The sequence below is a fragment of the Micromonospora sp. WMMD558 genome (assembly GCF_049315255.1).
In the GTDB taxonomy this organism is placed as follows: domain Bacteria; phylum Actinomycetota; class Actinomycetes; order Mycobacteriales; family Micromonosporaceae; genus Micromonospora.
This window is the reverse complement of record NZ_CP186061.1, coordinates 1-56,334: the sequence shown is the minus strand read 5'-3', so window position 1 is coordinate 56,334 and position 56,334 is coordinate 1. Positions and strand designations below refer to the sequence as shown.

Annotated in this window: 53 protein-coding genes and 5 pseudogenes (1 of these 58 only partly in view); 41 read left to right on the top strand and 17 right to left on the bottom strand. The window is 72.0% G+C overall.

The annotated features are described in order from the left end of the window. The 11 genes and pseudogenes from ACN26Y_RS00290 to ACN26Y_RS00240 form a co-directional block, all read left to right on the top strand. A protein-coding gene (locus ACN26Y_RS00290) for a Na+/H+ antiporter subunit A (RefSeq protein ID WP_155333500.1) crosses the window boundary here: on the top strand, positions 1 to 775 show its end. 2,063 nt of this gene lie to the left of the window's left edge; the window shows 775 of its 2,838 coding nt (coding positions 2,064–2,838); the start codon falls outside the window, past its left edge; the stop codon is at positions 773 to 775. After that, a complete protein-coding gene (locus ACN26Y_RS00285; RefSeq protein ID WP_422734051.1) occupies positions 772 to 1,254 on the top strand; it encodes a Na(+)/H(+) antiporter subunit C in 483 nt (160 codons plus the stop codon). Before ACN26Y_RS00290 ends, ACN26Y_RS00285 begins: the two co-directional genes overlap by 4 nt. Before the next feature lie 25 nt (positions 1,255 to 1,279). Continuing rightward, entirely contained in the window at positions 1,280 to 2,785 is a 1,506-nt protein-coding gene (locus tag ACN26Y_RS00280) for a Na+/H+ antiporter subunit D (RefSeq protein WP_422734050.1), read from the top strand. Next, positions 2,782 to 3,366: a Na+/H+ antiporter subunit E gene (locus ACN26Y_RS00275; protein ID WP_422734049.1), complete on the top strand. Its 585-nt coding sequence runs from the start codon at positions 2,782 to 2,784 to the stop codon at positions 3,364 to 3,366. Before ACN26Y_RS00280 ends, ACN26Y_RS00275 begins: the two co-directional genes overlap by 4 nt. Then, positions 3,363 to 3,626, top strand: coding sequence for a monovalent cation/H+ antiporter complex subunit F (locus ACN26Y_RS00270; protein WP_155333496.1), 264 nt, complete (start codon positions 3,363 to 3,365; stop codon positions 3,624 to 3,626). The genes ACN26Y_RS00275 and ACN26Y_RS00270 overlap by 4 nt, the downstream gene beginning before the upstream one ends. Further along, entirely contained in the window at positions 3,626 to 3,967 is a 342-nt protein-coding gene (gene mnhG, locus ACN26Y_RS00265; RefSeq protein WP_196255747.1) for a monovalent cation/H(+) antiporter subunit G, read from the top strand. The genes ACN26Y_RS00270 and mnhG overlap by 1 nt, the downstream gene beginning before the upstream one ends. A 166-nt stretch (positions 3,968 to 4,133) precedes the next feature. Further along, positions 4,134 to 4,412: pseudogene (locus ACN26Y_RS00260) on the top strand (aminopeptidase); the annotation flags it as partial. Between the two features lie 161 nt (positions 4,413 to 4,573). Further along, positions 4,574 to 9,469: a phospholipase A2 gene (locus ACN26Y_RS00255; protein ID WP_422734048.1), complete on the top strand. Its 4,896-nt coding sequence runs from the start codon at positions 4,574 to 4,576 to the stop codon at positions 9,467 to 9,469. Between the two features lie 252 nt (positions 9,470 to 9,721). Further along, positions 9,722 to 11,080 carry a hemolysin family protein gene (locus ACN26Y_RS00250; RefSeq protein WP_155333494.1) on the top strand — a complete coding sequence of 453 codons (1,359 nt, stop codon included), beginning with the start codon at positions 9,722 to 9,724 and terminating at the stop codon, positions 11,078 to 11,080. Beyond that, positions 11,077 to 12,141, top strand: a complete 1,065-nt coding sequence (locus ACN26Y_RS00245; RefSeq protein WP_155333493.1) for a hemolysin family protein — start codon at positions 11,077 to 11,079, stop codon at positions 12,139 to 12,141. The genes ACN26Y_RS00250 and ACN26Y_RS00245 overlap by 4 nt, the downstream gene beginning before the upstream one ends. Before the next feature lie 171 nt (positions 12,142 to 12,312). Continuing rightward, a complete protein-coding gene (locus ACN26Y_RS00240; protein WP_155334365.1) occupies positions 12,313 to 13,236 on the top strand; it encodes a sporulation protein in 924 nt (307 codons plus the stop codon). 13 nt (positions 13,237 to 13,249) lie between these two features. Here ACN26Y_RS00240 and leuE read toward each other — a convergent pair whose 3' ends face one another. Beyond that, positions 13,250 to 13,918, bottom strand: a complete 669-nt coding sequence (gene leuE / locus ACN26Y_RS00235; RefSeq protein ID WP_366597918.1) for a leucine efflux protein LeuE — start codon at positions 13,916 to 13,918, stop codon at positions 13,250 to 13,252. Continuing rightward, positions 13,915 to 15,159 carry a bifunctional pyridoxamine 5'-phosphate oxidase family protein/GNAT family N-acetyltransferase gene (locus tag ACN26Y_RS00230; protein ID WP_422734047.1) on the bottom strand — a complete coding sequence of 415 codons (1,245 nt, stop codon included), beginning with the start codon at positions 15,157 to 15,159 and terminating at the stop codon, positions 13,915 to 13,917. Before ACN26Y_RS00230 ends, leuE begins: the two co-directional genes overlap by 4 nt. Before the next feature lie 38 nt (positions 15,160 to 15,197). On the opposite strand from ACN26Y_RS00230, the gene ACN26Y_RS00225 reads away from it, so the two are divergent. From ACN26Y_RS00225 to rny, 9 genes and pseudogenes are all read left to right on the top strand, one after another. Further along, a complete protein-coding gene (locus ACN26Y_RS00225; protein WP_155333491.1) occupies positions 15,198 to 16,538 on the top strand; it encodes an aminotransferase class I/II-fold pyridoxal phosphate-dependent enzyme in 1,341 nt (446 codons plus the stop codon). A gap of 123 nt (positions 16,539 to 16,661) precedes the next feature. Next, the gene (locus tag ACN26Y_RS00220; RefSeq protein WP_422734046.1) at positions 16,662 to 17,363 is read left to right on the top strand and encodes a UdgX family uracil-DNA binding protein; all 702 of its coding nucleotides are present in this window, start codon (positions 16,662 to 16,664) and stop codon (positions 17,361 to 17,363) included. A 60-nt stretch (positions 17,364 to 17,423) separates the two neighbouring features. Beyond that, entirely contained in the window at positions 17,424 to 18,563 is a 1,140-nt protein-coding gene (locus ACN26Y_RS00215) for an acyl-CoA dehydrogenase family protein (RefSeq protein ID WP_155333489.1), read from the top strand. 95 nt (positions 18,564 to 18,658) lie between these two features. Then, positions 18,659 to 20,080, top strand: coding sequence for an MFS transporter (locus ACN26Y_RS00210; protein WP_155333488.1), 1,422 nt, complete (start codon positions 18,659 to 18,661; stop codon positions 20,078 to 20,080). A gap of 3 nt (positions 20,081 to 20,083) precedes the next feature. Beyond that, positions 20,084 to 20,284 (top strand): DUF3046 domain-containing protein, encoded by a 201-nt coding sequence (locus ACN26Y_RS00205; protein ID WP_073832642.1) that lies wholly within the window; start codon positions 20,084 to 20,086, stop codon positions 20,282 to 20,284. A gap of 184 nt (positions 20,285 to 20,468) precedes the next feature. Beyond that, positions 20,469 to 20,681, top strand: a pseudogene (locus ACN26Y_RS00200) (DNA recombination/repair protein RecA); the annotation flags it as partial. After that, entirely contained in the window at positions 20,661 to 22,805 is a 2,145-nt protein-coding gene (gene recA, locus ACN26Y_RS00195) for a recombinase RecA (protein ID WP_422734992.1), read from the top strand. The pseudogene ACN26Y_RS00200 and the gene recA, both read left to right, overlap by 21 nt. Positions 22,806 to 22,814: 9 nt before the next feature. Beyond that, on the top strand, positions 22,815 to 23,504 hold the full coding sequence (locus ACN26Y_RS00190; RefSeq protein ID WP_155333486.1) for a regulatory protein RecX: 690 nt from the start codon (positions 22,815 to 22,817) through the stop codon (positions 23,502 to 23,504). 691 nt (positions 23,505 to 24,195) lie between these two features. Next, positions 24,196 to 25,962, top strand: a complete 1,767-nt coding sequence (gene rny / locus ACN26Y_RS00185; protein ID WP_422734045.1) for a ribonuclease Y — start codon at positions 24,196 to 24,198, stop codon at positions 25,960 to 25,962. Positions 25,963 to 26,096: 134 nt separating this feature from the next. Here the strand turns inward: rny and ACN26Y_RS00180 are convergent, their stop codons facing one another. The 4 genes from ACN26Y_RS00180 to ACN26Y_RS00165 form a co-directional block, all read right to left on the bottom strand. Next, a complete protein-coding gene (locus tag ACN26Y_RS00180; RefSeq protein ID WP_422734044.1) occupies positions 26,097 to 26,993 on the bottom strand; it encodes an amino acid ABC transporter permease in 897 nt (298 codons plus the stop codon). Next, complete coding sequence (locus ACN26Y_RS00175; protein ID WP_155333483.1) at positions 26,993 to 27,667, bottom strand: amino acid ABC transporter permease; 675 nt, start codon at positions 27,665 to 27,667, stop codon at positions 26,993 to 26,995. Before ACN26Y_RS00175 ends, ACN26Y_RS00180 begins: the two co-directional genes overlap by 1 nt. Positions 27,668 to 27,745: 78 nt before the next feature. Beyond that, a complete protein-coding gene (locus tag ACN26Y_RS00170; RefSeq protein ID WP_155333482.1) occupies positions 27,746 to 28,612 on the bottom strand; it encodes a glutamate ABC transporter substrate-binding protein in 867 nt (288 codons plus the stop codon). Positions 28,613 to 28,671: 59 nt separating this feature from the next. Beyond that, complete coding sequence (locus ACN26Y_RS00165) at positions 28,672 to 29,427, bottom strand: amino acid ABC transporter ATP-binding protein (RefSeq protein WP_155333481.1); 756 nt, start codon at positions 29,425 to 29,427, stop codon at positions 28,672 to 28,674. 181 nt (positions 29,428 to 29,608) lie between these two features. Here ACN26Y_RS00165 and selD point away from each other — a divergent pair, with 181 nt between their 5' ends. Continuing rightward, positions 29,609 to 30,598 (top strand): selenide, water dikinase SelD, encoded by a 990-nt coding sequence (gene selD, locus ACN26Y_RS00160; RefSeq protein WP_155333480.1) that lies wholly within the window; start codon positions 29,609 to 29,611, stop codon positions 30,596 to 30,598. Positions 30,599 to 30,798: 200 nt separating this feature from the next. Beyond that, complete coding sequence (locus tag ACN26Y_RS00155) at positions 30,799 to 31,278, top strand: hypothetical protein (RefSeq protein WP_155333479.1); 480 nt, start codon at positions 30,799 to 30,801, stop codon at positions 31,276 to 31,278. 13 nt (positions 31,279 to 31,291) lie between these two features. On the opposite strand, the gene ACN26Y_RS00150 is transcribed toward ACN26Y_RS00155, so the two are convergent. Next, on the bottom strand, positions 31,292 to 31,519 hold the full coding sequence (locus ACN26Y_RS00150) for a DUF2277 family protein (RefSeq protein ID WP_155333478.1): 228 nt from the start codon (positions 31,517 to 31,519) through the stop codon (positions 31,292 to 31,294). A gap of 53 nt (positions 31,520 to 31,572) precedes the next feature. Here ACN26Y_RS00150 and miaB point away from each other — a divergent pair, with 53 nt between their 5' ends. After that, on the top strand, positions 31,573 to 33,072 hold the full coding sequence (miaB, locus tag ACN26Y_RS00145; RefSeq protein WP_155333477.1) for a tRNA (N6-isopentenyl adenosine(37)-C2)-methylthiotransferase MiaB: 1,500 nt from the start codon (positions 31,573 to 31,575) through the stop codon (positions 33,070 to 33,072). 108 nt (positions 33,073 to 33,180) lie between these two features. Here miaB and ACN26Y_RS00140 read toward each other — a convergent pair whose 3' ends face one another. Then, positions 33,181 to 34,389, bottom strand: a complete 1,209-nt coding sequence (locus ACN26Y_RS00140; RefSeq protein ID WP_155333476.1) for a DUF349 domain-containing protein — start codon at positions 34,387 to 34,389, stop codon at positions 33,181 to 33,183. A gap of 347 nt (positions 34,390 to 34,736) precedes the next feature. On the opposite strand from ACN26Y_RS00140, the gene ACN26Y_RS00135 reads away from it, so the two are divergent. Genes ACN26Y_RS00135 through dapF form a run of 3 tightly spaced genes read left to right on the top strand, consistent with a single transcriptional unit; the run spans position 34,737 to position 37,250 of the window. After that, a complete protein-coding gene (locus tag ACN26Y_RS00135; protein ID WP_155333475.1) occupies positions 34,737 to 35,456 on the top strand; it encodes a class III extradiol dioxygenase subunit B-like domain-containing protein in 720 nt (239 codons plus the stop codon). Continuing rightward, positions 35,441 to 36,400, top strand: coding sequence for a tRNA (adenosine(37)-N6)-dimethylallyltransferase MiaA (gene miaA, locus ACN26Y_RS00130; protein WP_230689121.1), 960 nt, complete (start codon positions 35,441 to 35,443; stop codon positions 36,398 to 36,400). The genes ACN26Y_RS00135 and miaA overlap by 16 nt, the downstream gene beginning before the upstream one ends. 7 nt (positions 36,401 to 36,407) lie before the next feature. Next, complete coding sequence (gene dapF, locus ACN26Y_RS00125; RefSeq protein ID WP_155333474.1) at positions 36,408 to 37,250, top strand: diaminopimelate epimerase; 843 nt, start codon at positions 36,408 to 36,410, stop codon at positions 37,248 to 37,250. 88 nt (positions 37,251 to 37,338) lie between these two features. On the opposite strand, the gene ACN26Y_RS00120 is transcribed toward dapF, so the two are convergent. After that, entirely contained in the window at positions 37,339 to 38,811 is a 1,473-nt protein-coding gene (locus ACN26Y_RS00120; protein ID WP_155333473.1) for an NAD-dependent malic enzyme, read from the bottom strand. Positions 38,812 to 38,986: 175 nt separating this feature from the next. On the opposite strand from ACN26Y_RS00120, the gene hflX reads away from it, so the two are divergent. Both hflX and ACN26Y_RS00110 read left to right on the top strand, forming a co-directional pair. Beyond that, positions 38,987 to 40,429, top strand: a complete 1,443-nt coding sequence (hflX, locus tag ACN26Y_RS00115) for a GTPase HflX (protein ID WP_155334363.1) — start codon at positions 38,987 to 38,989, stop codon at positions 40,427 to 40,429. Positions 40,430 to 40,581: 152 nt separating this feature from the next. Further along, positions 40,582 to 42,231, top strand: a complete 1,650-nt coding sequence (locus ACN26Y_RS00110) for a hypothetical protein (protein ID WP_155333472.1) — start codon at positions 40,582 to 40,584, stop codon at positions 42,229 to 42,231. 101 nt (positions 42,232 to 42,332) lie between these two features. Here ACN26Y_RS00110 and lexA read toward each other — a convergent pair whose 3' ends face one another. Beyond that, entirely contained in the window at positions 42,333 to 43,118 is a 786-nt protein-coding gene (gene lexA / locus ACN26Y_RS00105; RefSeq protein WP_155333471.1) for a transcriptional repressor LexA, read from the bottom strand. Between the two features lie 560 nt (positions 43,119 to 43,678). Between lexA and nrdR the strand changes: the two genes are divergently transcribed. From nrdR to ACN26Y_RS00085, 4 genes and pseudogenes are all read left to right on the top strand, one after another. Beyond that, positions 43,679 to 44,179, top strand: coding sequence for a transcriptional regulator NrdR (gene nrdR, locus ACN26Y_RS00100; protein WP_155333470.1), 501 nt, complete (start codon positions 43,679 to 43,681; stop codon positions 44,177 to 44,179). Positions 44,180 to 44,212: 33 nt separating this feature from the next. Continuing rightward, a pseudogene (locus ACN26Y_RS00095) lies at positions 44,213 to 44,698 on the top strand (vitamin B12-dependent ribonucleotide reductase); the annotation flags it as partial. A 9-nt stretch (positions 44,699 to 44,707) separates the two neighbouring features. Then, positions 44,708 to 45,580 (top strand): annotated as a pseudogene (locus ACN26Y_RS00090) (LAGLIDADG family homing endonuclease); the annotation flags it as partial. 180 nt (positions 45,581 to 45,760) lie between these two features. Continuing rightward, positions 45,761 to 48,181 (top strand): annotated as a pseudogene (locus ACN26Y_RS00085) (vitamin B12-dependent ribonucleotide reductase); the annotation flags it as partial. A gap of 270 nt (positions 48,182 to 48,451) precedes the next feature. Here ACN26Y_RS00085 and ACN26Y_RS00080 read toward each other — a convergent pair. The 4 genes from ACN26Y_RS00080 to ACN26Y_RS00065 are packed head-to-tail and all read right to left on the bottom strand — an operon-like array spanning position 48,452 to position 49,256. Then, positions 48,452 to 48,661: a helix-turn-helix transcriptional regulator gene (locus ACN26Y_RS00080; protein WP_155333468.1), complete on the bottom strand. Its 210-nt coding sequence runs from the start codon at positions 48,659 to 48,661 to the stop codon at positions 48,452 to 48,454. 3 nt (positions 48,662 to 48,664) lie between these two features. Then, positions 48,665 to 48,850: a DUF397 domain-containing protein gene (locus ACN26Y_RS00075; protein ID WP_155333467.1), complete on the bottom strand. Its 186-nt coding sequence runs from the start codon at positions 48,848 to 48,850 to the stop codon at positions 48,665 to 48,667. 11 nt (positions 48,851 to 48,861) lie between these two features. Beyond that, the gene (locus ACN26Y_RS00070) at positions 48,862 to 49,059 is read right to left on the bottom strand and encodes a Scr1 family TA system antitoxin-like transcriptional regulator (RefSeq protein ID WP_422734991.1); all 198 of its coding nucleotides are present in this window, start codon (positions 49,057 to 49,059) and stop codon (positions 48,862 to 48,864) included. Then, entirely contained in the window at positions 49,056 to 49,256 is a 201-nt protein-coding gene (locus ACN26Y_RS00065) for a helix-turn-helix domain-containing protein (RefSeq protein WP_422734043.1), read from the bottom strand. The genes ACN26Y_RS00070 and ACN26Y_RS00065 overlap by 4 nt, the downstream gene beginning before the upstream one ends. 123 nt (positions 49,257 to 49,379) lie before the next feature. On the opposite strand from ACN26Y_RS00065, the gene ACN26Y_RS00060 reads away from it, so the two are divergent. Genes ACN26Y_RS00060 through ACN26Y_RS00045 form a run of 4 tightly spaced genes read left to right on the top strand, consistent with a single transcriptional unit; the run spans position 49,380 to position 50,117 of the window. Continuing rightward, entirely contained in the window at positions 49,380 to 49,568 is a 189-nt protein-coding gene (locus ACN26Y_RS00060) for a hypothetical protein (protein ID WP_155333465.1), read from the top strand. Further along, a complete protein-coding gene (locus tag ACN26Y_RS00055; protein ID WP_155333464.1) occupies positions 49,565 to 49,744 on the top strand; it encodes a hypothetical protein in 180 nt (59 codons plus the stop codon). The genes ACN26Y_RS00060 and ACN26Y_RS00055 overlap by 4 nt, the downstream gene beginning before the upstream one ends. Then, positions 49,741 to 49,959 (top strand): hypothetical protein, encoded by a 219-nt coding sequence (locus tag ACN26Y_RS00050; protein WP_155333463.1) that lies wholly within the window; start codon positions 49,741 to 49,743, stop codon positions 49,957 to 49,959. Before ACN26Y_RS00055 ends, ACN26Y_RS00050 begins: the two co-directional genes overlap by 4 nt. Continuing rightward, entirely contained in the window at positions 49,956 to 50,117 is a 162-nt protein-coding gene (locus ACN26Y_RS00045) for a hypothetical protein (RefSeq protein ID WP_196255746.1), read from the top strand. The genes ACN26Y_RS00050 and ACN26Y_RS00045 overlap by 4 nt, the downstream gene beginning before the upstream one ends. 157 nt (positions 50,118 to 50,274) lie before the next feature. Here ACN26Y_RS00045 and ACN26Y_RS00040 read toward each other — a convergent pair whose 3' ends face one another. Both ACN26Y_RS00040 and ACN26Y_RS00035 read right to left on the bottom strand, forming a co-directional pair. Beyond that, complete coding sequence (locus tag ACN26Y_RS00040; protein ID WP_155333462.1) at positions 50,275 to 50,595, bottom strand: TraR/DksA family transcriptional regulator; 321 nt, start codon at positions 50,593 to 50,595, stop codon at positions 50,275 to 50,277. A gap of 351 nt (positions 50,596 to 50,946) precedes the next feature. Next, positions 50,947 to 51,513 (bottom strand): dihydrofolate reductase family protein, encoded by a 567-nt coding sequence (locus tag ACN26Y_RS00035; RefSeq protein ID WP_155333461.1) that lies wholly within the window; start codon positions 51,511 to 51,513, stop codon positions 50,947 to 50,949. 159 nt (positions 51,514 to 51,672) lie between these two features. On the opposite strand from ACN26Y_RS00035, the gene ACN26Y_RS00030 reads away from it, so the two are divergent. Further along, complete coding sequence (locus tag ACN26Y_RS00030; RefSeq protein WP_422734990.1) at positions 51,673 to 52,623, top strand: asparaginase; 951 nt, start codon at positions 51,673 to 51,675, stop codon at positions 52,621 to 52,623. Between the two features lie 22 nt (positions 52,624 to 52,645). After that, positions 52,646 to 52,888 (top strand): DUF5522 domain-containing protein, encoded by a 243-nt coding sequence (locus ACN26Y_RS00025; protein WP_155333459.1) that lies wholly within the window; start codon positions 52,646 to 52,648, stop codon positions 52,886 to 52,888. A 116-nt stretch (positions 52,889 to 53,004) separates the two neighbouring features. Here ACN26Y_RS00025 and ACN26Y_RS00020 read toward each other — a convergent pair whose 3' ends face one another. Further along, complete coding sequence (locus ACN26Y_RS00020; protein WP_422734041.1) at positions 53,005 to 53,694, bottom strand: metal-dependent transcriptional regulator; 690 nt, start codon at positions 53,692 to 53,694, stop codon at positions 53,005 to 53,007. A gap of 163 nt (positions 53,695 to 53,857) precedes the next feature. Between ACN26Y_RS00020 and ACN26Y_RS00015 the strand changes: the two genes are divergently transcribed. The 3 genes from ACN26Y_RS00015 to ACN26Y_RS00005 all read left to right on the top strand — a co-directional run. Next, positions 53,858 to 54,730: a sulfurtransferase gene (locus ACN26Y_RS00015; protein ID WP_422734040.1), complete on the top strand. Its 873-nt coding sequence runs from the start codon at positions 53,858 to 53,860 to the stop codon at positions 54,728 to 54,730. Positions 54,731 to 54,831: 101 nt separating this feature from the next. Then, the gene (locus ACN26Y_RS00010) at positions 54,832 to 56,013 is read left to right on the top strand and encodes an acetoin utilization protein AcuC (protein WP_422734039.1); all 1,182 of its coding nucleotides are present in this window, start codon (positions 54,832 to 54,834) and stop codon (positions 56,011 to 56,013) included. 23 nt (positions 56,014 to 56,036) lie between these two features. Next, on the top strand, positions 56,037 to 56,334 hold a 298-nt coding region (locus tag ACN26Y_RS00005; protein ID WP_422734042.1), incomplete at its 3' end, for a GNAT family N-acetyltransferase.

Here is a 56,334-nt window from a genome sequence, read left to right as displayed (position 1 = left end):
GGCCGCCGGAGGTGCCCGGACCGCCCCCACCATCTCCGACGCGTTCCCGGACCTGGCGGTGGCCGAGGGCTACGGGCGGAACGTGGTCAACGTGACCCTGGTGGACATCCGCGCCTGGGACACGATGGGCGAACTCGCGGTGCTGGTCGTGGCCGCGACCGGAGTGGCCAGCCTGGTCTTCCAGCGATCCCGCACCGGCCCCCGGCCCCGGCGCCCGGAGGCGGCGAGGCGCCCCGGACCGTCGGAACGGCCGGTGTGGCTGCGCGGTGGACCCACCCTCACCGAGCGGCGTCGCGTGATCGTGCTGGAGGTGGTCACCCGGCTGATCTTCCACACCGTGGTGCTCTTCTCGCTGTTCCTGCTCGTCTCCGGGCACAACGCGCCGGGCGGCGGCTTCGCCGGCGGTCTGGTGGCGGGCCTGGCCCTCGTGGTGCGCTATCTCGCGGGCGGGCGGTACGAGCTGGCCGAGGCCGCGCCGGTCGGTGCCGGCACGGTGCTCGGCGCCGGGCTCGCCGTCTCGGTCGGCACCGGCGTGGTCGCCCTGCTCACCGGCGCGCCGGTGCTGACCAGCACGAAGATCGACCTGTCGCTGCCACTGGTCGGCGATCTCCACGTGGTCACCTCGATCTTCTTCGACGTCGGCGTCTACCTCGTGGTGGTGGGGCTGGCGCTGGACATCCTGCGCAGTTTCGGTGCGGAGGTGGACCGGCACATCGAGGCGGCCGGACGCGCCGACGGCGGCCTGGCCGTGGACCGCACCGGGGAGGGGACGTGACATCGGCCGACGCGGGGTCCCCGCTGGCGCTCGTCCTCGCCGTCGGCGTGCTCGTCGCCTGCGGGGTGACGCTGCTGCTGGAACGCAGCCTGACCCGGATCCTGCTCGGGGTCATCCTGCTCGGCAACGGCGTCAACCTGCTCATCCTGCTCGGCGGCCGGCCCGGGGCCGCGCCCCTGGCCGGCACCGCACCCACCGGCGCGATGAGCGACGCGCTGCCGCAGGCCATGGTGCTGACCGCCATCGTCATCACCTTCGGCCTGACCGCGTTCCTGCTGGCCGTCAGCTACCGCAGCTGGTACCTCACCGGGGACGACGAGGTTCCCGACGACATCGAGGACCGGCAGATCGTGCGGCAGGCCGAGCGCAACGAGGCGGCCACCGCCGACCTGGGCGGCGAGGGCCCGGACTCGGACCCGGAGCAGGTGGACCCGGGGCCGGCACACCGCCGGCGGGCCGGCGACGCGGACGGTCACTGATGACCGGGTACGCCGGGAGGGTGCGGTGAGCCGCCTGGTGGCGCTGCCGGTGGTGGTGCCGCTGCTCGGCGCCGCGCTGGCCCTGCTGGTGGCCGGTTGGCCCCGTGCGCAGCGGGCGGTCAGCGTCACCTGCCTCGCCGCCACGCTGGCGGTGGCGCTGGTGCTGCTCGTGCACGCGTACCGGGAGGGGCCGTCGGTGGTGCAGGTCGGCGGGTGGCCGGCCCCGGTGGGGATCGTGCTGATCGCCGACCAGTTGGCCGCGCTGATGCTGGTGGTCTCCGCCGCGGTGACGCTGTGCGTGCTGCTCTACTCGATCGGGCAGGGCCAGGGGGAGGCCGGCGAGAAGGCGCCGGTCGCCATCTTCCACCCGACCTACCTGGTGCTGACGGCCGGCGTGACCAACGCGTTCCTCGCCGGAGACCTGTTCAACCTCTTCGTCGGCTTCGAGATCCTCCTCGCGGCGAGCTTCGTGCTGATCACGCTCGGCGGCACGGAGACGCGGATCCGCACCGGCTCCACGTACGTGGTGGTCAGCATCCTGTCGTCGTTGACCTTCCTGACCGCCCTCGGCCTCGTGTACGCGGCCACCGGCACGGTCAACATGGCCCAGCTCGCGTCGCGCCTGGACGCGCTGCCCGACGGCGTACGGCTGAGCCTCCAGCTGCTGTTGCTGCTGGCGTTCGGCGTCAAGGCGGCGGTCTTCCCGCTGTCGGCCTGGCTGCCGGACAGCTACCCGACCGCCCCGGCCCCGGTCACCGCCGTCTTCGCCGGCCTGCTCACCAAGGTCGGCGTGTACGCGATCATCCGGACCGAGACGCTGCTCTTCCCCGGCGGTCGGGTGGCAGTCCTGCTGATGCTGGTGGCCGGGGCGACGATGCTGGTCGGCATCCTCGGCGCGGTCGCCCAGTCCGACATGAAGCGGCTCTTCTCGTTCACGCTGGTCAGCCACATCGGCTTCATGATCTTCGGAGTGGCGCTGAGTACCGTCGCCGGGCTCTCCGGCGCGATCTTCTACGTGGTGCACCACATCACCATCCAGACCACCCTGTTCCTCGTCGCAGGGCTCGTCGAGGTGCGGGCCGGCAGCACCGACCTGCGCCGGATCGGTGGGCTGTCGCGGGTCGCGCCGCTGGTCGCGGTGCTCTTCTTCGTCTCCGCGATGAACCTGGCCGGCATTCCGCCGTTCTCCGGGTTCCTGGGCAAGCTCGGACTCTTCCAGGCGGGAGTGGCGACCGGCCGTGTCCTACCCGGCGCGCTGGTCGCCGCCGGGGCGGTGACCAGCCTGCTGACCCTCTACGTGGCGTCGCGGGTGTGGAACATCGCCTTCTGGCGGGCGCCGCGGCTGGCTACCGCCGAGCCGCCGGGGCGCCTGCCGGCGCTGATGCTCGGGGCGACCGTCGCCCTCGTCGCGCTCGGTCTGACGCTGACCGTGGGCGCCGGCCCGCTCTTCGCGGTCACCGTGGACGCCGCCACCGACCTGCTCGCGCGCACGCCGTACGTGCGGGCCGTGTTCCCGGAGGGCCCGCCGTGACCGCCCGGCACGGTACGCCGGACCCGCCGCGCGGTCGCGCGAAGCGGTGGCGGGACCAGTTGATCGCGTACGGCTGGCTGGTGCTGGTCTGGAACCTGCTGTGGGGCGACTTCTCCTGGGGTAACCTGCTCGGCGGGCTGCTGGTGTCCGGCGTGGTGCTGGTGTTCTTCCCCTTGCCGCCGGTCACGTTCGGCGGGCGCGTCCGCCCCGGCCCGCTGCTGGCGCTGGTGCTCCGGACGTTGGGCGACCTGGTGGCCGCCAGTCTCCGGGTGGGCGCGCTGGCGGTGCTGCCCGGCCACCGCCCGCACAGCGCCATCGTCACGGTACGGCTGCGCGTGCCGAGCGACCTGAACCTGGCCCTCACCGCGGAGGTGGTGTCGCTGGTGCCCGGCACCCTGGTCCTCGACGTGGACCGGGAGGCCGGTGTGCTCCACGTCCACGTGCTGGACACCCACGGTCGGCGGGAACTCGCCGAGAACAAGGAGCGCGTGCGCGTCGTCGAGCGGCGGATCGTGCGGGCCCTCGGCTCCGCCGCCGAGGTGCGCCGGCTGGACCGTCCCGTCGAGAGGGGTACCCGATGATCGTCGTCCTCGCCGTCGTCCTGACCGTCCTGTTCTCGGTCACCGCGCTGCTGGCGCTGGTCCGGCTCTACCGGGGACCGTCCCTGCTGGACCGGGTGGTGGCCGTGGACATGCTGCTGGCGACGATGGTCGGCGCGGTCGGCGCCGAGGCGGCGGTGAACCGGCACGCCACGACGCTGCCGGTGCTGGTGGTGCTGTCGCTGCTGGGCTTCGTCGGCTCGGTGTCGCTGGTCCGCTTCGCCGTCCGGGAGGATCGCTGATGGTGGGGGCCGTCGCCGACTGGCTCGCCGCCGTTCTGCTGGTGGCCGGCGCCCTGCTCAGCCTGGCCGCCGGGATCGGGGTGCTGCGCTTCCCCGACGTGCTGGACCGGATGCACGCCGCCACCAAGCCGCAGACGCTCGGGGTGCTGCTTCTCCTCACCGGGGTGGCGTTGCGCCTGCGGTCCCCGTCCGACCTGGGGATGATCGCGCTGGTCGGGCTCTTCCAGCTCGCCACCGCCCCGGTGGCGGCCCAGATGATCGGCCGGGCGGCCTACCGCACCCGCCGCCTGGACCGGGCCCGGGTCGAGAGCGACGACCAGGACGGACCGGCCCCGCACTGACGCCGTCGTCCGGCGCGTCGCAATTGCGGCTGGGTGGCGAATCCGACGGTTTGCGTCTTGCCGGCTGTACGGTCCCACTGCACCTGCGCAGTGATGGTCATCGATTGATGGCCGGACCGTGCGGTCGCGCCCACCGGCGTGACCGGTACCCCGACCGGGAGGAGCCATGAGACCCCGTACCCCGCGCTCCGGCTGGCTGGCCGCCCTGGCCGCAGCGGCGCTGACGGCCGTGACCGCGCCGTCGGCCGCCGCCGCGCCCACGGACCCCGACCCCGCGCCGGCGCAGGCCGCCGTCGCCGCCCCGGACATCCCGCTGGCCAACGTCAAGGCACACCTGGCCCAGTTCCAGTCCATCGCCAATGCCAACGGCGGCAACGGGGCGTACGGCCGGCCCGGCTACCTCGCCTCGGCGAACCACGTCAAGGCGCAGCTCGACGCCGTCGGTCTCGGGCGGGCCGGCGTCGACGCCAGCCGCCCGCTACCACGCCAATATCAACTTTGCCCGCTCAACTGAAGATCCGCGCGGATCGCTTCTACATCCGAACGTCCCTTGCCGACGATATCGACCGCTGTGACGATGTGCCCACCTGAACGGGGGAGGCACAAATGAAGAGACGTTGGTCGCTGCGGTCCCATCTGGCCGCCGCGCTGGTCGGTCTGGTGACGCTGAGCGGTCTGGTCGGCGTCCCACCGCGGCCCGCGCTGGCCGCCCTGCCGGCCGGCGGGATGACAGCCGAAGCTTTGAACGCCGAGTTCAACTCGTATGGCGATACCGGTGGCAAGTGGACGAGCGGTGACAGCACGGTCTCGATTCCGTTGCCCGACGGCCGCAACGCCTGGTTCTTCTCCGACACCCTCGTCGGCACCGTCAACGGCGACCACACGTTGCCGACGAACACGCCGATGGTGAACAACTCCGTGGTGCTGCAGGATGGCGCGGATCTCGTCCAGACCCTCCACGGGGGCACGAGCGCGGCGCCCACCTCGCTGGTCCGCCCGACCGACGGTAGTGCCGACAAGTACTGGGTCGGCGACGGGACCGTCGAGGGCGACGCGCTGCGGGTGGTGTACCAGCGGATGAAGAGCACGGGCACCGGCCCGCTCGACTTCGCCCTGCTCGACAGCGCCGTGGTCACATTCGATCTGCCGGCCCTGACCGTTCGCAGCATCGCCGACCGGGGCTACGGCAACCGGGTCGCCTGGGGCTCGGCGGTCCTGGAGGACGGCGCGTACACCTACATCTACGGCGCCGAGGACGTCGACCAGATGCGCTTCGCTCATCTCGCCCGGGTGCCGACCGGCGGGCTCTCCGGCACCTGGCAGTTCTGGACCGGCAGCGGCTGGTCCAATGCCGCGGGTGACTCCGCCCGGCTGCTGTCGGGGGTGGGCGCCGGATTCGCGGTGCAGAAGGTCGGCGGCAGCTACGTACTGGTGACCCAGGAGAGCAACGTCATCTTCTCCGCCGACTTCGTCGCGTACACCGCCAGCTCGCCGACGGGTCCGTTCACCGGTCCGCTTCCCCTGTTCACCGCGCCCGAGCCCGCCGACGTGGCGGGCAGCATCGTCTACGACTCCAAGCTGCACCCCGAGCTGGCCCGCTCCGGCAAGCTGCTGGTCTCATACAACGTCAACAGCCTGGTCCCCGACGCCGTGTACGCCGACGTGCGGAACTACCGGCCCCGCTTCGTCGAGGTGGACTGGCCCCGGCCGGTACCCGATCCCGACACGGTGCCCGCTGCGCCGACCGGGCTGGCGGTGCAGGCCGACAGCAGCGGCACGATCAGTCTGAGCTGGCAGGCTCCGGCCGGCACCGGCCTGACCTACGAGGTGCACCAGCGGGACGTGACGGCGGGGCAGACTCACTTCGTGCGGGTGTCCACGGGGATCACCCAGACGTCAACCGATCTCAACGTCTTCTACAAGACCGGCCACACCTACGAGTTCCGCGTCGGAGCGCGCAACGCCTCGGGCACCGGGCCGCTGTCCGCCGTCGCAACCACGACGGTCTCCATCGGGCCGCCCGCGACCCCGACCGGTCTCACCGCCACGGCCGACGATTCGGGCGCCATCACGCTGAACTGGAACGCCGTACCCCACGTGTGGCGGTACGAGGTGTACCGCCGGGACGTGACCACGGGGGAGACCGAGGCGACGCGGGACTACGACCACTCGCCCCAGGACACGACCTTCACCCTCAACGGGCTGGAGCACGACCACCAGTACGCATTCCAGGTCGTCGCCGTACACGGCGGGGGTGAGTCAGCTCGATCTTCCGAGGTCACCGCGACCGCCTTCTACCGCAAGCCCACGACGCCGACCAGTCTTACCGCCACCGCTCAGGGCAACGGGGACATCGAGCTGCGGTGGAACCACGTGAGCACGGTGGACTGGTTCTACGTCTACCAGCGTGACGTGACCGCCGGCGAGACCGAGTTCACCAAGCTGGAGTGGCCCGTCAACTCCTGCTGCACGATGACGGCTGGCGGCCTCGCCGACGGGCATACGTACGAGTACAAGGTGACGGCGATCGGCAAGGGCGGCGAATCCGATCCGTCGGTCGTGGCGTCGGCGACGGCGGAGCGCCCGCTGCCAGCGACCCCCACCGCCCTCACCGCCGCCGCGCAGGCGGATGGGAGCATCAAGCTGACGTGGCAGCAGTCCCAATCGGACGTCTGGTTCCTGGTGTACCAGCGGGACGTCACCGCCGGCGAGGCAGCTTTCACCAAGCTGGCATGGCCGGTAACCACGTGCTGCACCATGACCGCCGGCGACCTCGTCGACGGCCACACGTACGAGTACAAGGTCAGCGCCCTCAGCGACGCCGGAGAATCCCCGACATCCCCGGTGGCCAGCGCGACGGCAGACATCGCGCCTCCCGCGGCGCCGACCAACCTGGTGGCCACCGGCGGTAACGGCCAGGCGGTGCTGACCTGGGACGGCAGCGGCGACAACTGGCACCAGGTGTACATGCGGGACGTGACAGCCGGCGAGACCGTGTTCACGCCGCTGGCGCTGCCGGTCACCACGTGCTGCACGATGACGGCCGGGTACCTCGTCAACGGCCACCGATACGAGTTCAAGGTCACCGCCAGCGGCCCGGGCGGGGAGAGCGCGGCGAGCAACGTCGTCCAGGTCACCCCGACCGCGCCGCTGCCGCCGGCACCCACCGGGCTGACCGCGACCTCCCAGGTCGACGGAACCATCAAGTTGACGTGGACGGCTCCCGGGCCGGACCTGTGGTACCAGGTCTATCTCCGGGATGTCACCGCTGGCGAGAGCAACTTCACCAAGCTGCCCACCCCGGTCACCACCTGCTGCACGATGACGGCCGGCTACCTCAGCAACGGTCACTCGTACGAGTTCAAGGTCGCCGCGATCAGCTCCGGCGGCGAGGGCCCCACCAGCACCGTGGCCTCAGCGACAAGCAACCAGCCCCGTCCTAGCGCACCCACCAACCTGCGTGGCCAGCCGGCCGGCTCCGGCACCATCGAGTTGAACTGGGACGCCCCGGGGCCGGGTCTCATGTACTGGGTCTACCAGCGTGACGTCACCGCCGGGGAAACCGCCTTCACCAAGTCCACCTACCCCAATGACGGCACCACGGCGACCCGCGGCTTCCTCTCCGACGGGCACCTCTACGAGTTCAAGGTGACCGCGGAGAGCCAGGGCGGCGAAGGGCCGGCCTCCGCGACCATCCAGGTCAGCGCGGTCGGTGGGGTGCCGCAGGCACCGACCAACCTGAGTGCGGTCCCCGGCGACGGCAAGGTGACGCTGAACTGGACGGCCAGCCCGACCGCCGGCTCCTGGTACCAGGTCTACCTGCGCAATGCCAGCGCTGGCCAGTCCTGGCAGAAGGTGGCCGCTCCGGTCACCACCTGCTGCACGATGACCGCCGGCTACCTCGCCAACGGCGACACCTACCAATTCAAGATCACCGCGATCAACGGCGCTGGCGAGTCCACGGCCACGGCGGCGGTCAATGCGAAGCCCCTGCCGCCGGTCCCAGGCGCGCCGTCGGGCCTCACTGCCACCGCTGGCGACGGCAAGGTCGTACTGCGTTGGACGTCCAGTCCGACGTCCGGTGTCTTCTACGACGTCTACCTCCGAGACACCACGGCCGGGCAGCCCTGGCAGAAGGTGGCGTTGCCGGTGACCGAGTGCTGCACGATGACCGCCGGCTACCTCACCAACGGGCACCGCTACGAGTTCAAGGTGGCCGCCAGCAACATCGCCGGCCAGTCGCCGACGACCAACATCGCCGCGGCGACTCCACTACCGCCGTTCCCGCAAGCACCCTCCGGTTTGACCGCGAGCGCCGGCGACGGCAAGGTGACCTTGAACTGGACGGCGAGCCCGACCGCCAACGTCTACTACCTGGTCGAGTATCGGACCTACGGAGCCGCCAACTGGACGAGGGTCAAGTTGCCGGTCACCAACTGCTGTTCCTTCGTCGCTGGATACCTCGCCAACGGCACCACCTATGAGTTCCGCGTCCGCGCCACCAACCAGGCAGGCGACAGCTCGCCGAGCAACGTCGCCTCGGCCCGGCCGATGCCACCGTTTCCGCAGGCGCCTTCGGGACTCACGGCGACGGCCGGCGACGGCAAGGTCACGTTGAATTGGACGAAGAGTCCGACCGCGAACGTGTTCTACCTCGTGGAGTACAAGCCGAGCTCGTCAACCACATGGACGCGGGTGGATCTGCCTGTCACCTCGTGTTGCGCCTTCGTGGCTGGCTACCTCACGAACGGGATCACATACAACTTCCGGGTACGGGCGACGAACCTGTCGGGGGACAGCGCACCGAGTGGCACCGCGACCGCCAAGCCGATGCCCCCAATCCCCAACGCACCGCGGAACGTGACGGTGACTACCTGGCTGTCTTCAGACAAGATGGCCGGCTGGGCCGGCATCGACTGGGATGGCAGCACGAACACCAAGTCGGTTTTCTACCGAATCTGGTACCTCAACGAGAACCGAAATGGTGGCTGGTCGTCAGGCTATTGGGGTGGCGATACCTACAACAGTACGCCGTACTTCAATGGGGGCGAACGGTATGCGATCAAGGTCGAGGCGGTGAATGCCTCGGGCAGCACGATGAGTTCGACGGTCTCCTTCGTGGCCAAGCGATCGAAGCCCGCTTTGTACGATCACTTCACCGCCCCTACCAGCAGGAGCCAGGAGGAATGGTCCGCGGCCAAGAATAATCCCTCGGGTTACGGCGAGTACGACTTCATCTGGGAGGACAACGGCTGCAGCTTCGAGTACGACTTCATCATGGGGGACTACGACAACGCCTTCTTCCACCGGCCATGCCAGCGCCATGACTTCGGTTACCGCAATCATGGAAATTGGGGCAACAGAAACGTCATCGATCACACCATGTGGTATGACATGGCGAACCTTTGCTGGCCGCTATCCAGCAACGAGGAGGAGGACTGCCTGGAGAGTGCGCGCCTGTACTACTGGGGTGTCCAGGAGTTCGGTCAGTCACATTGGTAGCAATGCTCCACGAAACCCCCTAATCAGGGTCGTACCGGGACAGGGCGTTTCAGGTCATACGAGAGACGTCCTGTCCCGGGACCGGAGCAACTGGGGAGCGGGGTCGTACGGGCGTACCCACAGCGGACGTGCAGCCGATGCCGATAAAATGGATGGCATGATCGACTCTTCTGCCCAGGAGGGCAGCAGTAGCCAGCCGGGTCGCGCCCGGCATTCCCTGACCCCGACCCGTACGGGAGCCCTGAGCCACCCGTGCTGATCGTCGTCGGTCTTCTCCTCATCATCGTCCTCACCGCGGCCACGGGCTATTTCGTGGCGCAGGAGTTCGGTTACGTCGCCGTGGACCGCGGCAGGCTCAAGCAGCGTGCCGACAGCGGCGACAAGGCCGCCGCCCGGGCCCTCGAGGTGACCGGCCGGCTCTCCTTCATGCTCTCCGGCGCCCAGCTGGGCATCACCGTCACCGCGCTGCTGGTCGGTTACGTCGCCGAGCCGTACCTGGGCGCGGGCCTGGCCGACCTGCTCGGCGTGGCCGGGGTCTCGGAGGCGGTGAGCCTGCCGCTGTCCGTGGCGCTGGCCCTGCTCATCGCCACCGTCGTGCAGATGGTGCTCGGCGAGCTGGCCCCGAAGAACCTCGCCATCGCCCGTGCCGAGCCGCTCGCGCGGGCGCTCGCCGGCTCCACCCTCATGTACATGAAGATCGCCGGGCCGTTGATCAAGCTCTTCGACCGCTCCGCCGTGCGGCTGCTCCGCCGGGTCGGCATCGAGCCCATCGAGGAGCTGCCCAGCGGCGCAACCCCGGAGGACCTGGAACAGATCATCGCCGAGTCCCGCGAGGAGGGGCGCCTGACCGCCGAGATGTCCACCCTGCTCGACCGCGGGCTGGACTTCCGGCAGCTCACCGCGGGTGAGGCCATGGTGCCCCGGGTCGACGTGCACACCGTCCGCGCCCACGAGCCGGTCAGCCGGGTCGTGGAGCTGCTGGACACCGGCCGCTCCCGGTTCCCCGTCCGGGGCGCCGAGGGCGTCGACGACGTGGTCGGCGTCATCGGCATCGCCGACGTGCTCGGCGTACCGCTGGAGCGCCGCGCCACCACCCCGGTGAGCGCGGTGGCCGTACCCCCGCTGCTGGTGCCGGAGACCCTGCCGCTGCCGACGGTGCTGGACCGGCTCCGGTCCGGGCACCGGCAGCTCGCCTGCGTGGTCGACGAGTACGGCGGCTTCGCCGGCGTGATCACGCTGGAGGACATCGCCGAGGAACTGGTCGGCCCGATCCGCGACGAGGACGACCCGCCGGAGCGGACGCCGACCCGGCAGGACGACGGCTCGTGGGTGGTCCCCGCCCGCTGGCGCATCGACGAGGTCGCCGACAGCACCGGCATCTCGCTGCCCGAGGCCCCCGAGTACGACACCCTCTCCGGCCTGGTCATGCGCGAGTTGGGCCGGGTGCCCGAGGTCGGCGACCGGCTGGAGGTCACCCTGCCCATGGACGGCGACGAGACCGCCGTCGGCACGCGGGCCCTGGTCGAGGTGCTCGCCGTCGACCGGCACGTCGCCGACTCGGTCCGGCTCCGCCTGCTGGAGCCGGGCGGCCGCCAGGAGGTGACCGCGTGAGCCCCGGCGTCGCCCTCTTCACCTCGGTGGTCCTGCTCGCGCTGAACGGGTTCTTCGTGGCCGCCGAGTTCGCCCTGGTGGCGAGCAAGCGGTACCGCCTGGAGCAGGCCGCCGTCGGCGGCAGCCGCGCCGCGAGGGCCGCCCTCGACGGTGTACGGGAGCTGTCGCTCATGCTCGCCGGCGCGCAGCTGGGCATCACCCTGTGCACCCTGGGCCTCGGTGCGCTCGCCGAACCGGCGATCGAACACCTGCTCAGCCCGCTGCTGCACGCCGTGGGCCTGCCCGACGCGGCCAGCCACGCCATCGCGTTGATCTTCGCGCTCAGCCTGGTGACGTTCCTGCACCTGGTGGTCGGCGAGATGGCGCCGAAGTCATGGGCCATCACCGACGCCGAGCGGTCGGCGACGCTCCTGGCGCTGCCGTTCCGGGCCTTCGCCTGGGTCGCCCGGCCGGTGCTGTCGGCCCTGAACGCCGTGGCCAACGGCATCCTTCGGCTGGTCAAGGTCAACCCGCAGGATCAGCTCGCCCAGGTGCACGGCCCGGACGAGCTGCGCATCCTGCTCGAGCAGTCCCGTGAGCACGGCCTCCTCGGCGCCGAGCAGCACGAGCTGCTGACCAGCATGCTGGAGCTGCAGGGCACCACGGTGGCCCAGATCATGGAGCCGTTCGACCGGATGGTCACCGTCCGCCGCGGCGACGACGCCAACCGGATCGAGCAGGTCAGCCGGGACAGCGGCCGCTCGCGCCTGGCCGTGCTGGACGAGGCCGGGGACGTCTGCGGCCTGGTGCACGTCCGCGAGGCGGTACGCGCCACGGCGGCCCGCCCGGAGGCCACCGCCGGTGAGTTGATGACCGCCGCCTTCACCCTGCCCGCGTCCGCTTCGGTGACCGAGGCGGTGGCGGCGATGCGGGCACGGCAGTCGCAGCTGGCGCTCGTCCGCAACGGCGGCGGGCCGGCCCGCCCGATCGGCTTCGTCGCGCTGGAGGACCTGCTCGAGGAGGTCATCGGCGAGTTCGACGACGAGACCGACCCGGTGCCGCGCGGACGACGGTTGCGGTGAGACCCGGGGCCGGTTCCGCAGGTGCTGCTGGCCGACACTTGTGAAACCGGCCCGGAGGGGTAAGCGGGGTCGGCCGGCGTCCGCGCCGCCGGCCCCGCGGCCGCTTCCGGACCCGGCCGCGGGTGCCGGGTGTCCGCCCGGCACGTCGACGCCGGGATCGGGGGAGTGGCGTTGCGGCTGACGGGGGTGTCGCCGGAGTCGGGCTGGACGGGGCTGACCGTCCGGACCGCGCTGGCCAACCCGAGCACCCGACCCGGGCTGCCACTGCCGGGGCGGGTGCTCGTCAGCGCCGGCTCCACCGACGTGCCGGTGCTGCACGTCCGGCTCGGCCTGGTCGCCACCGCCGAGCCGGAGGACCCGGAGGGCCCCCGCCGCCTCGTGCAGTTCCACCAGGCGCAGGTGGCCGACGCCTTCGCGCTGCGCGCCGGGCGGGCCCGGAGCATCCCCTTCGCGTTCCCGATGCCGTGGGAGACCCCGGTGACGATCTTCGGCGGGGTGCCGATCCTCAGCATGCGGATGGGTCTGCGGACCGAGGTGGCGATCGAGCCGCAACTCGACCAGGGCGCGATGGTGCCGGTCTTCGTGCACCCGCTGCCCGCGCAGGCGCACATCCTGGGTGCCCTGGACACGCTCGGGTTCCGGATGCGCCAGGCCGGGCTGGTCGACAGCCGGCTCCCCGGCGTCGAGCAGGCCCTCCCGCTGCACCAGCGGCTGGGCTACTGGGTCGCACCGCTGTACGCCGGACCGATCACCGAACTGGAGGTGATCTTCGTGACGAACTCGGCCGGCCTGGAGGTGCTGCTCTGGTGCGACCGGAGGCTGGCCCTGGCCGGGATCACCCACCAGAGCATCAGCCGCTTCCGGATCTGGCACGCCGGCGCCGACCAGCGCGACTGGGTGTCGACCGTCGACGGGTGGCTGCGCCTGGCGATCAACCGGCATGCCGCCGCGGCGGCGCACGCCGACTGGTCCGCGAACATCACCGAATCCGCCCACGTCAGCCGCCCGCCCGACGAGCCCGTCCATCCCGGTTTCGGTCTTGGCGGCACGGCCGGCGGCGGCGGCATCGGCGGCGGGGGCGGCGACGGCACGTGACCGCCCGGGTGGGTCAGCCGCTGGCGGTGGCGAGCTTGACGCTGAAGCCCAGGAAGAGGGCGCCGACGCCGGTGGTCGCACCCGCGGCGAGGCGGCGCCGGCGACGGAACTGGACGGCCAGGAACGTGCCCGCGAAGATCAGCGCGGTGAGGTAGAGCGCGCTGGTGACCTGCGCGATCAACCCGAGCAGCAGGAACGACAACGCCGGCCACGCGTACGCCGGGTCGACGAACTGGATGAAGAACGAAACGAAGAACAGGATCGCCTTCGGGTTGAGCAGGCTGATCACGAGAGCCTTGCGGAACGGGCTGCGCATCGCCGCCGGGTCGGCCGCGTCGATGAGCCGTGGGGCGTGCGGGTCGTTGCGCGTACGCCAGCGCCGCCAGGCCCCGCGCAGCATCGTCAACCCCACGTAGCCCAGGTAGGCCGCGCCCGCGTACTTGATCACCAGGAAGAGCGGCGGGTACGCCTTCAGCAGCGACGCCACGCCGGCGGCGGAGAGGAACATCAGCACCCCGTCACCCACGAAGACACCGGTCGCCGCCCGGTAACCCGCCCCCACGCCCCGCCGCGCCGCGGTGGAGAGCACGAAGAGCGAGTTGGGGCCGGGCAGCAGAACGATCGCCACGGTGCCCAGCACGTACGTCCAGATGTCGGTGATCCCCAGCACGCCGGACATCATGACGCCGCGGGCACCGCCGGGCGAAGCCTTTCCCGCAGCCTGACCTGTGCGGTTGGCCACTGATCGACGGTCATCGCGTACTGCACCGTGTCCCGCCAGGAGCCGTCGGCACGCTGCTTGTGCATCCGCAGCACGGCCTCCCGCGTCGCGCCGAGACGCTCGATGGCCCGCTGCGAACGCTCGTTGCGGATGTCGGTGTGCCACACCACCCGGACGGCGCCCAGTCCCTCGAAGGCGCGGGTCAGCAGCAGCAGCTTCGCCTCGGTGTTGACGCCGGTGCGCCACCACGGTCGGCCGAGCCAGGTGTACCCGATGGCGACCGATCGCCGCTCCGGGTCGACCTCGTAGTAGGACGTGGTGCCGATCACCGCACCCGTGGCCGCGCAGCGCTGCACCCACGGCACCCGCTCGCCGTGCTGCCGTGCGGCGAGGTACGCCCGGACGACGGCCGCCATCTCACCGGCGTCGGCCGGTTGGTACCCGCCGAGATGCCGCCAGACCTCCGGGTCGGCGGTCGCGGCGAACAACTCCCCGGCGTGGATGAGGTCGAGGGGCTCCAGCACCACGTGCTGCCCCCGCATCGACACCGGCTCGTGCCAGGGCGAGCGGGCCGCCCGCAGGTACGCCGGCACGGGCGCGGTCACCCCGGCGTCCGGCTCGGGAACCCCGGCGGTCAGCCGCAGCGGCACCACCCCGGCCCAGTGCGGCAGGTCGAGGTCGGCCGGCTCGTCACGGACCCCGCCGGTGCGGGACCGGACCGACACCTCCCGCAGCGGCAGCGCCAGGACGGCGGTCTCGGCAAGCTCGCGCCGGTTCGGTGGACGGCTCTCGGTGCTGCGGCCCCGCCCCACCTTCTCGACCAGCGCGGTCAGCACGCGGGCCTTCTCGTCGGCGTCGGTGACCAGGTGGGCGGTGCCGTGCGCGACCACCGACCGGTAGTTGGCGCTGTGGTGGAACTGGGAGCGGCCGTAGACCAGCCCGTCGAGCAGCGTCACCGCCACACACACCGGGAGGCCCTCGCCCCGCGCCGCGAGCAGCGGCCGGCTGCCGGTCGAACCGTGCAGGTAGAGCGTGTCTCCGACGCGGACGTGGAGAGTCGGCAGCACCCGCGGCTCCCCGTCGACGGTGAACGCGAGCGCGCAGTCGTACGCCTCGTCGAGCACGGCGTGGGCGGCCTCCGGGTCGTAGCTCATCAGGTCCCGGGAGCGGGTCGCGGTGGTGCGGGGGGTGGCAGCGTACATGTGACATCCAGCCTTCGTGCTAGTACAATTCCTGGACTGTGTCAGCACGTTACCAGATCGCCGGGAAGACGTCGGCCGCGATTTCGGCCAGCGTCGAATCCGGCATCCGTTCCGGAGTCCTCGCCGCCGGGGCCGCCCTGCCCGCCGTCCGGGCGCTCGCCGCCGAGCTGGCGGTCAGCCCGGCCACCGTCGCGCGGGCCTACCAGGAGCTCCGCCAGCGGGGCCTGATCGTCACCGCCGGCCGGCACGGCACGCGCGTCCGGCCCCGCCCGCCGGTGGCCGGTGGCCGCTCGACCCTGCTGCCGCCGCCCGCGCCCGGGGTCCGCGACCTCGCGCTCGGCCAGCCCGACCCCCGAATGCTGCCGCCGCTCGGCCCGCACCTGGCCGCGCTCGCCACGCACCTGGGCCCACCCTCCGGGTACGCGAGCAGCGCGGTGCTGCCCGCGCTCGCCGACGCGGCCCGGGAGCGGCTCGCCGCGGACGGGGTGCCGGTCACCGAGATCACCGTCACCGGCGGTGCGCTGGACGGGATCGAGCGCCTGCTCGGTGCCCACCTGCGCCCCGGCGACGCGGTCGCGGTGGAGGACCCTGGCTGGGCCAACCTGCTCGACCTGGTCGCCGCGCTGGGGCTGCGGCCGATCGGCGTGCCGGTCGACGACGACGGGCCCACCGAGGCGGGCGTCGCCGCCGCACTGGCCCTCGGCGCCCGGGCGCTGGTCGTCACGAGCCGCGCGCAGAACCCGACCGGCGCCGCGCTCTCCGCCGAGCGGGCCGGGCGGCTGCGGGCGCTGCTCGCCGGCCGGTCCGACCTGTTGCTGATCGAGGACGACCACGCCGCCGAGCTGGCCCCCGTCCCGCTGCACCCGCTCGCCGGCGCGACCCCGAGCTGGGCGTTCGTCCGTTCGGTCAGCAAGCCGTACGGGCCGGACCTGCGGCTCGCGGTGCTGGCCGGCGACGAGGCGACGGTGGCCCGGGTCGCCGGGCGGATGCGCGCCGGCGCCGGCTGGGTGTCCACCATCCTGCAACGGCTGGTCCTCGACCTGTGGTCCGACGCGTCGGTGGCCGCGCTGGTGGCCCGCGCCGGCGACAGCTACGAGCGGCGCCGCGCCGGCCTGATCGCCGAGCTGGCGGCGCGCGGGGTGGCGGCCCGGGGGCGCACCGGGATCAACGTGTGGCTGCCGGTGGCCGACGAGACGAGCACCGTGACCGCCCTGCGGGACGCGGGCTGGGCGGTGGCCCCCGGTGCGCTCTACCGGATCGGTGCCGACCCCGCCGTCCGGCTGACCGTCAGCACGCTCGACGAGGCGGACCTCGCGCCGCTCGCCGACGCGGTCGCCCGCGCCCTGCGCCCCGGCGCCCCGAGCGTCTACACCGCGTGATCGACCCGATGCCGCCGGCATGGAGTCGGAAGACCCCGCCCGACGCGCCTGGCGGGCACCCCGGCCGACGCGCCGGGCCGACGGGGCCGCGTGAGTGGGGCCACACGGGGTAGAACGGTCGTCATGGCCGAGACCGAGACCGCGCCCGGCGCCCAGCTGTTCATCCCGCCGAAGGCCGACACGCTCGACGCCCTGCGGGTCGCCGCCGCCGGCTGCCGGGGCTGCGAGCTCCACCAGGACGCCTCGCAGACCGTCTTCGGTCGCGGCGACGAGAGTGCCCGGGTCGTCCTCGTCGGCGAGCAGCCCGGTGACATGGAGGACCAGAAGGGGCTGCCGTTCGTCGGCCCGGCCGGGCGGCTGCTCCGACAGGCGGTCGACGACGCCGGGCTCGACCCGGGGCACATCTACCTGACGAACGCCGTCAAGCACTTCCGGTTCGAGCTACGGGGCAAGCGGCGCATCCACCAGACCCCGGACCGCGTGCACATCGTCGCCTGCCGCCCCTGGCTGGTCGCCGAGTTCGCCAAGCTGAGCCCGGACGTCGTGGTGGTCCTCGGGGCGACCGCCGCCAAGGCGCTGCTCGGTCCGGCGTTCCGGGTCACGAAGCAGCGCGGGGAGCTGCTGCCCTGGCCGGACGCCGCGCAGTACCCGGAGCACTTCAAACGGGTGCCGGTGGACAGCGCCGGCAGGGTGGCGGACGCCCCGCGGGCCAGCCTCCTGGCCACCATCCACCCGTCCGCGGTGCTTCGCGCGGACAACCGGGACGTCGCCTACGAGGGCCTGGTCGCCGACCTGACCGTCGCCGCCCGCGCCCTCGCCGCCTGATCCCCGGGCGGTGCCGGGGCCCGCTGGGCAGGACGGGTGAGCGGTGCCACACTTGCCGCCATGGAGCAGCATCTGTACGAGCGGGACCACGACGAGTTCCGCGACCTGTGCCGGGAGTTCCTGACCCGCGAGGCCGTGCCGCACCACGAGCGCTGGGAGGCGGCGGGGATCGTCGACCGGGAGGTGTGGCGCAAGGCCGGGTCGGCCGGGCTGCTCGGCATGGACGTCGACCCGGAGTACGGCGGTGGCGGTCAGCAGGACTTCCGGTTCAACGCGGTGCTGGTCGAGGAGATCGTCGCCGCGGGCTGTTCCGGGCTCGGGTTCGGCCTGCACAACGACGTCGTGGCGCCGTACCTCACCGAGCTGACCACCGACGACCAGCGCAAGCGGTGGCTGCCCGGCTTCTGCTCCGGCGACCTCGTCACCGCGATCGCGATGAGCGAGCCCGGCGCCGGTTCCGACCTGGCCGGCGTCCGTACCAGCGCGGTCCGCGACGGCGACAGCTGGGTCCTCAACGGACAGAAGACGTTCATCACGAACGGTGAGATGGCCGACCTGGTGCTGGTCGTCGCCCGGACCGCCGACCAGGGCGCGCACGGGGTGAGCCTGATCGCCGTGGAGACCGGCACGCCCGGCTTCAGCCGGGGGCGGCGGCTGGCCAAGGTCGGCCTCAAGGCCAACGACACGGCGGAGCTGTTCTTCGACGACTGCCGGGTGCCGGCGGAGAACCTGATCGGCACCGAGAACCACGGCTTCTACCACCTGATGGCGAACCTGCCCCGGGAGCGCCTCAGCATCGCGGTCGCCGCCGTGGCCGCCGCGGAGAAGCTGCTCGCCGTCACCCTGGACTACGCCCGCAGCCGGGAGGCGTTCGGCCGGCCGATCGGGAAGTTCCAGCACAACCGCTTCCTGCTGGCCGAGCTCGACACCGAGGTGACGATCGCGCGGACGTTCGTCAACCACTGCGTCACCGAGTTCAACGCCGGGCGCCTCTCGGTGACCGACGCGGCCAAGGCCAAGTGGTGGACCACCGAGCTGCAGAACAAGGTCGCCGACCGTTGCGTCCAGTTGCACGGCGGGTACGGCTTCATGCTGGAGTACCCGGTGGCGAAGGCCTGGCTGGACGGCCGGGTGCAGACCATCTACGGCGGCACCACCGAGATCATGAAGGAGATCATCGGTCGTGGCCTCGGCCTTTAGGGCGGGTGTCGAAGTCGCGGACCTGATGCCGTCGGCCGGGGCGGATGCGCAAGGATAGGCACGCCGTCTACCCCTTACGTCTCCGGGAGTCGCCGATGGCCACCGACCTGACCGCGCCGGCGCCGGTCCGGCCCGACGTCGCGCCGATCCAGCGGCGGACCCTGCGCCTGCTCTTCGGCACCCAGGTCATCGGCGGCATCGGCGTGACCATCGGCGTCGCGGTCGGGGCGCTGCTCGCCGCCCGGGTCGCCGGCACCGCGGTCGCCGGCCTGGCACAGAGCGCCGCCGTGGTGGGCGGTGCGCTGCTGGCCGTCCCGGTCACGCGGATCATGAACGGGCACGGCCGCCGGCCGGGGCTGGTCGTCGCCTACCTGGTCGGCGCGGTCGGCGCGGTGCTCGTCGTGGCCGCCACGGTCACCCGCTCCGTGCCGCTGCTCTTCCTCGGCATGCTGTTCTTCGGCGGGGGCACCGCCGCGAACCTCCAGGCCCGGTACACCGCCGTGGATCTGGCCGACCCGGCCCGCCGGGGTCGCCAGCTCTCGATCGTCGTCTGGGCCACCACGATCGGCGCCGTGGCCGCACCGAACTTCGCCGCGCTCGCCGACGAGGTCACCAGCGGGTGGGGGCTGCCGCCGCTGGCCGGTCCGTTCGCCTTCAGCGCCGCCGCGTTCGTGCTCGCCGCCGGCGTACTCCTCGCACTGCTGCGGCCCGACCCGCTGCTCACCGCGCGCCGGCTGGCGGCGGCCGACGCGCCGGTCGCTCCGCCGCCCGGCGCCGTCGAGGCCCCCGCCGCCTCGCCGCCCGCGGCCACGCTCGGGGCCCCCGCCGCCCTGCCGCCCGCGGCCACCGACGCGCCGGTCGCTCCGCCGGCCACGGCCACCGTCGGGGCCCCGGCCGCCCGGCGCGGCGCCGGGATGCGGGCGGCCTGGCAGGTGGTACGCGGGCTCCCGGCGGCCCGGCTCGGCATCGCCGCGGTGGCGGTCGGTCACGTGGTGATGGTGGCGGTGATGTCGATGACCCCGGTACGGCTCGACCAGTCGCACGGCGACGCCGACGTCCTCCGGGTGGTCGGCATCGTGCTGAGCCTGCACATCGCCGGCATGTACGCCCTGTCCCCGCTGGTGGGCTGGCTCACCGACCGGCTCGGGCGGCGGGCGGTCATCCTCGGCGGAGCGGCGGTGCTGCTCGCCGCGTGCGCGGTCGCCGGCGCCGCCGGTCACCACACGCCCCGGCTCTCGATCGGTCTCGTCCTGCTGGGGCTGGGCTGGTCCGGCACCATGGTGGCCGGCTCCACGCTGCTGTCGGAGTCGGTGCCGTTGGCCGTGCGCCCGAGCGTGCAGGGGTTCTCCGACCTGGTCATGGGGCTGTCCGGCGCCGGCGCCGCCGCGGTCAGCGGGTTTGTCATGCAGGCTGCCGGCTATCCGGTGCTCACCCTGCTGGCGGCGATCGCGGTGGTGCCCCTGGTGGCGCTAGCGTTGCGTCCGGTGTCCGCGGGGACACCCGACAAGGAGGACTGACACGTGCGGCTGACCGACTTCTGGGCGCGACTGGAGGAGGCGTTCGGCCCGGGGTACGCGGCCAGCATCGCCAGCGACCAGGTGCTGTCCCAACTCGGTGGGCGGACGATCGAGCAGGCCCTCGCCGCGGGTGAGGAGACGCACGTCGTGTGGCGGGCCGTCGTCGCCGCGTACCCCGACCGGGTGCCGGCCCGGCTACGCTGAGCAGCCTTTTCTCCGCGTCCGCGTGTCGCTTGCCCGGTCGTACACCTGTTCGGCTATTGTCCACAGCGGGGTGCTCGTCCACAGCTCGCGGCCTCGTCGCTGGTTTTCTGTCGGACCCAGCGCCTAGCGTGTCCGCGTGACGCGAAGCTCAGCAAAGACGCCGGCGAAGGCAGGGGTGGCAACGATGGCGGCAGCGCCAGACCGGGAGAAGGCACTCGACCTTGCTCTCGCTCAGATCGACAAGCAGTTCGGCAAGGGCTCGGTGATGCGGCTGGGCGAGCGCCCGGTCATCCAGACCGCGGTGGTCCCGACCGGCTCCATCGCGCTCGACGTGGCGCTCGGCGTGGGCGGCCTGCCCCGCGGCCGGGTCGTCGAGATCTACGGCCCGGAGTCCAGCGGTAAGTGCCTCACCGCTGATACGCACCTCTGGACGGACCGCGGACTCGAGACCGTCGAGGAACTCTTCGCGCGCTGTGGCCAGCCGGTGAGTTGCACGAGTCGGGTCACCGACATCCGCGACCTCGGTGTGCGGATGGTCAACGAGCGGGGTGAGCTCGAACCGGTAGCGGCACTGACCCACAACAACCGCAAGCGGGTGATCAAGCTCGGGCTGCGTTCCGGGCGCACCCTGACCGCGACAAAGAACCACCCGCTGCGGGTGATCACCGAGCGGGGATTCATCGCCTGGCGCACCGTCGGCAGCATCCGTCCTGGCGACTTCCTGGTGTCGGCCACCTTCGGTGCCTCGGAGGCGGCCCTCGGCGATGGCCTCTCCGAGGACGAGGCCGTGATCCTGGGCTATCTCGTCGCCGAGGGCTCACTCGGCTACGAGCACAGCGTCCGGTTCACCAATTGGGATCCCGAGGTGAGCGGTGAGTACTGCCGCCTCATGGAGCAGACGTTCGGTGTCGAGGTCCGCAACTACGACAACAAGGAGTTCGTCGTCTCGGGCGGGGAGTTCCGCAAGCGCCTTGCGGAGGAGTACGGCCTCGACTACGTGACGGCACACGGCAAGAGCGTCCCTTACCGGGTGCGCACCGCTGGCCACAAGATGCAGCGCGCGTTCTTGTCGGCGCTGTTCGAGGGCGACGGGTGGATCGACGAGAGTTCCACGATCGGGCTCGGCACCGCTTCCGAGCAACTGGCCCGCGAGGTTCAGTTGCTGCTCTACGGGCTCAACATCCCGAACACCGTCTCCGCCAAGTGGAACGAGAAGTACCAGCGCGACTACTGGACCGTCACGGTCAACCCGTCCGTTGCGCACCGGTTCCTCGCGGAGGTCGGGTTCCGCTCCGCGCGGCGCCGCGCGCAGGTTGAGCGCTGCTTCCAAGTCAGTAAGCGCGATGCCCAGTTCGAGAACGCCCCGCATCTCAAGGGACTCATCCAGGATCTTCGTGACGACTGTGGGGGTGATCGGGAGTTCGACCGAATCGCAGGCGACCTCTTCCGTACGGACTTCGGTCTGGCCTGCTCCCGCACCCGGCTGATGAAAATCGTCGAGTGGGGGGAACGGCGGCAGGCGCGCCTGTCGGCGTCAGGGAGAGCCATCGTGGCGCACCTTCGGCATCTCGCGACCTCCAGGTACACCTACGAGGAGGTGGTCGAGGTCGTCGACGCTGGCGCTCAGCCGACCTTCGACGTCATGTTGCCGGGAACCCACAGCTTCCTCGCCAATGGGGTGCTCTCACACAACACCACCGTCGCCCTCCACGCGGTGGCGAACGCCCAGCGGGCCGGCGGCATCGCGGCCTTCGTCGACGCCGAGCACGCGCTCGACCCGGAGTACGCGAAGGCCCTCGGCGTCGACACCGACGCCCTGCTGGTCTCCCAGCCGGACACCGGCGAGCAGGCGTTGGAGATCGCGGACATGCTGGTCCGCTCCGGCGCGCTCGACATCATCGTCATCGACTCGGTCGCCGCGCTGGTGCCGCGCGCCGAGATCGAGGGCGAGATGGGCGACAGCCACGTGGGTCTCCAGGCCCGGCTGATGAGCCAGGCGCTGCGCAAGATGACCGGTGTGCTCAACAACACCGGCACGACGGCGATCTTCATCAACCAGCTCCGCGAGAAGATCGGCGTCATGTTTGGAAGTCCCGAGACCACCACCGGTGGTCGGGCGCTCAAGTTCTACGCCTCGGTCCGGCTCGACGTGCGTCGCATCGAGAGCCTCAAGGACGGCACCGACGTGGTCGGCAACCGCACCCGGGTCAAGGTCGTGAAGAACAAGGTCGCCGCGCCGTTCAAGCAGGCCGAGTTCGACATCATGTACGGCAAGGGCATCTCCCGCGAGGGCTCGCTGATCGACGTCGGCGTCGAGCAGGCGATCATCCGCAAGTCCGGCGCGTGGTACACGTACGACGGGGACCAGCTCGGCCAGGGCAAGGAGAAGGCCCGCGAGTTCCTCCGGGAGAACCCGGACGTGGCCGCCGAGATCGAGAAGAAGATCCTGGAGAAGCTCGGCGTCGGGATCGGTGCGGGCGACGCCGCCGGTGGCCCGGAGCTGCCGCCGGTCGACTTCTGATCCTGACCCGTGGCATCACGACGCGCCCGTACGGGGCGAGGCTGGGACGCCGGCCCGCCCCGCACGGGGGACGCCACGACCCCCGCACCGCGCCGGGGTCGCCGTGGCCGGGCCACCGAGACCAATGCCGAGGTCACTCCGCCCCGTGACGAGGCCGAGGTGGCCCGGGAGATCTGCCTGCGTCAGCTCGCCGTACGCCCGCGCACCCGTGCCGAGCTCGCCGGCGCGCTGGCGAAGCGGGGCATCTCCGAGGAGGTCGCCTCGGCGGTCCTCGACCGGTACGACGAGGTCGGCATCATCGACGACGCCGCCTTCGCCCGTGCCTGGGTCTCCAGCCGCCACGCCGGCCGGGGTCTCGCCCGCCGGGCGCTCGCCACCGAGCTGCGCCAGCGTGGCGTCGACGGGGACGCCGCCAAGGCGGCGCTCGGCGAGTTGGACGACGAGACCGAGGCCGAGACCGCCCGCGCCCTGGCGGAGCGGAAGCTTCGCACCGCACGGGGTGAGCCGGACGCGGTGTTCCGCCGGTTGGTCGGCATGCTGGCCCGCAAGGGCTACTCGCCGGGGGTGGCGATCCGCGCGGTGAAGGACGCCCTCGCGGCGCAGAGCGCCGAGGCGGCCGAGTTCGCCGACCATATCGACGAGGACGCCCTCGCCGACGCCGAGGGTGATCTTGACCGGGAGAGCCGCACACTCGACTGACCGGCGTACGCCAGCGGCCCCGCCCGCAACCGACGGCTGGCGGCGCCGGCTGTCACCAACCCGCCTCGACCGGCCGGAACGGCCCGGCGGCGTGTCCGCGTTTGTCCGCCGCTGTCCTGCCTCTGATCAGCGGAGAGTCGCCTCGCAGATTCTCTCCGTTCGGGGGGTTTGATCATGAGTTCTTGACCAGACCGCCCCCGGAGACCTAGCCTCGCCATACAGGCTCACATTGCCCGACCAGCGCAGGCTAAGCGCACAACATAGATCGCGTAACAGAACAGCATCACTTTGGCCGACCCAGTCGGTCCTGCTGTCAGCTCCGGACGGGCCGGTCCGGAGCCGACGTGACAACTGCACGTGACCGCCGACGATGCCGCCCGGGCACCGCCGGCGGGGAGCGCTACCCATGGCCAGCCGCTCCGGTCGGGCGTCCAGAGCCGCAGGAGCGTGCCCACCGGCACGTGCCTGCGGCGCGACGTTCAGGGGAGGCGCGCCATGGCTAGGCGGCAGGTGTCACCAGGGAGACCGGCATGAGCACGCGGGCCGGCGGGCCCGGCGCACGGTCTTCCGCAGCTGCCGCCGTGCCGTCCCGAGCGTGGAAGGTCGTGGAGGAGAACGGCCCCTGGACGGGCCGAAGGGCTCCCGGATCCTCATCGGCGCCGGTCGCGGCACGGGCCGGCGGGGGTGTGGCATGAGCCCTTTCGACGTCGTCCTCCTCGTGGCCGTCCTGGTGCTGACGCTGGTCGTGCTCGGGGCGGTGCTGCTCGGCGTCCGCGTGGTGCGGCGGCTCGGGACGGCGCCGGCCCCGGAGGACCCGGCCTTCATCGCTGAGAAGGACCGCCAGGAGCAGTCCCTCGCCGCGCTCCGCTCGGCGGCGGACGAGGCGAACAGCACGATCGACGTGGCGAAGTCGGCCGCCGCGGCGGCACGGGCCGAGGCGGCGGCCGCCAAGGCGGAGGCGAAAGCCGCGCGGGCGGAAGCGCGCCGGGTGCTCGACGACGCTCGGGCCGAGGCGGACACCATCCTGGAGCGGGCCCACAAGCAGGCCGAGGCCGACGCCGAGCAGCTGCGAACCACCGCGCGGCGCAGCGGTGAGCGGGAGGTCGCGGTCCTCGCCGCGACGACCCGGGAGCAGGCCGCCGAGGTGGAGCGCCGGGCCGCCCGGATGGACGAGCGGGAGCGGATGCACACCGAGGAGGTGGAGCGGCTCGCCGAACGGGAGCGGCAGCTCAGCGCCGCCAGCGCCGCTCTCGCGGCCCGCGAGTCCGCCCTCGCCGAGCGGGAGGTGGAGCTGACGCTGGCGGAGGAGCACCGTCGCCGGGAGTTGGAGCGGGTAGCCGGGCTGACCGCGGACGCCGCCCGCGCGGAGCTGATCGAGGCGATCGAGGTGCAGGCCAAGCGGGAGGCCGCGCTGCTGGTCCGGGACATCGAGTCCGACGCGCGCAGCACCGCCGAGGACCGCGCCCGCCACATCGTCGTGGACGCCATCCAGCGGGTCGCCAGCGAACAGACCGCGGAGAGCGTGGTCAGCGTGCTGCACCTGCCCGGCGACGAGATGAAAGGCCGGATCATCGGCCGCGAGGGGCGCAACATCCGGGCCTTCGAATCGGTCACCGGCGTCAACCTGATCATCGACGACACCCCGGAGGCGGTGCTGCTCTCCTGCTTCGACCCGGTGCGTCGCGAGGTCGGCCGGCTCACGCTGGAGAAGCTGGTGCTGGACGGCCGGATCCACCCGCACCGCATCGAGGAGGTCTACGACCTGGCCCGGCACGAGGTGGAGCAGCTCTGCCAGCGGGCGGCCGAGGACGCCCTGGTCGAGGTCGGCATCACCGAGATCCACCCGGAGCTGGTCACCCTGCTCGGTCGGCTGCGCTACCGCACGTCGTACGGGCAGAACGTCCTCAAGCACCTCGTCGAGACCGCCCACATCGCCGGCACCATGGCGGCGGAGCTGCGGCTGGACGTGCCGACGATCAAGCGCTGCGCGTTCCTGCACGACATCGGCAAGGCGCTCACCCACGAGGTGGAGGGCAGTCACGCGATCATCGGCGCCGACGTCGCCCGCAAGTACGGCGAGAGCGAGGACGTCGTCCACGCCATCGAGGCGCACCACAACGAGGTGCCGCCGCAGACCATCGAGGCGGTGCTCACGCAGGCGTCCGACGCGTGCTCTGGCGGCCGCCCGGGTGCCCGGCGGGAGAGCCTCGAGGCGTACGTCAAGCGCCTGGAGCGGATCGAGGAGATCGCGGCCGGCAAGCTCGGCGTGGAGAAGGTCTTCGCCATGCAGGCCGGCCGGGAGATCCGGGTGATGGTGAAGCCGGAGGACGTCGACGACATCGGCGCCGCCGTGCTGGCCCGGGACGTGGCCAAGCAGATCGAGGAGGAGCTGACCTATCCCGGTCAGATCCGGGTCACCGTGGTCCGCGAGTCCCGCGTCACCGAGATCGCCCGCTGAGCCGGTTCACCCGCTCGTCGCTGCTACCGGCGGCCGGCTTATCGCGGCGGGGCGATCGCAGCGGCCATCGGCACGCGGTCCGGACGACGTCGGCGGGCTGCCCCCACCGGTAGGGGCAGCCCGGGCGGGCGTCCTCAGCCCTGCGGCTCGGTGACGGTGGACCCGCCCTCGGGTGCCGAGTCCGGAGCCAGGTCACGGCGGGTCTGTCTCGGCATCCGGAAGCCGCGGGCGCGGCTTCGCCGGTCGAGCCAGCCGGCGAGGGCGGTGAGCAGCGAGTTGATCACGATGTAGATGACAGCCGCCACCATCGCCGCCGCCACGATGTTGCCCTTGTTGGCCGCGAGGTCGTTGACGCCGCGCTGGAGCAGCTCCGGGTAGGCCACGATGTAGCCGAGGGCGGTGTCCTTGAGCAGCACCACGAGCTGGCTGACGATGATCGGGAGCATGGCCCGGGCGGCCTGCGGGATCAGGATGAGCTGCATGACCTGGCTCTTGCGCATGCCGATCGCGTACGCGGCCTCGGACTGACCGCCGGGCACGGACCGGATGCCGGCGCGGAACGCCTCGGCGAGCACCGACCCGTTGTAGAGGGTCAGCCCGATGACCACCGCCCAGAAGGCGCTCACCGGCCCCTGGATCAGGAACGGCACGCCGTAGAAGACGAAGAAGATCATCAGCAGCAGCGGGACGGCCCGGAAGAACTCCACGACCGCACCGGCGGGGACGCTGATCCACCAGTGGTCGGAGAGGCGGCCGACGGCGAAGATGATGCCGAAGGCGAGGGAGAGCACCATGCCGACCGCCGCCGCCTTCAGCGTGGCCCACAGGCCCGGCAGGATGAACTGGGTCCAGGTCGCCGGCTCGGTGAACGGCGTCCAGAGCGCGGCCTCCCACTGGCCGGCCTCGTCGAACTTCGAGTAGATCCACCAGAGCAGCACGGCCACGCCGATGCCGAAGACGACGCTGAGCACCCGGTTGCGGACGCGGGCGCGGGGCCCCGGGTGGTCGTAGAGGACGGAGCTGGTGCTCATCAGCGCTTCACCGCCAGACGGTTGGCCAGCCAGCCGAAGAAGTAGCCGGTGGGGATGAGGATCGCGGCGAAGGTCCCCGCGAAGACCAGGAAGATCGGGATGACCGCGTCGCCGTTGCTGTTGATGAGGTCCTTCATCACGTTGGAGGACTCCATCAGGCCGATGGTGCCGACGATCGTGGCGTTCTTGCACAGGGCGATGAGGATGCTGCCGAACGGCGCGATAACCGAGCGGGTCGCCTGGGGCAACACCACGATCCGCAGCGTCTGGGCGAAGGTCAGCCCGATCGCGCGGGCCGCCTCGGCCTGGCCCGTCGGTACGGTGTTGACGCCGGAGCGCACGGCCTCGCAGACGAACGCGGCGGTGTAGACGGAGAGACCGATTACGCCGAGCCAGTAATTGTTCAGGTTGAGGTCTTCGGCGAGGCTCAGGCCCAGCGTCGAGAAGAGACCGAAGTAGCAGAAGAACACGACGAGCGTGAGCGGGGTGTTGCGGAAGATGTTGACCCAGGCCGCCCCGAAGCCCCGCAGCACCGGCACGGGGGACACCCGCATCGCGGCCAGCAGCACGCCGATCACCAGGGCGAAGACCGCCGACGCGCCGGTCAGCTTCAAAATCCAGAGAAAGCCCGACAGGTACGCGTCGAAGTTCGTCGGATCAGCGAATACGTGCATGCTTCGGCTCCTGTGGCGTCGAGGCGGGGGTGACAGGCCGGGGCCGGCATCCACGTGGGATGCCGGCCCCGGAACCGGTCAGACGCTGCCGCAGTTGGTCAGCTTGGTGGTGTCCAGCTCGGGCGCGGCCTTGCCGCTCTTACCCAGGGTCTTGTCCCACGCGGCCTTGTAGCTGCCGTCGGCCGCCGCGGCCTTCAGGATCTCGTTGACCTTCTCGCAGCCGGTCTTGTCCTCCTTCTTGAGGCCAATGCCGTACGGCTCATCGGAGAAGGTCTTGCCGACCACCTTGAACTTGCCGGCGTACTGATCCTGGGCGGCGTAGCCGGCGAGGATGATGTCGTCGGTGGTCACCGCGTCGACCTGGCCGTTCTCCAGGCCCGGCAGGCACTTCGAGTACGAGTCGAACTGCTGCAGCTTGGCCTTCGGGTAGTCGGTCTGAATCCGCTTGGCCGGGGTGGAGCCGGACACCGAGCAGACGGTCTTGCCGTCGAGCTGCTCCGGGCCGGTGATGGTCGAGTCGGCCTTCACCAGCAGGTCCTGGCCGGCGATGAAGTACGGCCCGGCGAAGTTGACCTTCTTCTTCCGCTCATCGTTGATCGTGTACGTGGCCACGACCAGGTCCACCGTGCCCTGCTGGATGAACGGCTCGCGGTTGGCCGACACCGTGGTCTTCCACTCGATGTTGCCCTCTTCGACGCCCAGGCCCTTGGCGATGATCTTCGCGATCTCGACGTCGAAGCCCTCGTACTGGCTGCCGGTCTGCAGGCCCAGGCCGGGCTGGTCCGCCTTGACGCCGATCACGAGCTTCTTCTGGCCCTCGGCCTTGCCCACGATGCCACTGGCGCCCGAACCGCCGGAGCCCGTCTCGCTGTCGCCGCCGCAGGCGGTCATCGCGAACGAGAGGGCGGCGACCGCGGCGACCGCCGCCACGCGCTTGATACGCATACTCTTCTCCTTCTTGAACGGAGCCCACCGGGGGACGGCGTTGCTCCACATACGGACGCCTAGTGCGTGAGGATCTTGGAGAGGAAGTCCTTGGCCCGCTCGCTGCGGGGATTGGCGAAGAACTCCGTCGGCGGAGCGTCCTCGACCAGCTTGCCGTCGGCCATGAAGATGACCCGGTTGGCCGCGTGGCGGGCGAAGCCCATCTCGTGGGTGACGACGACCATCGTCATGCCGTCGCGCGCCAGGGACGTCATCACGTCCAGCACCTCGCCGACCATCTCCGGGTCGAGCGCGCTGGTCGGCTCGTCGAAGAGCATCGCCTTGGGCTGCATGGCCAGCGCGCGGGCGATCGCCGCCCGCTGCTGCTGGCCGCCGGAGAGCTGGGCCGGGAACTTGTCGGCCTGGTTGGCGATGCCGACCCGGTCCAGCAGGGCCAGGCCGCGCTCACGGGCGACCGACGGCTTCTCCTTGCGGACCTTCAGCGGCCCCAGGGTGACGTTCTCCAGGATGGTCTTGTGCGCGAAGAGGTTGAACGACTGGAAGACCATCCCGACCTCGCTGCGCAGCTTGGCCAGCGCCTTGCCCTCGGCAGGCAGCGCCTGCCCGTCGAAGGTGATGGTCCCGGAGTTGATCGGTTCCAGCCGGTTGATCGTCCGGCAGAGCGTGGACTTGCCCGAGCCGGACGGGCCGATCACCACGACCACCTCGCCGCGCCCGACCGACAGTGAGACGTCGTCCAGCACGTGCAGCGGCCCGAACCACTTGTTGACCGAGTCCAGCACGATGAGCGGTTCGCCCGTCGTCACGTCGTCCACCGTCCCTGTCGTCGCGCGGCCGAGGTCGGATGACCCCCGGTTGGGCCACTGTAGGCGGGGTGATGTGGCGGAATGCAACTCAGTTGGTCACGGAGCGGTAACACCGTTGGCGGGACGTGCCGGGAGTCCGTTTCTGACCGCTCGGCTGGCGGTCACCGGCCGCGACGGAGATCATGTGGGGATGACCGAACCGGTCCGGCTGACCCGGTACGCCCGCGGCGGCGGCTGCGCCTGCAAGATCCCGCCGGGCGAGCTGGAGGCGATGGTGGCGGGCCTCGGCCCGACCCCGGGCACGGCCGATCTGCTGGTCGGTCTCGACCACGGCGACGACGCCGCCGTGGTCCGGCTCGACGAGCGTACGGGCGTGGTCAGCACCGCCGACTTCTTCACCCCGGTCGTCGACGACGCGTACGACTGGGGGCGCATCGCCGCCACCAACGCCCTCTCCGACGTGTACGCGATGGGCGGCACCCCGCTCGTCGCGCTGAACCTGCTCTGCTGGCCACGGGAGGTGCTCCCGCTGGAGCTGGCCCGGGAGGTGCTGCGCGGTGGGCGGGACGTCGCCCGCGACGCCGGCTGCCACCTCGCGGGCGGCCACAGCGTCGACGACGAGGGCCCCAAGTACGGCCTCGCGGTGACCGGGACCGTCCGGCCGGACGATCTGATCACGCTGGACGCCGGTCGGGCCGGGCTGCCGCTGTCGTTGACCAAGCCGCTCGGCGTCGGTGTGCTCAACACCCGGCACAAGGCCACCGGGGAGAGCTTCCCGGAGGCGGTCGCGACGATGACCACGCTGAACCGGGACGCCGCGCGGGCGGCGGTGGCGGCCGGTGTCCGGTGCGGCACCGACGTCACCGGCTTCGGGCTGCTCGGCCACGCGTCGAAGCTCGCCCGGGCCAGCGGGCTGACGGTGGCGATCGACACCACCCGGGTGCCGTACCTGGCCGGTGCCCGGGAGGCGGTCCGGGACGGCCACGTCAGCGGGGGCAGCCGCCGCAACCTCGACTGGGTCACGCCGTGGACCGACTTCGGCGCGACCGGAGAGGCGGACCGTCTGCTGCTGGCCGACGCGCAGACCTCGGGCGGCCTGCTCGTCGCGGGCGAGCTGCCCGGTGCCACGGTGATCGGCGAACTGCTTCCCCGGAGCGAGCACCTTCTCGTCCTCCGCTGACCCCGTGTCGAGTGCCTGGCGCGGCACCATACCCGATAAACTGTCACCTTCCCGCTACTCGGAGCAATGGGGCCCGAGGAAATTTTGCCCGGAATGGTCACAGACCGGTAACTTGCCCCCGGCTGAGGTCAAATGCACCCCACCATCGTCAGTAAGGCCCGATCCGGAGGCCGGTGGGACGAGCACAGCGAGGAGGCGGCATGACCGAGCTGTGGAACTGGAGAATCGACCAGGTGCGGCCGGCGGAGGTCTGGCCGGCGCTGGCCGAGGCGCTCGGCCGGGTGGTGATGCCCCTGGCGGTGGCCGACCCGATGCGGCTGCCCCGGTACGCGGTGGTCTGCGACATCTGGCAGGCGCCGGGGGAGTTCGCCACGATCGTCGACTGCTACGGGGTGCCCGACACCCTGGCCGAGCTGCCCAGCGTCGCGGCCCTGGCCCGCCTGCTCAACCGCAACTGCGTGCTGCGCGACGACACACTCGACGAGACCCGGCACCTGCTCGTCGCCCCCGACGGCACGATCCGCCCGGTGCACTTCGACGTCCGCGAGACGGACGACGGCGAGGTCCTCAGCAACCAGCGGCTCTGCACCGAGGCCAACCCGGGCTGTCGCGGCTGGTCCCGCTGCCACCGCTCGCGCTGGGCCCCCGACTCGGTGCTCCCCGCGCTCGCCGCCGCCTGAGGCGCAAGCAAGCTCAGTTGGGTGTGGGGGTGCGTCGGTTCCGTACCTCCAACTGGTCCAGCAGGGTCGCGGTGGCCGTCGCGACCGCGGCTACCGCGGCGTCGAACGCCGCGGCGTTGTGGGCGGCCGGCGCGCGGAACCCGGAGATCTTCCGGACGTACTGCAACGCTGCGGCCTGGATGTCCGCGTCGGTCACCGCCGGGGTGAACGGCTCACGCAGGGTCTTGATGCTCCGGCACACGGCTCCTCCTCGATTCCGGCCCATCCGGGCTGTCCGGATACGCTGTCCACGTCATGACTACCGCAGCGGCGAGCAGCCCGCGCACCTACCAGGTGCGCACGTACGGCTGCCAGATGAACGTGCACGACTCCGAGCGCATTTCCGGCCTGCTGGAGCAGGCCGGTTACGTGCGCGCGGCCGACGCCGACGACACCCCCGACGTGGTCGTCTTCAACACCTGCGCCGTGCGGGAGAACGCCGACAACCGGCTCTACGGCAACCTCGGTCATCTGCGCCCCGTCAAGGACCGGCACCCCGGGATGCAGATCGCGGTCGGCGGCTGCCTCGCCCAGAAGGACCGCGGCGAGATCGTCCGCAAGGCGCCCTGGGTCGACGTCGTCTTCGGCACGCACAACATCGGGTCGCTGCCGGTGCTGCTGGAGCGGGCCCGGCACAACACCGCCGCCGAGGTGGAGATCCTCGAATCGCTCGACGTCTTCCCGAGCACCCTGCCCACCCGCCGCGAGTCGACGTACGCCGGCTGGGTGTCGATCTCGGTCGGCTGCAACAACACCTGCACGTTCTGCATCGTGCCCTCGCTGCGCGGCAAGGAGAAGGACCGCCGCCCCGGCGACATCCTCGCCGAGGTCCGCGCCCTGGTCGACGAGGGCGTGCTGGAGGTGACCCTGCTCGGGCAGAACGTCAACTCGTACGGCGTCGAGTTCGGCGACCGGTACGCGTTCGGCAAGCTGCTGCGCGCCTGCGGTGACATCGACGGGCTGGAGCGGGTCCGGTTCACCAGCCCGCACCCGAAGGACTTCACGGACGACGTGATCGCCGCGATGGCCGAGACGCCGAACGTGTGCCACTCGCTGCACATGCCGCTGCAGTCCGGCTCCGACGACGTGCTGCGGGCGATGCGCCGCTCGTACCGCTCGGAGAAGTACCTGGGCATCATCGAGAAGGTCCGGGCGGCGATGCCGGACGCGGCGATCACTACCGACATCATCGTCGGATTCCCCGGCGAGACCGAGGCCGACTTCGAGCGCACCCTCGACGTGGTGCGCGAGGCCCGGTTCGCCTCGGCGTTCACCTTCCAGTACTCGAAGCGTCCCGGCACCCCCGCCGCGACCATGGACGGGCAGCTGCCCAAGCAGGTCGTGCAGGAGCGGTACGAGCGGCTGATCGCCACGGTGGAGGAGATCACCTGGGCGGAGAACAGGAGGCTGGTCGGGGAGACCGTCGAGGTGCTGGTCGCGGTCGGCGAGGGGCGTAAGGACGAGCGCACCGGCCGGATGTCCGGGCGCGCCCGGGACGGCCGCCTGGTGCACTTCGACGTCGGGTCGCTCGCCGGGCGGATCCGCCCCGGCGACATCGTGCACACCGTCGTGACGTACGCCGCCCCGCACCACCTGAACGCCGACGGCGAGCCGCTCGCGCACCGGCGCACCCGGGCCGGGGACGCCGCCGAGGCGGGGCGTGCGCCGCGTACCCCCGGGGTTCTGCTCGGCCTGCCCACGATTGGCGCGCCGGCGCCGGCACCCGCCGCGACCGGCGGCTGCGCCGCCCACTGACCGAGCGGGCCGGCGCCGCGCCGCGGCGCGCGACCTGGCTGACCCCAAGAGCCAAAGCGGCGGAAGCCCCGGTCCCGTCACGGGACCGGGGCTTCCGGCTCGATCACGTCAGCCGGCCTGCTCGGCCAGTTGGAGGAACTGCCGCTTCGAGGCCAGCGCCTGCTCGGCCTCCCGGATCCGGCGGGCGTCACCGGCGGCCTGGGCCCGGCCCAGCCGCTCCTCTGCCTCCGCGACCTGCGCCCGCATCTGGGCCAGCAGCGGGTTGTCCTGCGGGCTGGTGCGCCGCCACGCCGAGTCCATCACCTCGCGGACCTTCTCGTCGACGGCACGCAGCCGCCGCTCCAGGCCCGCCGCCGCCTCCCGGGGCACCCGCCCGGCCTCGTGCCACTGCGCCTGGATCTCCCGCAGCTTGGCCTGGGCACCCTTCGGGTCGCCGTCGACGTCCAGCGCCTCGGCCTCGGCCAGCAGCGCCTGCTTGCGCTCCAGGTTGGCGCGCTGCTCGTTGTCCCGGGCGGAGAAGACCTCGCTGCGCCGGGAGAAGAACGCGTCCTGCGCGGCCCGGAACCTCTCCCAGAGCCGCTGCTCGGCCTCCTTCGAGGCGCGCGGTGCCGCCCGCCACTGGTTCATCAGGTCCTTGAGCTGGCCCGCGGTGGCCGCCCAGTCGGTGGAGTCCTGGAGCTTCTCGGCCTCGGCGACCAGTTCCTCCTTGACCGCCTGCGCCTGCTTGCGCTGCGCGTCGAGGGAGGCGAAGTGGGCGCCACGCCGGCGGGTGAAGCCGTCCCGGGCCGCCGCGAACCGCTTCCACAGCTCGCCGTCGGTCTTCTTGTCGACCCCGCGGATGGTCTTCCACTCGTCGAGGATCTCCTTGAGCCGATCCCCGGCGGTCTTCCAGCCGGTCGACTCGGCGGCCAGCTTCTCGGCCTCCTCGACCAGGGCCGTCTTGCGGGCGAGCGCCTCGGTGCGGGCGGCGTCCCGGGCCGCCCGGGCCTCGCCGGCCTTCTCCTCGGCGACGCCGGCGAGCCGGTCCAGCCGGGCGGCCAGCCCGTCGATGTCGCCGACGACGTGCGCCTCGGCCAGCGAGGTGCGCAGCCGGCGGATCGTGCTGAGCGAGTGAGCCGCGTCCGCGGCGCCCGAGTTGAGCCGAGCCTCGGTCAGATCCACCTCGGTCACCAGGTCGGCGAAGCGACGGGCGAAGTGGGCCAGCCCTTCCTCCGGTGCTCCTGCTTGCCAGGAACCGACCACCCGCTCGCCCTCGGCGGTCTTGACGTACACGGTGCCGTCCGCGTCCACCCGTCCGAAGGCAGTCCAGTCGCTCATGTGCCCATCCTCGTTCTCCCGGCGTCGCGGGTCAGTCCCGCGAGCACCGCCACGGCGCAGCCAAGTTTCTCCCCGGCATTGTCACAGGTGCGCCCCCGTTCCCGTCGAGCGCCTATCGCCGACCGTGACCATACGGTGTCCTACCGCCCGCGCGCTCCCGTCGGAGGGTGAGTGTCGGAATCATCCGTACGGTCCAGACCCGTCGATCGGCCCCGACGACGGTTGCGGGACGACCGGAGGTGGCCGCTCGGGGTGCGCAGAGCGGGATCGTCGCCCGGGGCGGGGGCCCGTCCGACTGATCGGCGGGCACCCGGTCGGGCCCGCCGTGGCCCCGCTACGGTGACCAGGTGCCTCTGGTCGCCGCCGCCGTCTGCCCGCACCCGCCCCTGCTCGTTCCCGAGGTGGCCGGGGCCGCCGCGCCCGAGCTGGACGACCTCCGTACGGCCTGCGACGCCGCCGTGGCCCGGCTCCTCGCCGCCGGGCCCGACGAGATCGTCCTCGTGGGCGGCGGGCCCGCGACGACGACGTTCGGCGCCTCCGACCGCGGGTCGCTGCGGGGCTACGGGGTGGACCGGAGCGTCCCGCTGGGGCGGACCGACGGTGCCGGCGCCGAGCGCCTCCCGCTGAGCCTGACCCTGGGGGCGTGGCTGGTCGGCCGGTCCGGCACCGCGTTGCCCCGGTCCGCCGAGGCGGTCGCGGTCGACGAGCCCGTGTCCGGCTGCGTGGACCTCGGTTCGGAGCTGCTCCGCCGGGGCGACCACCGCACCGCGCTGCTGGTCATGGGGGACGGTTCGGCCTGCCGGGGCGAGAAGTCCCCGGGCTACGACGACCCGCGCGCCGAGCCGTACGACGAGGGGGTCGCCCGGGCCCTGGCCGCCGCGGACGCCGACGCCCTGCTCGACCTCGACCCGGTGCTGTCGGCCGAGCTGAGGGTCGCCGGCCGCGCGCCCTGGCAGGTGCTGGCCGGCGCTGTCCGCGCGGCCGGCGGCGACTGGCGGGGCGAGGTGACCTACGACGCGGCGCCCTACGGCGTGGCCTACCTCGTCGCCTCCTGGGAGCCGGCGTGACCGGGCCGGTCGGGGCCGGTGGCAGCCGTCCGCCGGTCGGCGCGGTGGTCGCGGTGGTCGGGCCCACCGCGGCCGGCAAGTCGGCGCTGAGCATCGCTCTCGCCCACGCGCTCGACGGGGAGGTGGTCAACGCCGACTCGATGCAGCTCTACCGGGGCATGGACATCGGCACCGCCAAGCTCACCGTCGCCGAACGGGAGGGGGTGCCGCACCACCTGCTGGACATCTGGGACGTGACGGAGCCGGCGAGTGTCGCGGAGTACCAGCGGCTGGCGCGGGCGGCCGTCGACGACATCCTCGCCCGGGGACGGGTGCCGTTGCTGGTCGGTGGCTCCGGCCTGTACGTGCGGGCGGTGCTGGAGCAGTTCGAGTTCCCGGGCACCGACCCGGCGGTCCGGGAGCGGCTGGAGGCGGAGCTGGCGCAGGTCGGGCCGGCTCCGCTGTACGCGCGGCTGCGCGAGGCCGACGCGGAGGCGGCGGCGAGCATCCTGCCCGGCAACGGACGGCGGATCGTCCGCGCGCTGGAGGTGATCGAGCTGACCGGCGCGCCGTTCACCGCGTCGCTGCCCGAGCCCACGCCGTACTACCCGTCGGTGCAGGTCGGCGTCGACCTGGACACCGCGCCGCTCGACGAGCGGATCGCGCTGCGGGTCGACCGGATGTGGGCCGACGGCCTGGTCGCCGAGACCCGCGAGCTGGTCGGTCGCGGCCTGCCCGAGGGGCGTACGGCCAGCCGGGCGCTCGGCTACCAGCAGGTCCTGCGGTTCCTGGCCGGCGAGCTGACCGAGACCGAGGCGTACGAGGAGACGATCCGGGCCACCCGGCGGTTCGTCCGCCGGCAGCGGTCGTGGTTCCGGCGTGACCCGCGGGTCCGGTGGCTCGACTCGGCGTCGCCCGGGCTGGTGGCGGATGCCCTGCGGGTGGTCGCCGGCGCTGCGCGATGATGGGGATGTGGAGTTCACCAAGGGGCACGGCACCGGCAACGACTTCGTGATCCTGCCCGACCCGGACGGCGCGCTGGATCTCACGCCCGGCCTGGTGGCCGGGCTCTGCGACCGGCGGCGTGGCATTGGCGGTGACGGCGTGCTGCGCGTGGTCCGGGCGGCGAAGCACCCCGAGGGTGCCGCGTTGGCCGACGAGGCCGAGTGGTTCATGGACTACTGGAACTCCGACGGCTCGTTCGCCGAGATGTGCGGCAACGGCGCCCGGGTGTTCGTCCGCTACCTGTTGGAGACCGGGCTGGCCGCACCCGACGGCGCGGTGCTGCCGGTGGCCACCCGGGCCGGTCTCGTGCGGGCGCGCGTCGAGGGGGCGGGGGTGGCGGTCGAGATGGGCCGTCCCCGGCTGTACGACACGTCGACCGCCGCCCTCGGCGGGCTGACGCTGCCGGGCACGGCCGTCGACGTCGGCAACCCGCACCTGGTCTGCGCGCTGCCGGCCGGCCTGGACCTGACCGCGCTCGACCTCACCCAGGCGCCGCAGGTCGACCCGGCGGTCTTCCCGGCCGGGGTGAACGTCGAGTTCACCGCGCCGGGCGACCCGGTCGACGGCACGGACGGCCACGTCCTCATGCGGGTGTACGAACGTGGCAGCGCCGAGACCCTCTCGTGCGGCACCGGCGCCTGCGCCGTGGCCGCGGTCGCCCTGCGCGACGCGGGCCGCAACACCGGCGTGGTGGCGGTCGACGTCCCGGGCGGCCGCCTGGCGGTCACGATCACCGACGAGACCTGCTGGCTCGCGGGCCCGGCGGTCCTGGTCGCGACGGGCGAGGTGACCCCTGCGGCCCTGACCTGATCCCACCGGTCCCGACCCTCGTCCCCGCGATCGTGCACTTTGTGCCTCGATGGCCCGGAAGGCGCAGATCGGGGGCCGGGGTTTCGGGTTACGGGGTGGCGCTGGCGTTGGCGGCGATCTCCGGGAGGTCGGCCGGGCCCGGGTCGGCTGCCGGGGGTGGGGTTGCCGACGGGTTCTGGGCGGCGGCGCGGACCGCCGCCGCGACCGCGGGAGCGACCCGGCTGTCGAAGACGCTGGGCACGATGACCGTCGGGTTGATCTTGTCCTCACCGACGACGTCGGCGATCGCCCGGGCGGCGGCGATCGCCATCTCCTCGGTGAACTCCTCCGCGTGCGCGTCCAACATGCCCCGGAAGACGCCGGGGAAGGCCAGCACGTTGTTGATCTGGTTCGGCTGGTCCGAGCGGCCGGTGGCGACCACGGCGGCGTGCTTGCGGGCCTCCCGCGGGTCCACCTCCGGGTCCGGGTTGGCGAGCGCGAACACGATCGCGTCCTTCGCCATGGCGGCGATGTCATCGCCGGTCAGCAGGTTCGGCGCGCTCACACCGATGAACACGTCCGCCCCGCGGATCGCCCCCGGCAGGTCACCGGAGTAGTTCTCCTTGTTGGTGTGGTCGGCCAGCCACTCCCAGGCCGGGTTGAGGTTCGGCATCCCGCGGTGCAGGGCGCCCTGCCGGTCGTACGCGATGATGTCGCCCACGCCCTGCCGCAGCAGCAGCTTCATGATCGCGGTGCCGGCCGCGCCGGCGCCGGAGACCACGACCCGGACGTCCGCGAGCTGCTTGCCCACGACGCGCAGCGCGTTGGTCAGCGCCGCCAGGACGCAGATCGCGGTGCCGTGCTGGTCGTCGTGGAAGACCGGGATGTCCAGCGCCTCCCGCAGCCGCGCCTCGATCTCGAAGCAGCGCGGCGCCGCGATGTCCTCCAGGTTGATGCCGCCGTACGCGGGCGCGATCGCCTTCACGATCGACACGATCTCGTCGGTGTCCTGCGTGTCGAGCACCACCGGCCAGGCGTCCACCCCGCCGAAGCGCTTGAACAGCGCCGCCTTGCCCTCCATCACGGGCAGCGACGCGGCCGGCCCCAGGTTGCCCAGGCCGAGCACGGCGGAGCCGTCGCTGACCACGGCGACCGTGTTGCGCTTGATCGTGAGCCGCCGGGCGTCCGCCGGGTTCTCCGCGATCGCCTGGCAGACCCGGGCCACGCCGGGGGTGTACGCGCGGGACAGCTCGTCGCGGGTGCGCAGCGCGACCTTCGAGCTGACCTCGATCTTGCCGCCGAGGTGCAGCAGGAACGTCCGGTCGGAGACCTTGCGGACGTCGACGTCGTCCATCGCGGTGAGCGCGTCGACCACCTGGTCGGCGTGGCTGGCGTCGGCGGTGTCGCAGGTCAGGTCGACGATCACGTGGGTGGGGTCGGAGTCGACCACGTCGAGCGCGGTGACGATCGCCCCGGCCTCCCCGACGGACGTGGTCAGTCGTCCGATGGACGAGGCGTCCGCCGGGACCGCGATCCGGATCGTGATCGAGAATCCGGCACTCGGCAGTCGGGTGATGGCCACGCAGATCCCTCCGTCGACGCTGTACGGCTGCCCGCATTTCTACTCTCCGGGGCAGGTCGGCCGGCACGCGGCCCCGCTACCGGCGGGTACGGCCTCGGGCATATAGCGGGTGCGTCCGGCGTTGGCACATGTCAGGATTGCTTCCTACGTGACCAAACGGACAGGAGTAGTGAGTTTGCGAGACCAGGAGACCTTCGAGCCGTTCGAGGATGACGAGCTCGACGCCACCACCGGCGAGTTCGAGCTGTCGGAGCGGCAGGCGCTGCGGCGGGTCCCCGGCCTCTCCACCGAGCTCACCGACGTCACCGAGGTCGAGTACCGCCAGCTGCGGCTGGAGCGGGTCGTCCTGGTGGGGGTCTGGACGGAGGGCACGCAGGACGACGCGGAGAACTCGCTGACCGAGCTGGCGGCGCTGGCCGAGACGGCCGGCTCGCAGGTGCTCGAGGGGCTGATCCAGCGGCGCAACCGCCCCGACCCGGCCACCTACGTCGGCCGGGGCAAGGTCGACGACCTGGGCGCGGTCGTGCTGTCGACCGGCGCCGACACGGTGATCTGCGACGGTGAGCTCTCCCCGTCCCAGCTGCGCAACCTGGAGCAGCGCACCAAGGTCAAGGTGGTCGACCGGACGGCGCTGATCCTGGACATCTTCGCCCAGCACGCGAAGAGCAAGGAAGGTAAGGCGCAGGTCGAGCTGGCCCAGTTGGAGTACCTGCTCCCGCGGCTGCGCGGTTGGGGTGAGACGCTGTCCCGCCAGAGCGGTGGTAGCGCTCGTGCCGGCGGTGCCGGCGGCGTGGGTCTGCGCGGTCCCGGTGAGACGAAGCTGGAGACCGATCGGCGCCGGATTCGTACCCGGATCTCCCGGTTGCGCCGGGAGATCAAGGGCATGAAGACGGTACGCCAGACCAAGCGCGCCCGTCGGGCCCGCAACGCCGTGCCGGCCGTGGCCATCGCCGGCTACACCAACGCCGGCAAGTCCAGCCTGCTCAACCGGCTGACCGGGGCCGGCGTGCTGGTGGAGAACGCGCTCTTCGCCACGCTGGACCCGACCACCCGCAAGGCCACCACGTCCGACGGGCGCGTCTACACCCTGTCCGACACGGTCGGTTTCGTCCGGCACCTGCCGCACCAGATCGTCGAGGCGTTCCGCTCGACGCTGGAGGAGGTCGCCGAGTCCGACCTGGTCGTGCACGTGGTGGACGGCACCCACCCGGACCCGGAGGAGCAGGTCCGCGCGGTCCGCGAGGTGCTCGCCGAGGTGGGCGCCGACCGGCTGCCCGAGCTGCTCGTGGTCAACAAGGCGGACGCGGCCGACGAGGAGACCCTGCTGCGGCTCAAGCGGCTGTGGCCGGAGGCGATCTTCGTTTCCGCGCACACCGGTCGCGGTGTCGAGGATCTGCGTACCGCGGTCGAGGGCCGGCTGCCCCGCCCGGCCGTCGAGGTCCGCGCGGTTCTGCCGTACGACCGGGGGGACCTGGTGGCCCGTGTACACCGGCAGGGCGAGGTGCTGAGCACCGCGCACCTGCCCGAGGGCACCCTGCTGCACGTCCGGGTCGGCGAGGCGCTCGCCGCCGAGCTGGCTCCCTTCGAGGCGGCGGAGCCCGTCGGCCCGCGCTCCTAGGGTCCGGCCTGCCGATCTTGTCGAGCCGAGGCGAGGTCCGGACGCCGCCGGGCGTCGGCCGGACCTGCCGCCGGCCGACGGATGATCGGCTGGACGGGCCCTGGCCCGTCCAGCCGCACGGAGTCGTGTCGTCGGCGTGCGACACTGTGAGGATGCGCCGCGTTCTCACCTCGGTCACGGGTGCCCTCAGCCTGTTGGGGGCGACCGTGGCAGTCACCGGTGCCGTCCTGGCCGCCGCCCCGGCACCGGCCGAGGCGGCGGGCCAGAAGCGCTGCACCGTGACCGACCAACGGCTCGTCGAGCTCTCCGGTCTGGTCGCCGTCAAGACCGGCTACGTCGTGATCAACGATGGCACCGAGGTGGACAGCCGCAAGCGGATCTTCTTCCTGGACACCAAGTGCAAGATCGCCAAGGATCCGGTCCGCTACTCGGGCGGCGGCCCGGCGGACCCGGAGGACCTGGCGCTCTCGCCGGACGGCCGGACGCTCTGGGTCGCCGACACCGGCGACAACGTGACCAGCCGGCAGCGCCGCGAGCGCGTGGCGGTGTGGACCCTGCCCGTCGGCGGCGGCAAGCCGGCGACGCTGCACCGCCTGGCGTACCCGGACGGCAAGCCGCGTGACGCCGAGGCGCTGGTCATCGGCGACGACGGCAACCCGCTGATCATCACCAAGGTCACCTCCGGTAAGGCCGAGATATTCACCCCGGACGGGGAGCTGCGCAGCGGCGACACCGCGCCGGTGCCGATGAAGAAGGTCGGCGACGTCGAGCTGCCCAAGACGGAGACTGACAACCGGCTCGGGGTGCTCGGCCGGACGGCGATCACCGGCGCGGCCCGCTCCCCGGACGGCTCCCGGGTGGTGCTGCGCACGTACGCGGACGCCTTCGAGTACGACGTCGCCGGCGGTGACGTGGTCAAGGCGCTCACCACCACCGAGCCCCGGGTGACACCGCTCGCCGACCCGTTCGGCGAGGCCATCTCGTACAGCCCCGACGGCAAGTCCTTCCTCACCGTCTCCGAGGGCGGGCAGCTGGAGGAGGGCGAGACCGTCGACATCCTCGCGTACAAGCCGTCGACCCAGGGCGCCAAGCCGGTCGCGGCCGCGGCCGAGCCGAAGAAGGCGGCCGAGGCGTCGTGGTTCGACAGCCTGTCGTTGCAGGACATCATGTACCTGGTCGGCGCGGTGGGCCTGATCGGTGTGGCGATGGTCGGCGCCGGAGTGTTCGGCATCCTGCGCGCCCGTCGCAACCCCGTCGCGGGCCCGGACGACGACGAGCGCACCGACGACGGCGGCCCGGCCGAGGGTTTCCCGGCCGCGGACGACCGGTCGCGGGGCGGGGTCTACGGCGGCGCCGCCGGCGGGAGTGTGTACGGCGCGGCCGGCGGGGCGGGGCGCGGCCGGGAGGCGGGTCGACCGGGTGTCGCCCCGGCCGGCAGCGGCGTGTACGGCGGGGGTCGCCCCCCAGGTGGCGCCGACGGTGCCGTCTACGGCGGTCGCCCGTCCGGCGGAGGCGTCTACGGCGGCGGTGGCAACCCACCCGGGGCCGGCGGTGGTCGCCCGCCCGCCAGCCCGCCCCCCAGCGGTGGCCGTCCGGCCGGCGGTGGCCGAGGTGGGGTCTACGGCGGCGGCCCGGGTGGTGCCGTCTACGGCGGCGGTCCGGCGGAACCTCCCCGGCGCGGTGGCGGCGGGCCCGACCCGCGCGCCGGACGGCGTCGCGAGGACGGCCCCGACGAGAGCTGGGGCGGCCCGTATGGGCAGGTGCCCGGCGGCGGGCACGGCTACCACGGCGACCGCTACTAGGCCACAGCTACCACCGCGACGGCGTCCTCCGCCGCCGGTCCGGCGTCCCCCGCCGGTCGCCCGACGGCCCGGACCGTCGGGCTCCCCGTGAGGGACCGACGTCAGATGCGGCGCAGGACGGCGACGACCCGGCCCATGATCGTGGCGTCGTCGCCCGGGATCGGGTCGAAGGCCGGGTTCTGCGGCATCAGCCAGACGTGCCCGTCGCGGCGCCGGTAGGTCTTCACGGTCGCCTCGCCGTCGAGCATGGCCGCGACGATGTCACCGGAGTCGGCGGTGGGCTGCTGCCGGACCACCACCCAGTCGCCGTCGCAGATGGCGGCGTCGAGCATCGAGTCGCCCTTGACCTGGAGCATGAAGACCTCGCCCTCACCCACCAGCTCGCGGGGGAGCGGGAAGATGTCCTCGACGGCCTGCTCGGCGAGGATCGGGCCACCGGCGGCGATCCGGCCGAGCATCGGCACGTACGCCGGCGTCGGGCGCTGCGAGCGGGCCAGCTCGTCGTCGATCACGTCGCTGGGGGCCCGGACGTCGACCGCGCGCGGCCGGTTGGGGTCGCGGCGCAGGAAGCCCTTCTTCTCCAGCTCCTTGAGCTGGTAGGCGACGCTGGACGGCGACACCAGGCCGACCGCCTCGCCGATCTCCCGCACGCTCGGCGGGTAGCCGTGCCGCTCGACCCAGGTGCGGATGAACTCCAGGATCCGCCGCTGGCGGGCGGTCAGGTCGACCGTCGCGGGGTCGGGGAAGGCGCTCACCACCGGGGTGACCGGGCGTACGGCGGGCGCGCCGGTGCGGCTCCGCGCGGCGCCCCGGCGACGCGTGGCCGCCGCACCCGCGTCGGTGATCTGCTGCGGGCTCTTCGGCCGGCTGGCCCGGTCCTCGGTCACGTCCGTCCTCCCTGGTCGGCGCTGTGGTGCCTCGTCGGCTCGTGGTGCGTGCGGTGGTGCGGTGACGATGGCGGAGAACCGCCGTGCGTCCGTCGTTCATGACCGTATAGGTGAGATCAGTCATTTTCAAACATCTGTACGACGTTGCTCGGCGTGTCGGGGTGAAAATCCGCGCGGGTCGTACTCGTGTTCTGATAAATGGTACGTCGCGTCGAACGGCTGTTCTAATTCGGCGGATCGTCGGCGTCGGTCCACCGGGCGGCCGATAACCGGAGCGCCCCCCGTGCGGTTGGGTTTCCGGGCGACGGGGAAGAGGGGAGCGGTCCCGGACGTGGGTGACGCGCCGGACACGCCGGCAACTTGACCTCAGATCGTCGGCGGCATACGGTCGACCCCTAGATGTAGTAGTCACAAGGGCGTAAGTCGCCTACAGGTTGGGTTCGACTACCGAACGCACTTCCCAGCGCCAGCACGGCGAAGACCGGAGGACGGCTCCGCCGTGGCGACGCGTGTCCGGAGGTCGAGCGGTGCGGCCCGTGGTCGACGAAGGAGGTCGGGCGATGCGGTGTCCGTACTGCCGGCACCCCGACTCCCGGGTGGTCGACTCGCGGGAGGCCGACGACGGCCAGTTGATCCGCCGGCGGCGATCCTGCCCGGAGTGCGGCAAACGGTTCACCACGGTCGAGGAGGCCGTCCTCGCGGTGGTCAAGCGCAGCGGGGTGACCGAGCCGTTCAGTCGTACGAAGATCATCGGCGGGGTGCGCAAGGCGTGCCAGGGCCGCCCGGTCGACGACGACTCGCTCGCGCTGCTGGCGCAGCGGGTCGAGGAGACCGTCCGGGCCAAGGGGGCCGCCGAGATCCCCAGCCACGAGGTGGGGCTGGCCATCCTGGGCCCGCTGCGGGACCTGGACGAGATCGCCTACCTCCGGTTCGCCAGCGTCTACCGGTCCTTCGACTCGCTCGCCGACTTCGAACGCGAGATCGAGACGTTGCGGGCCGCGGCCCGCGCCCGGGAGAGCGGCGGGGCCGACGCGGTCGAGGCCGCCGGCCGCACCAGCTGATTCTTCACAGTTTTCGAGAGATTGGGACGCGCGGTGGGTGACCGCGCAGACGAGGGGGGCGACGGCGTGACAACGAGCCGTTCACGAAGCAAGGCGGGCACCGGACTGAAGGTCGAGCGGGTCTGGACGACGGAGGGGGTCCACCCGTACGACGAGGTCACCTGGGAGCGCCGGGACGTCGTGATGACGAACTGGCGGGACGGCTCGATCAACTTCGAGCAGCGCGGCGTGGAGTTCCCGGAGGCGTGGAGCGTCAACGCGGCCAACATCGTGACCACCAAGTACTTCCGGGGCGCGGTGGGCACTCCGGAGCGGGAGTGGTCGCTCAAGCAGCTGATCGACCGGGTCGTCACCACCTACCGCACCGCCGGTGAGGAGTACGGCTACTTCGCCAGCCCCGCCGACGCCGAGGTCTTCGCCCACGAGCTGACCTGGATGCTGCTGCACCAGGTGTTCAGCTTCAACTCGCCGGTGTGGTTCAACGTGGGCACGCCCTCGCCGCAGCAGGTCAGCGCGTGCCTACCGTACGACTCGCTGGTCAGCACCCCGAGCGGTCTGGTACCGATCGGCAAGTTGGTCGAGGACAACGCCGTCGGGACCAAGGTGTACGACGGGAACGGGTTGACCCGGATCGTGGCTGTGAAGGCCAACGGAGTACGTGAGGTCCTCCGGCTGCACACCAAGGCGGGCTACCTGCTCGACGTCACGCCGGACCACGTGGTCTGGAAGAGCACGGGCGACGGCACGGGTCAGTGGGTCGAGGCCGGCACCCTGAAGCCCGGTGACAAGCTCGAGTGGCACCGCACGTACGCCTACGGCGAAAGCGAGCTCGACCTGCGGGAGATCCGTGAGGCCGCGCTCGCCGGATGGCTTCAGTCCGACGGGTTCGTCGGCCAGTACGACCAGGGCAGCAACCGGTCGTTGACGATCGAGGCGATGACCGTCAACGACGACGAGTTGGAGTGGGTGACGGGCACCCTCGACGAGGTCTTCCCCGGCGCGCACCGCAAGGAGCGCACGGTGACGACGCAGAGCGAGGAGCTGGACTGCCGGCGTACCCGCCTCTACGGCGAGCATCTGCGTCCGTTCGTGGAGAAGTGGGACCTGCTGACCCGCGGCGTCGAGATGGAGGTGCCGGAGCGCCTCTTCACCGCACCGCTGCCGGTCGTTGCGGCGTACCTGCGCAGCATCTTCCAGGCCGAGGGTTACGTCTCGGCGCGTGAGCAGTCCACGCTCGTCGCGGTGGACATGATCTCGGAGAAGCTGATCCGCGGCGTGCAGAGCCTCCTGCTGCGGTTCGGGATCTTCTCCCGCGTCGCCTACAAGGCGGACCCGCGCCCGGACCGTAAGGGTTGCTGGTCGGTCCGGATCCAGAACGACGGCGACCGGGACCTCTTCGCCACCCACATCGGGTTCGTCGGCGCCGAGAAGATGGCCAAGCTCGACCAGAGCTTCGCAAAGCCGGGCCGTCCCGCCAACGACGTGAAGCGGCTGGAGATCGACCGCGTCGAGTCCCTTGGGACGATGGAGGTCTACGACATCCAGACGGAGAGCGGCGAATTCCTGGCCGGTAACCTCCGGGTCCACAACTGCTTCATCCTCGCCGTCGACGACTCGATGGACTCCATCCTGGACTGGTACAAGGAGGAGGGGCTGATCTTCAAGGGCGGCTCCGGCTCCGGCGTCAACCTGTCCCGGATCCGCTCGTCGAGGGAGCTGCTCTCCTCCGGCGGCACCGCCTCCGGCCCGGTCAGCTTCATGCGCGGCGCCGACGCCTCCGCCGGCACCATCAAGTCCGGTGGTGCCACCCGGCGCGCGGCCAAGATGGTCATCCTCGACGTGGACCACCCGGACATCGAGGAGTTCGTGGTCACCAAGGCGCGCGAGGAGGACAAGATCCGCGCGCTGCGCGACGCCGGCTTCGACATGGACCTGGGCGGCGCCGACATCGTCAGCGTGCAGTACCAGAACGCCAACAACTCGGTCCGGGTGTCCGACGAGTTCATGGCGGCGGTCGAGAACGGCGGCACCTTCGACCTGCGCGGCCGCCTCGACGGCGCGGTGATCGACACCATCGACGCCCGGAACCTGTTCCGCACGATCTCCCAGGCCGCGTGGGAGTGCGCCGACCCGGGCCTCCAGTACGACGACACCATCAACGACTGGCACACCTGCCCGGAGACCGGGCGGATCACCGCGTCGAACCCGTGCTCGGAGTACCTGCACCTGGACAACTCCTCGTGCAACCTGGCCTCGCTCAACCTGATGAAGTTCCTCCGCGCCGACGGCGGCTTCGAGGTGGAGAAGTTCGTCAAGTCGGTCGAGCTGGTCATCACCGCGATGGACATCTCGATCTGCTTCGCCGACTTCCCGACCGAGAAGATCGGCGAGACCACCCGCGCGTACCGGCAGCTCGGCATCGGGTACGCGAACCTCGGCGCGCTGCTCATGGCCTCCGGTCTGCCGTACGACTCGGACCAGGGCCGCTCGGTCGCCGCGGCGATCACCTCGCTGATGACCGGCACCGCGTACCGCCGCTCCGCCGAGCTGGCCGGTGTCGTCGGCGCGTACGACGGCTACGCCCGCAACGCGGAGCCGCACAAGCGGGTCATGCGCAAGCACGCCGCCGCCAACGACGAGATCAAGCCGGCCGGCACCGTGGCCACCGCCATCCAGCGCGAGGCCACCCGGCAGTGGACCCTCGGCAACAAGGTCGGCGACAAGAACGGCTGGCGGAACTCGCAGGCCAGCGTGCTGGCGCCCACCGGCACCATCGGCCTGATGATGGACTGCGACACCACCGGCGTCGAGCCGGACCTGGCGCTGGTCAAGTTCAAGAAGCTGGTCGGCGGCGGCTCGATGCAGATCGTCAACCAGACCGTCCCGCGCGCCCTGCGCAGCCTCGGCTACCCCGAGGAGCAGGTCGAGGCGATCGTCGAGCACATCGCCGACCACGGCCACGTGGTGGACGCCCCCGGCCTCAAGCCGGAGCACTACCCGGTCTTCGACTGCGCGATGGGCGAGCGGTCCATCGCCCCGATGGGCCACGTGCGGATGATGGCGGCCGTCCAGCCGTTCATCTCCGGCGCCATCTCCAAGACGGTCAACATGCCGGAGCAGGCCACCGTCGAGGACGTCGAGAAGATCTACTTCGAGGGCTGGAAGCTCGGCCTCAAGGCCCTGGCCATCTACCGGGACAACTGCAAGGTCGGCCAGCCGCTGTCGGCGGCGAAGAAGAAGGCGGCCGCGCCGGAGACCCCCGCGACCGTGCAGCCGGTCGTCGAGAAGGTCGTCGAGTACCGGCCGGTGCGCAAGCGGCTGCCGAAGAAGCGCCCGTCCGAGACGATCTCCTTCTCGGTCGGCGGCGCCGAGGGCTACCTCACCGCGTCGTCGTACCCGGACGACGGCCTCGGCGAGGTCTTCCTCAAGATGTCGAAGCAGGGCTCGACCCTGGCCGGCGTGATGGACGCCTTCTCGGTGGCCATCTCCATCGGTCTCCAGTACGGCGTCCCGCTGGAGACGTACGTCAGCAAGTTCACCAACATGCGCTTCGAGCCGGCCGGCATGACCGACGACCCGGACGTGCGCATGGCGGCCTCGGTGATGGACTACATCTTCCGTCGCCTGGCGCTGGACTTCCTGCCGTACGAGCGCCGCGCGGAGCTGGGCATCTTCACCGCGAAGGAGCGGGCCGCCCAGCTCGCGGCCGAGGCGGAGGCGGAGGCGAGCGGTGCGGACCTCACCGCGATGGCCGCCTCCGCCCCGGTCGAGATCAGGCCGGAGGAGCCGAAGACCGGCCCGGTCGCCCAGCCGGCGCAGGAGGTCGCGGACTTCGCCGCCGCCAAGCCGGCGCCGTCGGTGGGTTCCAGCACCGAACTGCTGGAGGCCGTGATCGGCAAGGCCGCCGACGCGCCGCTCTGCTTCACCTGCGGTACGAAGATGCGCCCGGCCGGTAGCTGCTACGTCTGCGAGGGCTGCGGCAGCACCAGCGGCTGCAGCTGACAAAGCAACGAGCCCCGGGCGTTGACGCGCCCGGGGCTCGTGAGCCGGGAGAAGTTCCGACCAATCTGTTGCAGGAACGGATCGCCGCTTTTCCCAAGTCGCACCCGAAGACGACGGTCAAGGAGACCAAGAGCAAGTGACCTAGGAGGCCGCCAGCGCCTTGCGTCCGGCTGCCCCTCGAAGTCATGCGAGTGGATCTCGGTGTAGTAGTTGAGGCTCTGTCCCGGCAGGTACGGGCAGGGCCTCAACTCATTTCGTTGACGGTGGTTGTCAGCGGTCGTCGTCGCCGTCGGTAGGGCGTGGCGGACGGTTGTGTCGCGCCCACTCGTCGACCTCGTCCGCGTCCCAGATCGTCGTCCCGATCAGGCGGGCGACGGGCTCGGGGAAGCCGGGACGGCGGGTGATCTGCAGCACCCGTTGCCTCGACACGCCGAACAGGGCGGCCAGTTCCCCAGGCCCGTACAAGCGCGGTCGCGTCATGCTCTATCGGTTCAAGCGGGCCATGAACGCGGACCACGACCGACGGTCGAAGCAAAGCGCCGGGCCAGAAGGGTCCTTGCTGTCGCGGACCAGGATGCTGCGATCCGTTGCTGCGACCTCGACGCAGGCGCCGCCGTTGTTGTCGCTGTAGCTCGACTTGCGCCAGACCGTGCGATCGGGGGTGTCCATGGTCAGCTCTCTCAGATCTGCTGCCGCTCTATGTCGTCCACCATCCGGAGGATGAGCTTGCGCGACTCTACCGGCCCGAGAGCGGCGGCCCGGAGTCGGTCCCATAGCCGAGTGTAGGCGCGCACCGCGTCGGGTCGGTCAAGGTAATCGGCGTCGGTGAAGGTCTCCACGTAGATCACGTCGGACGCGGCGTCGTCGCCGAACCTCAGGATGATGAAGTTGAATGTTCGAGCAACACGTTGAGGTCGGTCAGCTTGATCCCTGACTGGCCCAGTTCGAGCCGACTGACCTTGCTGGCGGCGGCATCGATGACGGCGGCAGCGTCGTCCTGAGTCTTGCCAGCCTCTTCGCGTGCGCGCTTCAGCGCCAGTCCGAGGCGTCGCCGCTGGATCGTCGGGTTGACCATCGGCCGATTATGGCCCGCTCCGCACTGTGATCCCACGACACGCCGGAGCAAGGTTCCCAAAATAGGAGTCCAAAAACTAGTCTGTGTGGACTTCCAAAACAGGAGTCCAAGTGGCGGTGACGAATGAGGCGTTCGGTCTCGTACGACGGCTATCTGCTGGCGGTCGCGCTGACCCTGGCCCGACGGCACCGTCCGGTCTGGTCCTGGTCCCTGTGGCGGCGGGTCTGCCGGTGCGGTGCTGAGTTGCCCTGCCACGCCCGGCACCGCATCCCGATCCGTCGTGGCCACTGGCCAGGGGAGGAGCAGACGTGACCGAGCATCAGGTCAGCCAGATTCTGACGGTCCATCTGCCGGGTGCCGATGGGCTGTGTGACGGGTGCCGGCGGTGGTGGGCGCGGCTGTCGCCGTACCCCTGCTATCAGGCGGAATGGGCGTGCCGCTGGCATGCCCGCGCCACCACCTGGCGCTTCCTGGGAGGCCGCTGGTGACCACCCACGGGCCTGTCCTTCCGGTGTGGACCTGCGGCGGCTGCAACGGGCCGTGGCCCTGCGCGACCCGGCGCAAGGAACTGCGAGCGGAGTTCGACGGCGCGCCGGTCTCGCTGGCTCTGTACATGGGGTCCTACCTGGTGTCCGCAGCCGAGGACCTGACCTGGGTGCCAGCGGGACTGCTGCATCGGCGGTTCCTCGGCTGGATCCGGTGAGCCTGATCCGGCCCGGTGACGAGCGGTTCCACTACAGCGACGGCTCGCACAAGTGGATACCGCCGGACCCGGACTATGACCAGGAGGTCTGGGACGAGATGGTCCGGCAGCACAAGCAGCAGCACCTCGACGAGATTTCCCGACGACGGAAGCCGTAGCCGCGCCACCGCGGGGCGGCCGGCTGGGCGCCGCATGATCGGATACGCCCCAGCGGCACAACACCCGGCGTGTCGTGCCGCTGAGCCGTATCCGATCACCACGGACGCCGGGGCAGCTGCCGTTCCGGCGTCGGCACGGCAGCCGTTGGCGGTCGCGTCAGCCGGCGTGCTTCTGCTGACAGGGCACGCAGAAGCGGGCGTGCGGCAGCACCTCCAGGCGCTCGCGTGGAATCGGCGCGGCGCACCGCTCGCAGGTGCCGTACCGGCCCTCGGCGATGCGGCGCAGCGCGTCGCTGATCTGGTTGAGGCTCTGCCGGGTGGCGGCGATCAGCGCGTCCTGCGTGTGGGCCTCGCCCGGGTCGCCGGTGTCCGCGGTGAGTTGGGTCAACCTGGCGCTCTGCACCTCGAAGTCGTGGGTCAGTGCCGTACGCAGTTCGTCGAGCCAGTTCCGCTCGTCGGGTTGGACCTGGGTGGTCATGACTCCTCCAAAAAAGAAAGGGCCGAAGCGGATGTCGCTTCGCCCTGGGTGGCCGGTGCTGGGGTGCTACCGGTCCACGGCGGGCCACGCCCGGTGGGGCTCGGCAGCAGCGAGGCGGCCGAGCCGGTGGGGGACGGCGCAGCGGTACGCACCGCCCCGATCGCGGTGCGCGCCGCCTGTCGGCCGTTGGGGGTCGAGGCCGGCGTCGGCCGGCAGGCAGCGGTGGACACCGCCGTCACCACGACGGCGGCGCCTGGCTGCCGGCCCGACGGACGCATCCGGACACCATAGGCCGGGGCGACGGGGAAGCCAATGGCCTTTCGCCGATCAGCTTGGCGACGCGCTCGTGGGTCAGTCGGCGAGGCGTTCGTGGCAGAGGAGGACGACCCCGTTGCCGAAGGTGCGCGTACCCGCCAGCCGCAGCTGACGCCGTACGCCGTCGTCGGGAAAGAGCGGCCGGCCGGCGCCGACGATCACCGGGTGGACGTAGAGCCGGTACTCGTCGATCAGGTTGTGCCGGGCGAAGGTGGCGGCGATGTCCGCCCCGCCGAGGGCCATGTCGCCGCCGGGCTGCTCCTTGAGCCGGCGTACCTCGGCGGGGTCGACCTGCCGCACGATCTCCGTGCCCCAGTCGGCCTTCTCCAGCGTCCGCGAGTAGACGATCTTCGGCATGTCCCGCCAGATGCCGGCGAACTCCCGCACCGGTTCCGGGCTCGCCGGGTCGCGGTCGGCGGTCGGCCAGAAGGCGGCCATCAGGTCGTAGTTGCGCCGGCCGTTGAGGAAGGCGCTCATCTCGCGTAACTCGGCGTTGAAGTGCCGGTGCAACTCGTCGTCGACCAGGTGCCAACTCAGGTCACCGTCCGGCCCCTCGAAGAACCCGTCCAGCGACACGCTCATCTGCACGACGATCTTCCGCATGGCCCCCAGCATGCTCGACCCCACCGACATTCGCCGGCCGCCGCGCCCGGGGGCGCGGGCGATGTCCCGGGCGGTACGGTCTGCGGGCCGTCATCGGCGACGGCTGACGGGAGGTCCGGCGTGTCCATCGCCCTGTTCACCCTCGGCGGCACCATCGCGATGGCCGGTGTGGGTCGGGACGGGCCGGGGGTGGTCACCCGGCTGACCGGTGCGGACCTCACCGCGGCCGTACCCGGGCTGGCCGACCTCAGCCCGCCCATGGACGTCCGGGACGCCCTCGCGGTACCCAGCGCGCACCTCACGTACCGGCACCTGCTGGAGGTGGTCGACGCGGCGTCGCGGGCGGTGGCCGCGGGCGCGACCGGCGTGGTCGTCACCCAGGGCACGGACACGCTGGAGGAGTCGGCGTTCCTGGCCGACCTGGTGTGGCCGCACGCCGCCCCACTGGTCTTCACGGGTGCGATGCGCAACCCCACCCTGGCGGGGGCGGACGGGCCGGCGAACCTGCTCGCCGCCGCGCGGGTGGCGGCCGCGCCCGCCGCCCGCGACCTCGGCGTGTTGGTCACCCTCAACGACGAGGTCCACGCCGCGCGCTGGGTCCGCAAGACGCACAGCACCAGCACCGCCACCTTCGCCTCCCCGAACGTCGGTCCCGTCGGGCACGTGATCGAGGGGGAGGTGCGGGTGCTGGCCCGGACCGAGCGGCGGGAGCCGCTGCCGCCGGTCGATCCCGCCCGGCTGAACGACACCCGGGTCGCGCTGTACACCGTGACCCTCGACGACGACGGCGGGCTGCTCGACAGCCTCGCCGACACCCACCACGGGCTGGTGGTCGCCGGCTTCGGCGTCGGACACGTGCCGGGTGTGCTGGCTCCGGTGCTCGGTGCGCTGGCCGAACGGATCCCGGTGGTGCTCACCTCGCGCTCCGGCGCCGGGTCGGTGCTGCGGCACACGTACGGCGCGGTCGGCTCGGAGACCGACCTGCGACGGCGCGGGCTGTTGAACGGCGGGTTGCTCGACCCGTACAAGGCGAAGGTGCTGCTCCGGCTGCTGCTCGCAGCCGGTGCCGACACCGCGGCGATCGTCGCCGCCCTCGCCCGCCACCGCTGAGCGGCCTCTCTACACTGCCCCGGTGACCGGAGAGCGACGACCACTGGCGAACCGGCCGCTGACCGAGCCGCACCCGTCCCGGCTCGCATCCGACCACCCCGACAAGGAGCGCATCCTCGCCGCCCACGCGGCGGCCCTGCGCGACGGGGAGGCGGGCTACCTCGACCCGGCCACCGGCCTCTTCGTCCTGACGGCCGGCTTCCTGGCGCGCCGCGGCACCTGCTGTGGCCGCGGCTGCCGCCACTGCCCGTACGTCGACGACTGACCGTACGCCCACGCTCGCCGATCCTGCGCTTCCGCCCGTTATGCCCGCTTACTCCGGGTATGTGCGGACAGGAACCGCAAGATCGCGGAGGTGAGGGGCGCGAGAATGGGGCGGAGTCAGCTTGCGGCTACGAAGACGCGGCTGGCGACCTCGCGCGGCAGGCGGACCCGGTCGCCGGAGCGGTCGATCGACACGCCGTCCCGCTCCTGGGCCACGGTCACCGTCGCGCCCGGGTCGACGCCGGCGGCGTGCAGCTGCCGCAGCACGTCCGCGTTGGTCTGCACGCTCTCGCAGATCCGCCGGACCACGACCGGGCCGGACAGGCCGGGGAACGCCAGGTTGCGCTCACCCTCCGCCGGCGCGGACTCGGCCGGCTCCGGCGAGCCCAGCTCCTCCAGGCCGGGGATCGGGTTGCCGTACGGGGAACGGGTCGGGCGGTTGAGCAGGTCGTACACCCGCTTCTCCACCGCGTCGCTCATCACGTGCTCCCACCGGCAGGCCTCCTCGTGGGCCTCCTCGTAGGGCATCCCGATCACGTTGACCAGCAGCAGCTCGGCCAGCCGGTGCTTGCGCATCACGGAGACCGCCGCGCTGCGGCCCGCCGGGGTGAGCGCCAGGTGCCGGTCGCCCTCGACGGTGAGCAGACCGTCGCGCTCCATCCGGGCGACGGTCTGGCTGACGGTGGGGCCGCTCTGCCGCAGCCGCTCGGCGATGCGGGCGCGCAGCGGCGGCACCCCCTCCTCCTCGAGTTCGAGGATGGTGCGCAGGTACATCTCGGTCGTGTCGACCAGATCAGTTTTTGTCACCGGTTACCGCCCCTCTCGCTCTCGGAGGTAACTCGGCACTCGGTCGTGTCGACCAAATCATGCTTCACGTCAGGCCCTCCGGTGATCGATGCTACCTTGCGTAACCCCCGAACGGCCGCCGCCGAACCGCCTGCGGGTGCCGGGATGGTGTTGACTGGACGCCATGTCCGGTACCGAGGATCTGCTGGTCGAGGCCGACCGGCTCGCCGCCGAGCTCGACAGCGCCGACCCGCCCACCCTGCTCGACGTCCGCTGGCGTCTGACCGGCCCGCCCGGTCGCGACGACTACACAACCGGCCACCTGCCCGGCGCGGTCTTCGTCGACCTGGACACCGACCTGTGCGGCCCGCCGGGGGCCGCCGGGCGCCACCCGCTGCCCGACCCCGCCGCGCTCCAGGCCGCACTGCGGGCCGCCGGCGTCCGCGCCGGGCACCCCGTCGTCGTGTACGACGGCGGCGACGGCATGTCCGCCGCCCGTGCCTGGTGGACGCTGCGCTGGGCGGGGCACACCGACGTACGCCTGCTGCACGGCGGCTGGCCCGCCTGGGTGGCCGCGGGTCTGCCCACCTCCACCGAGGCGCCCACCCCGCCGACCGGCGACGTCGAGGTGCGCCCCGGCGCCCTGCCGGTGCTCGACGCGGCCGAGGCCGCCCGGCTCGCCGCGGCCGACGACGGTGTCCTGGTGGACGTGCGGGCGACGGCGCGCTACCGGGGCGAGACCGAGCCGATCGACCCGGTCGCCGGGCACGTGCCGGGCGCGGTGAACCTGCCCGCGCCGGACTACGTCGCCGAGGGACGGTTCCCGGCGGCCGACGTGCTGCGGCAGCGGTTCGCCGCCGCCGGGGTGGTCGACGGCCGGCCGGTCGGCGCGTACTGCGGGTCGGGCGTCACCGCCGCGCAGGCCGTGCTCGCCCTGCACCTGGCCGGCCGGCCGGACGCGGCGCTGTACGTCGGGTCGTGGAGCAACTGGGTCGCCGACCCGGCGCGGCCGGTGGCGACGGGGGAGCAGCCGGCGGGGTCCGCCCCGTCGGCGTGAGCCGCGGGGTGACGCCGGAGCCGTACGTGGCCCGGACCGACACCAGCCAGGCGACCAGCGCGTGCGCCGGCCACCGCCGGTCCTCGTGCGACGATGAGCGCATGTCGGACGACACAGTGGTGGTGTGGGACGAGTCGATGCTCGCCTACGACATGGGTGACCATCCCCTCGACCCGGTCCGGGTGGAGCTGACCGTCGCGCTGGCCCGGGAGTTGGGCGTGCTGGAGCGGCCGGGCGTGCGCCTGGTCAAGCCGGAGCCGGCCGACGACGACGTGCTCACCCGGGTGCACGATCCCCGCTACGTGGAGGCCGTCCGCGGCGCCCCGCGTGACCCGCTCTTCGCCGGGTTCGGGCTGGGCACCTCGGACAACCCGGTCTTCGACGGCATGCACGAGGCCAGCGCGCTGATCGCGGGCGCGTCGGTGACCGCAGCCGAGGCGGTGTGGCGCGGCGAGGCACGCCGGGCGGTCAACGTGGCCGGCGGGCTGCACCACGCGATGCCCGCGCGGGCGGCCGGCTTCTGCGTCTACAACGACCCGGCGGTGGCGATCGCCCGCCTGCTCGACCTGGGCGCGCGCCGGGTCGCGTACGTCGATGTGGACGTCCACCACGGCGACGGGGTGCAGAAGACCTTCTGGGACGACCCGCGCGTGCTCACCGTGAGCCTGCACGAGACCCCGCTGGCGCTCTTCCCGGGCACCGGGTTCCCCGACGAGACCGGCGGCCCGGAGGCGCAGGGCACCGCCGTCAACATGCCACTGCCGCCGGGCGTCGACGACGCGGGCTGGCAGCGGGCCTTCCACGCGATCGTGCCGTCGGTGCTGCGCGCGTTCCAGCCGGAGATCCTGGTCACCCAGTGTGGCGCCGACGCGCACCGGCTCGACCCGCTCGCCGACCTGCACCTGTCCGTCGACGGGCAGCGCGCCACGTACATCGCCCTGCGGGCGCTGGCCGACGAGCTCTGCGACGGCCGGTGGGTCGCCACCGGCGGCGGCGGGTACGCGCTGGTCGAGGCCGTGCCCCGGGCGTGGACACACCTGCTCGCGGTGGCCACCGGTGACCCGCTCGACCCGGCCACGCTGACGCCGCCCGCGTGGCGGGAGCTTGCCGCCGCCCGCTGTCCAGGTCGCGAGGTCCCACTGCGGATGACCGACGACGCCGACCCGTCGTACGAGCCGTGGCAGCCCTCCGGCGAGCCGAACTCGGTGGACCGCGCCATCGCCGCCACCCGTCGGACCGTGTTCCCGCTGCTGGGGCTCGACCCGCACGACCCGCGCGACTGACGCCCGGTGGAGGGCCGCCTGCCGTGACCACAGTGGACCACCCGGTGGACGTGCTGCTCAGCGACGGCACGACCGTCCAGTTGCGGCCGATCCAGCCGTCGGACGCACCGGGCATCGTCGCCATGCACTCGCGTTTCTCCGAGCGCACCCGCTACCTGCGCTACTTCTCGCCGTACCCCCGGATCCCGGAGCGCGACCTCCGGCGCTTCGTCAACGTCGACCACCGGGACCGGGAGGCGTTCGTCGTCCTCGCCGGCGACCAGATCGTGGCGGTGGGCCGGTACGAGCGGCTCGGGCCGGAGTCCCCGGAGGCCGAGGTGG

Excerpts from the sequence above, each read along its gene's own strand:
- ACN26Y_RS00270 (WP_155333496.1), top strand. The coding sequence starts at position 3,363 with ATGATCGTCGTCCTCGCCGTCGTCCTGACCGTCCTGTTCTCGGTCACC.
- mnhG (WP_196255747.1), top strand. The coding sequence starts at position 3,626 with ATGGTGGGGGCCGTCGCCGACTGGCTCGCCGCCGTTCTGCTGGTGGCC.
- ACN26Y_RS00255 (WP_422734048.1), top strand. The coding sequence starts at position 4,574 with ATGAAGAGACGTTGGTCGCTGCGGTCCCATCTGGCCGCCGCGCTGGTC.
- leuE (WP_366597918.1), bottom strand. The coding sequence starts at position 13,918 with ATGATGTCCGGCGTGCTGGGGATCACCGACATCTGGACGTACGTGCTG.
- ACN26Y_RS00230 (WP_422734047.1), bottom strand. The coding sequence starts at position 15,159 with ATGTACGCTGCCACCCCCCGCACCACCGCGACCCGCTCCCGGGACCTG.
- ACN26Y_RS00220 (WP_422734046.1), top strand. The coding sequence starts at position 16,662 with ATGGCCGAGACCGAGACCGCGCCCGGCGCCCAGCTGTTCATCCCGCCG.
- ACN26Y_RS00215 (WP_155333489.1), top strand. The coding sequence starts at position 17,424 with ATGGAGCAGCATCTGTACGAGCGGGACCACGACGAGTTCCGCGACCTG.
- ACN26Y_RS00210 (WP_155333488.1), top strand. The coding sequence starts at position 18,659 with ATGGCCACCGACCTGACCGCGCCGGCGCCGGTCCGGCCCGACGTCGCG.
- rny (WP_422734045.1), top strand. The coding sequence starts at position 24,196 with ATGAGCCCTTTCGACGTCGTCCTCCTCGTGGCCGTCCTGGTGCTGACG.
- ACN26Y_RS00180 (WP_422734044.1), bottom strand. The coding sequence starts at position 26,993 with ATGAGCACCAGCTCCGTCCTCTACGACCACCCGGGGCCCCGCGCCCGC.
- ACN26Y_RS00175 (WP_155333483.1), bottom strand. The coding sequence starts at position 27,667 with ATGCACGTATTCGCTGATCCGACGAACTTCGACGCGTACCTGTCGGGC.
- ACN26Y_RS00170 (WP_155333482.1), bottom strand. The coding sequence starts at position 28,612 with ATGCGTATCAAGCGCGTGGCGGCGGTCGCCGCGGTCGCCGCCCTCTCG.
- selD (WP_155333480.1), top strand. The coding sequence starts at position 29,609 with ATGACCGAACCGGTCCGGCTGACCCGGTACGCCCGCGGCGGCGGCTGC.
- ACN26Y_RS00155 (WP_155333479.1), top strand. The coding sequence starts at position 30,799 with ATGACCGAGCTGTGGAACTGGAGAATCGACCAGGTGCGGCCGGCGGAG.
- miaB (WP_155333477.1), top strand. The coding sequence starts at position 31,573 with ATGACTACCGCAGCGGCGAGCAGCCCGCGCACCTACCAGGTGCGCACG.
- ACN26Y_RS00140 (WP_155333476.1), bottom strand. The coding sequence starts at position 34,389 with ATGAGCGACTGGACTGCCTTCGGACGGGTGGACGCGGACGGCACCGTG.
- ACN26Y_RS00110 (WP_155333472.1), top strand. The coding sequence starts at position 40,582 with ATGCGCCGCGTTCTCACCTCGGTCACGGGTGCCCTCAGCCTGTTGGGG.
- nrdR (WP_155333470.1), top strand. The coding sequence starts at position 43,679 with ATGCGGTGTCCGTACTGCCGGCACCCCGACTCCCGGGTGGTCGACTCG.
- ACN26Y_RS00080 (WP_155333468.1), bottom strand. The coding sequence starts at position 48,661 with ATGACGCGACCGCGCTTGTACGGGCCTGGGGAACTGGCCGCCCTGTTC.
- ACN26Y_RS00075 (WP_155333467.1), bottom strand. The coding sequence starts at position 48,850 with ATGGACACCCCCGATCGCACGGTCTGGCGCAAGTCGAGCTACAGCGAC.
- ACN26Y_RS00065 (WP_422734043.1), bottom strand. The coding sequence starts at position 49,256 with ATGGTCAACCCGACGATCCAGCGGCGACGCCTCGGACTGGCGCTGAAG.
- ACN26Y_RS00060 (WP_155333465.1), top strand. The coding sequence starts at position 49,380 with ATGAGGCGTTCGGTCTCGTACGACGGCTATCTGCTGGCGGTCGCGCTG.
- ACN26Y_RS00040 (WP_155333462.1), bottom strand. The coding sequence starts at position 50,595 with ATGACCACCCAGGTCCAACCCGACGAGCGGAACTGGCTCGACGAACTG.
- ACN26Y_RS00035 (WP_155333461.1), bottom strand. The coding sequence starts at position 51,513 with ATGCGGAAGATCGTCGTGCAGATGAGCGTGTCGCTGGACGGGTTCTTC.
- ACN26Y_RS00030 (WP_422734990.1), top strand. The coding sequence starts at position 51,673 with ATGGCCGGTGTGGGTCGGGACGGGCCGGGGGTGGTCACCCGGCTGACC.
- ACN26Y_RS00015 (WP_422734040.1), top strand. The coding sequence starts at position 53,858 with ATGTCCGGTACCGAGGATCTGCTGGTCGAGGCCGACCGGCTCGCCGCC.
- ACN26Y_RS00010 (WP_422734039.1), top strand. The coding sequence starts at position 54,832 with ATGTCGGACGACACAGTGGTGGTGTGGGACGAGTCGATGCTCGCCTAC.